At 72.2% G+C, this 57,671-nt stretch carries 48 protein-coding genes and 2 pseudogenes; 25 read left to right on the forward strand and 25 right to left on the reverse strand.

Translation table 11 applies throughout. The features are described 5' to 3' along the window. Positions 1-313 (forward strand): annotated as a pseudogene (locus PINTE_RS23050) (hypothetical protein); the annotation flags it as partial. Positions 314-441: 128 nt separating this feature from the next. Here PINTE_RS23050 and PINTE_RS01190 read toward each other — a convergent pair. Together PINTE_RS01190 and PINTE_RS24955 are read right to left on the reverse strand one after the other, a co-directional pair. Beyond that, positions 442-948, reverse strand: coding sequence for a universal stress protein (locus PINTE_RS01190; RefSeq protein WP_217996458.1), 507 nt, complete (start codon positions 946-948; stop codon positions 442-444). A gap of 16 nt (positions 949-964) precedes the next feature. Further along, positions 965-2,221 (reverse strand): MFS transporter, encoded by a 1,257-nt coding sequence (locus PINTE_RS24955; protein ID WP_245642736.1) that lies wholly within the window; start codon positions 2,219-2,221, stop codon positions 965-967. Between the two features lie 679 nt (positions 2,222-2,900). On the opposite strand from PINTE_RS24955, the gene PINTE_RS01200 reads away from it, so the two are divergent. The 3 genes from PINTE_RS01200 to PINTE_RS01210 all read left to right on the forward strand — a co-directional run bounded on the left by PINTE_RS01200 (position 2,901) and on the right by PINTE_RS01210 (position 5,352). Next, complete coding sequence (locus PINTE_RS01200) at positions 2,901-3,710, forward strand: SDR family NAD(P)-dependent oxidoreductase (RefSeq protein WP_068425081.1); 810 nt, start codon at positions 2,901-2,903, stop codon at positions 3,708-3,710. A gap of 115 nt (positions 3,711-3,825) precedes the next feature. Then, positions 3,826-4,437: an orotate phosphoribosyltransferase gene (gene pyrE / locus PINTE_RS01205; protein ID WP_281178816.1), complete on the forward strand. Its 612-nt coding sequence runs from the start codon at positions 3,826-3,828 to the stop codon at positions 4,435-4,437. A 126-nt stretch (positions 4,438-4,563) separates the two neighbouring features. Then, positions 4,564-5,352, forward strand: a complete 789-nt coding sequence (locus PINTE_RS01210) for a LemA family protein (RefSeq protein WP_068425084.1) — start codon at positions 4,564-4,566, stop codon at positions 5,350-5,352. Between the two features lie 76 nt (positions 5,353-5,428). Here the strand turns inward: PINTE_RS01210 and PINTE_RS01215 are convergent, their stop codons facing one another. Then, on the reverse strand, positions 5,429-6,109 hold the full coding sequence (locus PINTE_RS01215; protein WP_068425267.1) for a DedA family protein: 681 nt from the start codon (positions 6,107-6,109) through the stop codon (positions 5,429-5,431). Positions 6,110-6,187: 78 nt separating this feature from the next. On the opposite strand from PINTE_RS01215, the gene PINTE_RS01220 reads away from it, so the two are divergent. After that, on the forward strand, positions 6,188-6,898 hold the full coding sequence (locus PINTE_RS01220) for a TrmH family RNA methyltransferase (RefSeq protein WP_245642737.1): 711 nt from the start codon (positions 6,188-6,190) through the stop codon (positions 6,896-6,898). Between the two features lie 59 nt (positions 6,899-6,957). On the opposite strand, the gene PINTE_RS01225 is transcribed toward PINTE_RS01220, so the two are convergent. From PINTE_RS01225 to PINTE_RS01250, 6 genes are all read right to left on the reverse strand, one after another. Beyond that, positions 6,958-7,770 carry a response regulator transcription factor gene (locus tag PINTE_RS01225; protein ID WP_245642738.1) on the reverse strand — a complete coding sequence of 271 codons (813 nt, stop codon included), beginning with the start codon at positions 7,768-7,770 and terminating at the stop codon, positions 6,958-6,960. Further along, the gene (locus PINTE_RS01230; protein ID WP_157087017.1) at positions 7,767-9,191 is read right to left on the reverse strand and encodes a sensor histidine kinase; all 1,425 of its coding nucleotides are present in this window, start codon (positions 9,189-9,191) and stop codon (positions 7,767-7,769) included. The genes PINTE_RS01225 and PINTE_RS01230 overlap by 4 nt, the downstream gene beginning before the upstream one ends. 159 nt (positions 9,192-9,350) lie before the next feature. Beyond that, on the reverse strand, positions 9,351-9,821 hold the full coding sequence (locus tag PINTE_RS01235; RefSeq protein WP_068425089.1) for a hypothetical protein: 471 nt from the start codon (positions 9,819-9,821) through the stop codon (positions 9,351-9,353). Positions 9,822-9,888: 67 nt separating this feature from the next. Then, positions 9,889-10,293, reverse strand: coding sequence for a hypothetical protein (locus tag PINTE_RS01240; RefSeq protein WP_068425092.1), 405 nt, complete (start codon positions 10,291-10,293; stop codon positions 9,889-9,891). 208 nt (positions 10,294-10,501) lie between these two features. Then, positions 10,502-10,978, reverse strand: coding sequence for a hypothetical protein (locus PINTE_RS23635; protein ID WP_068425095.1), 477 nt, complete (start codon positions 10,976-10,978; stop codon positions 10,502-10,504). Positions 10,979-11,056: 78 nt separating this feature from the next. Then, complete coding sequence (locus tag PINTE_RS01250; protein ID WP_084343077.1) at positions 11,057-12,427, reverse strand: glycoside hydrolase family 32 protein; 1,371 nt, start codon at positions 12,425-12,427, stop codon at positions 11,057-11,059. Between the two features lie 242 nt (positions 12,428-12,669). Here PINTE_RS01250 and fbaA point away from each other — a divergent pair, with 242 nt between their 5' ends. The 3 genes from fbaA to PINTE_RS01265 all read left to right on the forward strand — a co-directional run bounded on the left by fbaA (position 12,670) and on the right by PINTE_RS01265 (position 15,473). Next, complete coding sequence (fbaA, locus tag PINTE_RS01255) at positions 12,670-13,695, forward strand: class II fructose-bisphosphate aldolase (RefSeq protein ID WP_068425101.1); 1,026 nt, start codon at positions 12,670-12,672, stop codon at positions 13,693-13,695. A gap of 106 nt (positions 13,696-13,801) precedes the next feature. Continuing rightward, positions 13,802-14,212 (forward strand): DUF3151 domain-containing protein, encoded by a 411-nt coding sequence (locus PINTE_RS01260; protein WP_068425104.1) that lies wholly within the window; start codon positions 13,802-13,804, stop codon positions 14,210-14,212. Between the two features lie 265 nt (positions 14,213-14,477). Then, on the forward strand, positions 14,478-15,473 hold the full coding sequence (locus PINTE_RS01265) for a hypothetical protein (RefSeq protein ID WP_068425106.1): 996 nt from the start codon (positions 14,478-14,480) through the stop codon (positions 15,471-15,473). 82 nt (positions 15,474-15,555) lie between these two features. On the opposite strand, the gene PINTE_RS01270 is transcribed toward PINTE_RS01265, so the two are convergent. The 4 genes from PINTE_RS01270 to PINTE_RS01280 form a co-directional block, all read right to left on the reverse strand. Then, positions 15,556-18,378 (reverse strand): sulfide/dihydroorotate dehydrogenase-like FAD/NAD-binding protein, encoded by a 2,823-nt coding sequence (locus tag PINTE_RS01270; protein WP_068425109.1) that lies wholly within the window; start codon positions 18,376-18,378, stop codon positions 15,556-15,558. Further along, positions 18,375-23,396: a 2-oxoacid:acceptor oxidoreductase family protein gene (locus PINTE_RS01275; protein ID WP_068425112.1), complete on the reverse strand. Its 5,022-nt coding sequence runs from the start codon at positions 23,394-23,396 to the stop codon at positions 18,375-18,377. The genes PINTE_RS01270 and PINTE_RS01275 overlap by 4 nt, the downstream gene beginning before the upstream one ends. Before the next feature lie 72 nt (positions 23,397-23,468). Next, entirely contained in the window at positions 23,469-23,642 is a 174-nt protein-coding gene (locus PINTE_RS22480) for a hypothetical protein (protein ID WP_157087018.1), read from the reverse strand. 206 nt (positions 23,643-23,848) lie between these two features. Next, positions 23,849-24,421, reverse strand: a complete 573-nt coding sequence (locus PINTE_RS01280) for a hypothetical protein (RefSeq protein WP_157087019.1) — start codon at positions 24,419-24,421, stop codon at positions 23,849-23,851. 437 nt (positions 24,422-24,858) lie between these two features. On the opposite strand from PINTE_RS01280, the gene PINTE_RS01285 reads away from it, so the two are divergent. Together PINTE_RS01285 and lysS are read left to right on the forward strand one after the other, a co-directional pair. Further along, on the forward strand, positions 24,859-26,148 hold the full coding sequence (locus PINTE_RS01285) for an adenylosuccinate synthase (protein ID WP_068425119.1): 1,290 nt from the start codon (positions 24,859-24,861) through the stop codon (positions 26,146-26,148). Between the two features lie 2 nt (positions 26,149-26,150). After that, entirely contained in the window at positions 26,151-27,941 is a 1,791-nt protein-coding gene (lysS, locus tag PINTE_RS01290; protein WP_068425122.1) for a lysine--tRNA ligase, read from the forward strand. 136 nt (positions 27,942-28,077) lie between these two features. Here lysS and PINTE_RS01295 read toward each other — a convergent pair whose 3' ends face one another. Both PINTE_RS01295 and PINTE_RS01300 read right to left on the reverse strand, forming a co-directional pair. Beyond that, positions 28,078-30,330, reverse strand: a complete 2,253-nt coding sequence (locus tag PINTE_RS01295; protein ID WP_068425277.1) for a HelD family protein — start codon at positions 30,328-30,330, stop codon at positions 28,078-28,080. 433 nt (positions 30,331-30,763) lie between these two features. Then, positions 30,764-31,768, reverse strand: a complete 1,005-nt coding sequence (locus PINTE_RS01300) for a helix-turn-helix transcriptional regulator (RefSeq protein ID WP_068425125.1) — start codon at positions 31,766-31,768, stop codon at positions 30,764-30,766. A gap of 497 nt (positions 31,769-32,265) precedes the next feature. Here PINTE_RS01300 and purD point away from each other — a divergent pair, with 497 nt between their 5' ends. Both purD and PINTE_RS01310 read left to right on the forward strand, forming a co-directional pair. After that, entirely contained in the window at positions 32,266-33,567 is a 1,302-nt protein-coding gene (gene purD, locus PINTE_RS01305; RefSeq protein ID WP_068425128.1) for a phosphoribosylamine--glycine ligase, read from the forward strand. A gap of 5 nt (positions 33,568-33,572) precedes the next feature. Beyond that, positions 33,573-34,475, forward strand: coding sequence for a phosphoribosylaminoimidazolesuccinocarboxamide synthase (locus PINTE_RS01310; protein WP_068425131.1), 903 nt, complete (start codon positions 33,573-33,575; stop codon positions 34,473-34,475). A 136-nt stretch (positions 34,476-34,611) separates the two neighbouring features. On the opposite strand, the gene PINTE_RS01315 is transcribed toward PINTE_RS01310, so the two are convergent. Further along, positions 34,612-36,156: an APC family permease gene (locus PINTE_RS01315; RefSeq protein WP_068425134.1), complete on the reverse strand. Its 1,545-nt coding sequence runs from the start codon at positions 36,154-36,156 to the stop codon at positions 34,612-34,614. A gap of 185 nt (positions 36,157-36,341) precedes the next feature. On the opposite strand from PINTE_RS01315, the gene PINTE_RS01320 reads away from it, so the two are divergent. Continuing rightward, a complete protein-coding gene (locus PINTE_RS01320; protein ID WP_245642739.1) occupies positions 36,342-37,115 on the forward strand; it encodes a spermidine synthase in 774 nt (257 codons plus the stop codon). Between the two features lie 114 nt (positions 37,116-37,229). Then, positions 37,230-38,777, forward strand: a complete 1,548-nt coding sequence (locus PINTE_RS01325; RefSeq protein WP_068425137.1) for a peptide MFS transporter — start codon at positions 37,230-37,232, stop codon at positions 38,775-38,777. Positions 38,778-39,139: 362 nt separating this feature from the next. On the opposite strand, the gene PINTE_RS01330 is transcribed toward PINTE_RS01325, so the two are convergent. The 3 genes from PINTE_RS01330 to PINTE_RS01340 form a co-directional block, all read right to left on the reverse strand. Next, positions 39,140-41,659, reverse strand: a complete 2,520-nt coding sequence (locus tag PINTE_RS01330; protein WP_084343079.1) for a molybdopterin-dependent oxidoreductase — start codon at positions 41,657-41,659, stop codon at positions 39,140-39,142. A 74-nt stretch (positions 41,660-41,733) separates the two neighbouring features. Beyond that, positions 41,734-42,405 (reverse strand): response regulator, encoded by a 672-nt coding sequence (locus PINTE_RS01335; protein ID WP_068425282.1) that lies wholly within the window; start codon positions 42,403-42,405, stop codon positions 41,734-41,736. Further along, positions 42,392-43,897 carry a sensor histidine kinase gene (locus tag PINTE_RS01340; protein ID WP_068425140.1) on the reverse strand — a complete coding sequence of 502 codons (1,506 nt, stop codon included), beginning with the start codon at positions 43,895-43,897 and terminating at the stop codon, positions 42,392-42,394. The genes PINTE_RS01335 and PINTE_RS01340 overlap by 14 nt, the downstream gene beginning before the upstream one ends. A 163-nt stretch (positions 43,898-44,060) precedes the next feature. On the opposite strand from PINTE_RS01340, the gene PINTE_RS01345 reads away from it, so the two are divergent. The 6 genes from PINTE_RS01345 (at position 44,061) to purM (ending at position 49,532) form a co-directional block, all read left to right on the forward strand. Further along, the gene (locus PINTE_RS01345; RefSeq protein ID WP_068425144.1) at positions 44,061-44,975 is read left to right on the forward strand and encodes an ABC transporter ATP-binding protein; all 915 of its coding nucleotides are present in this window, start codon (positions 44,061-44,063) and stop codon (positions 44,973-44,975) included. Beyond that, the gene (locus tag PINTE_RS01350; RefSeq protein ID WP_068425147.1) at positions 44,972-45,856 is read left to right on the forward strand and encodes a hypothetical protein; all 885 of its coding nucleotides are present in this window, start codon (positions 44,972-44,974) and stop codon (positions 45,854-45,856) included. The genes PINTE_RS01345 and PINTE_RS01350 overlap by 4 nt, the downstream gene beginning before the upstream one ends. A 116-nt stretch (positions 45,857-45,972) precedes the next feature. Continuing rightward, complete coding sequence (locus PINTE_RS01355) at positions 45,973-46,335, forward strand: sterol carrier family protein (RefSeq protein WP_068425151.1); 363 nt, start codon at positions 45,973-45,975, stop codon at positions 46,333-46,335. Positions 46,336-46,361: 26 nt separating this feature from the next. Beyond that, positions 46,362-46,670, forward strand: coding sequence for a hypothetical protein (locus PINTE_RS01360; protein WP_157087020.1), 309 nt, complete (start codon positions 46,362-46,364; stop codon positions 46,668-46,670). Between the two features lie 65 nt (positions 46,671-46,735). After that, a complete protein-coding gene (purF, locus tag PINTE_RS01365; protein WP_068425157.1) occupies positions 46,736-48,220 on the forward strand; it encodes an amidophosphoribosyltransferase in 1,485 nt (494 codons plus the stop codon). Positions 48,221-48,326: 106 nt separating this feature from the next. Further along, positions 48,327-49,532 (forward strand): phosphoribosylformylglycinamidine cyclo-ligase, encoded by a 1,206-nt coding sequence (gene purM, locus PINTE_RS01370; RefSeq protein WP_068425160.1) that lies wholly within the window; start codon positions 48,327-48,329, stop codon positions 49,530-49,532. A 390-nt stretch (positions 49,533-49,922) separates the two neighbouring features. On the opposite strand, the gene PINTE_RS01375 is transcribed toward purM, so the two are convergent. Beyond that, entirely contained in the window at positions 49,923-50,120 is a 198-nt protein-coding gene (locus PINTE_RS01375; protein ID WP_068425284.1) for a DUF3073 domain-containing protein, read from the reverse strand. A 434-nt stretch (positions 50,121-50,554) separates the two neighbouring features. Here PINTE_RS01375 and PINTE_RS01380 point away from each other — a divergent pair, with 434 nt between their 5' ends. Continuing rightward, on the forward strand, positions 50,555-50,815 hold the full coding sequence (locus PINTE_RS01380; RefSeq protein WP_068425163.1) for a BldC family transcriptional regulator: 261 nt from the start codon (positions 50,555-50,557) through the stop codon (positions 50,813-50,815). Positions 50,816-50,954: 139 nt separating this feature from the next. On the opposite strand, the gene csrA is transcribed toward PINTE_RS01380, so the two are convergent. The 3 genes from csrA to PINTE_RS01395 form a co-directional block, all read right to left on the reverse strand. Continuing rightward, positions 50,955-51,218, reverse strand: a complete 264-nt coding sequence (gene csrA / locus PINTE_RS24710) for a carbon storage regulator CsrA (protein ID WP_068425166.1) — start codon at positions 51,216-51,218, stop codon at positions 50,955-50,957. Between the two features lie 110 nt (positions 51,219-51,328). Then, complete coding sequence (fliW, locus tag PINTE_RS01390; protein WP_068425170.1) at positions 51,329-51,724, reverse strand: flagellar assembly protein FliW; 396 nt, start codon at positions 51,722-51,724, stop codon at positions 51,329-51,331. After that, positions 51,721-52,239 (reverse strand): flagellar protein FlgN, encoded by a 519-nt coding sequence (locus PINTE_RS01395; RefSeq protein WP_068425173.1) that lies wholly within the window; start codon positions 52,237-52,239, stop codon positions 51,721-51,723. The genes fliW and PINTE_RS01395 overlap by 4 nt, the downstream gene beginning before the upstream one ends. 23 nt (positions 52,240-52,262) lie before the next feature. Between PINTE_RS01395 and PINTE_RS22485 the strand changes: the two genes are divergently transcribed. Together PINTE_RS22485 and PINTE_RS01400 are read left to right on the forward strand one after the other, a co-directional pair. Then, positions 52,263-52,457 (forward strand): hypothetical protein, encoded by a 195-nt coding sequence (locus PINTE_RS22485; RefSeq protein ID WP_157087021.1) that lies wholly within the window; start codon positions 52,263-52,265, stop codon positions 52,455-52,457. A 66-nt stretch (positions 52,458-52,523) separates the two neighbouring features. Next, the gene (locus PINTE_RS01400) at positions 52,524-53,498 is read left to right on the forward strand and encodes a sigma-70 family RNA polymerase sigma factor (protein ID WP_084343081.1); all 975 of its coding nucleotides are present in this window, start codon (positions 52,524-52,526) and stop codon (positions 53,496-53,498) included. Between the two features lie 277 nt (positions 53,499-53,775). Here PINTE_RS01400 and PINTE_RS01405 read toward each other — a convergent pair. Beyond that, a pseudogene (locus PINTE_RS01405) lies at positions 53,776-54,180 on the reverse strand (hypothetical protein); the annotation flags it as partial. A gap of 1,005 nt (positions 54,181-55,185) precedes the next feature. Here PINTE_RS01405 and PINTE_RS01410 point away from each other — a divergent pair. Beyond that, a complete protein-coding gene (locus PINTE_RS01410) occupies positions 55,186-56,454 on the forward strand; it encodes a glycosyltransferase family protein (RefSeq protein WP_068425179.1) in 1,269 nt (422 codons plus the stop codon). Positions 56,455-56,492: 38 nt separating this feature from the next. Here PINTE_RS01410 and PINTE_RS01415 read toward each other — a convergent pair whose 3' ends face one another. Next, positions 56,493-57,224, reverse strand: a complete 732-nt coding sequence (locus tag PINTE_RS01415) for a response regulator (RefSeq protein ID WP_068425183.1) — start codon at positions 57,222-57,224, stop codon at positions 56,493-56,495. Between the two features lie 143 nt (positions 57,225-57,367). Between PINTE_RS01415 and PINTE_RS01420 the strand changes: the two genes are divergently transcribed. Continuing rightward, the gene (locus tag PINTE_RS01420; RefSeq protein ID WP_068425186.1) at positions 57,368-57,607 is read left to right on the forward strand and encodes a hypothetical protein; all 240 of its coding nucleotides are present in this window, start codon (positions 57,368-57,370) and stop codon (positions 57,605-57,607) included. The last annotated feature ends 64 nt before the right edge of the window (positions 57,608-57,671 follow it).

Here is a 57,671-nt window from a genome sequence, read left to right on the forward strand (position 1 = left end):
GGCGGCGGCGCCGCGCCACCTGGGCGTGGTGCTCGTCGCGCACGCGCCCGCGGGCGTCGGCCCGCAGGAGCAGTGCGAGCTCGGGCGCGGCCTGCTGCGCGCGTGGCTGGTGGCCGCCCGCGAGGGCTGGGCCGTGCACCCGCTGAGTCAGCTCATCGACGTGCCCACCACCGCGGCCCGCGTGCGCGCGCTGCTGCCCGACGGTCACGAGGCCGTGGCGATCTTCCGCCTCGGCCACCCGCCGACGCCGGCCCCACCCTCCCCCCGCCTCCCCCCAACTCGGTCGAAGGCTGCCCTTTCGGTCGAGGGCTAGGGATGTAGCTGGAGCCCTCGACCCAAAGGGCAGCCTTCGGCCAGGAAGTGAGAGGGAGGGGAGGCGCGACGAGGCCCGCCGGCTCCGGTGAGTTGGGGAGTCGGCGGGCCTCGTCGGGTGGTACTGGCTCAGACGTCCTCGGGCACCGGGAAGGCGCCCGTGGTCAGGCCCTCGGGGCGCACGAGCAGCACGTCGCAGTCGGCCTTGCGGACGACGTCGCCGGCGACCGTGCCGAGCAGGCGCCCGGCGATGCTCGTGTCGCGGATCGCGCCGACGACGAGCAGGTCCGCGCGCCGTTCCGCGGCGACCTCCAGGAGCGCGGCACCGGGCTCGCCCTGCGCCAACAGCGCGGCGGAGACCGTCGCGCCGTGCTCCTGGGCGACGACCGCGGCGGCCTCGACCGCCTGCTGCGCCGCGTTGCGACCGATGACCTCACCCTGGCGGCTGTCGCCGCCCTCGGTGCGGGTGTTCTTCGCCTCGTCGCGCCGCGACAGCTCCGACCAGGCGCAGACGATGACCAGCTCGGCATCGTCGCGCTGGGCGATCCAGGCGGCGCGGGCCACGGTCGGGGCCGCCAGGGCGGACCCGTCCGTGCCGACGACCACCGTGCGGTAGTCCTTCATGGCCTCAGTCATGTCGAATCCCCCGTCCTCAGTGAGCGGCCGTCGGCATGTGCGTCACGTCGTCGACATCGCGCACGATCGGCGGCTCCTTGATCCACTGCATGGCGAGGGCGGCGAGACCGAGCAGCACGCCGGCGAACATGATGGCGTTGGTCGAGCTGTCACCGAGGAAGTGCTTGAAGACCCACCCGAAGGTCAGCGTCTGGATGAGCATCGGGATGACGATCATCATGTTGACGATGCCCATGTACACGCCGTAGCGCGTCGAGGGAATCATGCGCACGATCATGATGTAGGGAACGCCCATGATCGAGGCCCACGCGATACCCAGGCCGATGATCGGAATGAACAACAGGTACTGGTTCGACACGTTGGCGAAGATGATGAGGCCGACCGCCGCCAGCAACAGGCAGATCGAGTGCACCATCTTGGCGCCACGTTTTCTCGCCAACGCGACGAGCAGGAATGCCACGCTGAACGTCACGATGTTGTACCAGCCGTTGACGAGGCCGACCCACGACGTCGCTTCCTTGAAGCCGGCGGATTGGGTGTCGGTGGTATTCCAGACGGATTCGGCGATCGAGCCGGCGACGAATTGCCAATAGACGTTCATCGCGTACCACTGGAACAGGTAGACCAGCGCGATCTTGCGAAGCTCGACCGGCATCTCGACGATCGCGTCCCAGATCTCCTTGAGCGCCTCACCGCCCTTCGAGCCCTCGCGCAGCTTGGCGAGTTCTTCAGGGGTGGGTGGGATCTCCGGGGTGCTGATGACCGACACGAGCACGGTGCCGATGGAGCACACCGAACCGAGCATGAACGCACCGACGACCCAGTAGGGGATGCCGGCACCGGTCGCCCCGTCGAGAACGAACTTGAAGACGTACAGCGAGATGTTGGCCAGCGTGATGCCGAAACCGGTGAAGAAGCTCTGCGCGAGGAAGCCCTTGGCGAGCTGGCTCGGGGGCAGCTTGTCGGCGATGAACGCGCGATAGGGCTCCATCGCCGTGTTGTTGCTGGCGTCCAGCAACCACAGCAGCAGCACGGCCATCCACACCGCGGTGACCCACGGGAAGAGGAACAGGCAGATCGCGCAGCCGGTGGCGCCGATAAGGAAGAACGGCTTACGCCGGCCCCACCGATCCGACCACGTGCGGTCGGAGAGGGCGCCGATGATCGGCTGGATGAACAGTCCGGTGATCGGGCCGGCCATGTTCAGCAGCGGCAGCTCCTCGGGGCTCGCCCCGAGCATCTGGTAGATCGGGTTGACAGCTGTCTGCTGCATTCCGAAGGAATACTGGATCCCGAAGAACCCGAAGTTCATCAGGAGGATTTGCCGCATATCCATCAGCGGCTTTTGACGCACAACCGTTGTGCTATCAGTCATCTTTTTCCCCTGGGGAGTGATGCCCGGCGGTCGGTTGACCGTGGCCGGGCCCGGTGGAGACCGCCCCTCGTGACGAGCGGACGGTGAACGGTCGGGTGGACCGGGGGCGACTGGGGCGACGGACGCCCCCTGTTCCGACCGTGCGCCGACGGATCGTCGTCGACGCGGACGGCGCGGAGATGGCCGCCGGGATCCAGTCGGTGAGGCCGCCGGTGGGGGCCACGCACGCGCCGTCGCGCCGGTGGGGGACGGGCCCCCTGCGCTCGGTGGTGTGTGCCATCGGTGCCACTCCTGCGAGTCGACCGGCACCCCGCAGACCCCCGCAGGGAGCGCGACGAACCGGAACCTGAATCCTGTTAGCCACGTGGAACTTACTCTCGTGTCACCGCGTTGTGGTGACCAGCACCCAATTCCGTCGTCTCGATTGCGCAAACGGGGCGGAGGCGGTGCCCGCGTTTGTGGGATCGGACACACGCGTGCTCGCGACCCGATCGGCCCGGCCCCGAACCCCCGACTCTCACGCGTCTCGCGCCCCTCGACGCGGTCGCCCTCGTCCCGGTCTCGTACCGTGAAGCGCATGACGACCGCTCTCGTGACGGGCGCCAGCGCCGGGCTGGGTGCCGAGTTCTGCCGCCAGCTGACCGCCTCCGGGCACGACCTCGTCGTCGTCGCCCGCTCCGCCGACCGGCTCGAATCCGTCGCGCAGTCGCTGCGCACCGAGCACGGCGTGCGCGTCGAGACCCTTCCCGCCGATCTGGCCGACCGGTCCGCGCTGCAGACCGTCGCCGAGCGGCTCGCGGGCGACGGCCCCGCCGGGCCCGACAGCTCAGGAGCCGGGCCGGTCGACCTGCTCGTCAACAACGCCGGCTTCGGCATCGGCACGTCGTTCACGCGCACGCCGGTCGAGGAGGAGGAGCGGGCGCTCGACGTGATGTGCCGCGCGGTGCTCGTGCTCAGCCACGCGGCGGCCGCGGCGATGGCGCCCCGCGGCCGCGGCGGCATCCTCAACGTCTCCTCGGTCGCGGGTTTCACCGCGATGGGCAGCTATTCGGCGAACAAGGCGTGGGTGACGACGTTCTCGGAGGCGCTCGCCGATGAGCTGGCCCCGACCGGGGTGCGCGTCAGCGCCGTCTGCCCCGGCTTCACGCACACCGAGTTCCACGACCGCGCGGCGATGAACATGTCCCGGCTGCCGGACGGCCTGTGGCTGGATGCCCCCGACGTCGTCGCCGCCGCGCTCGACGGGCTGCGCCGCGGCCGGCCGGTCGTCGTGCCGGGCGCGCACTACCGCGCGCTGACCGGGGTGATGCGGGTGCTGCCGCGCTCGGTCGTCACGCGGATGTCGGGCGGTCTGGGGCGGGCGCGGCGCACCGCCTCCGGGGCCTAGCGGGCCAGGGGCCTGGATGCGCTGGCTCCGCCTGGATGCGGGAGAGCCGGCGTGGGCCGTCTCGCCCAGAAGGCGTCGGGCCGGCGGTCGGCGGCAGCCGGATAACCTGGCGGCCGTGACCGACTCCAGCGCCTCCGCCCCGACGCCCGACCCGACATCCGACCCGACATCCGACCCGACGCAGTCGGCCCGCGACCGCCTCCTCGACCTCGTCAAGGCCAAGGCCGTCGTGCACGGCAGGGTGACGCTGTCGTCCGGCAAGGAGGCCGACTACTACGTCGACCTGCGCCGCATCACCCTCGACGGCGAGGCGTCGCCGCTCGTCGGCGTCGTCATGCGCGAGCTGACCGCCGACCTGGAGTTCGACGCGGTCGGGGGCCTGACGATGGGCGCCGACCCGGTCGCCACCGCCATGCTGCACGCGGCGGCCGCCGACGGCGCGCGCCTCGACGCCTTCGTCGTGCGCAAGGCCGAGAAGGCGCACGGGTTGCAGCAGCGCATCGAGGGGCCGTCGATCGAGGGCCGTCGCGTGCTCGTCGTCGAAGACACGTCGACGACCGGCGGCTCGCCCCTGACGGCCGTCGAGGCCTGCCGGGAGGCGGGGGCCCAGGTCGTGGCCGTCGCCGTCATCGCCGACCGCAGCTCCGGGGCGGCCGAGCGCATCGAGGCCGAGACCGGTCTGGAATACCGGTCCGCCTACGGGCTGTCCGACCTCGGGCTCGGCTGAGCAAGCGCTCCGTCGACTCGAGATCGCCGCGGGAACGCGACGCCGCTGCGGCGACGTTCCAGTTCCTGTCAGGCGGGCCGCGTAGGATCGGCCGGGACCGCCCCCATACCACCGGAGGCTCACACTATGACTGCCTTGCTCATCATCGTCATCCTTCTCATCGTCGTCGTCGGCGTCGTCGTCTGGGGCTTCTCGGGCTACAACGGCCTCATCAAGTCGCGCAACCTGGTGCAGGAGTCCTGGCGCCAGATCGACGTCGAGCTCAAGCGCCGGCACGACCTCATCCCCAACCTCGTCGAGACCGTCAAGGGTTACGCCTCGCACGAGTCCGGCACGCTCGAGGCCGTCATGAAGGCCCGCTCGCAGGCGATGTCCGGCGGCGACTCCCCGGCCGCGGCGTCGCAGACCGAGGGTGAGCTGAGCCAGGCGCTCGGCCGCCTCCTCGCCGTCAGCGAGGCCTACCCCGACCTCAAGGCCAACTCGAACTTCACCGCGCTGCAGCAGGAGCTGTCGGCCACCGAAGACCGTATCGCCTCCGGGCGCCGCTACTACAACGCCACCGTGCGCGAGCTCAACACCAAGGTCGAGTCGGTGCCGACGAACTTCCTCGCCAACATGGCCGGCATCTCCAAGGAGCCGTACTTCGAGGCCGAGCCCGCCGCGCAGAACGTGCCCCAGGTCAACTTCGGTCAGGGAGGCGGCACGGTCGCCGGCCCCGGACAGGGCGGCCAGGGCTACCAGGGCCAGACCGGCCAGACCGGCTCCATCGGCGGCTCGCAGTCGCAGGGGCAGCTGCCCGGCTACGACGCCAACCAGGGCCTCGGGCAGAACTACCAGCCCAGCCCCATCCAGGACCAGCGCCCGGAGCCCCAGCCCGGCCAGGCCCGCCCGACCGACCCGAACGCGCAGGGCTGAGTTCGCGCGTCGCCCACGAAGCGGCCCCGGTCACCGTGAAAGGTGACCGGGGCCGTTTCGTTGTTGGTTGGCCGTGTCAGCGGGAGTCGCGGTGGCCGTCGACGATGTCCTGGCCGGCGGTGACCGCCTCCTCGACGATGGCCTTGGAGCGGCGCTTGTGCATGACGTACTCGAAGACCATCGGCAGCAGCGAGACGAACACGATCGTCAGGATGGCGGCCTCGAGGTTGTCGTGGATGAACGCGATGCCGCCGAGAAAGTAGCCGAGCAGCGTGATGCCGGTGGCCCACAGGATCGCGCCGACCGCGCTCCACGTGAAGAACCGGCGGCGGTCCATGCGCCCGACGCCGGCGACGACCGTGATGAACGTGCGCACGATCGGCACGAACCGGCCGATGACGAGGGCCTTGTTGCCGTGCTGGTCGAAGAAGGCGTTGGTCTGGTCGAAGTACTTGCGCTTGAGGAAGCGGCCGTCGCGCTGGTACAGCGGGGTGCCGATCGCCCGGCCGATCTCGTACCCGACGATGTTGCCCAACAGGGCGGCCACGCTGAGGATCACGAGGGCCGGCGCCAACGCGATCGCGACGTCGCCGCGCCGGATGAACATCCCGATCGCGAACAGCAGCGAGTCACCGGGCAGGATCGGGAAGAGCAGGCCGCATTCGATGAAGACGATCGCGGTGCTGACCCAGAAGAAGCCGGTGCCGAAGCGCGTCAGCAGGTACTGCGGATCCATCCAGTCGATGGAAGGTGGCATGAACACGACTCACACGGTACGTGAGCAAACCCAACGGGTGCTGTGTACCGCCCGTCCGTGGACGGTGGGCGTGGCGCGATGACGGGCGACACCGACTCCGGAGCCGGCTGGGGAGCCGACTCGGGAGCCGACTCGGGAGCCGGGCCGGCGCGGCCGAGCCCGAGCGTGGGCGTGGGTCCGTGGCAGGGTGCGCGGCCGGCCGATCCGCGGCTCGACCCCGAGCTGCTGGAACGCGGCGACGCCCGCAATGTCGTCGATGCCTACCGCTACTGGCGGCACGAGGCGATCGTCGCCGACCTCGACGAGCGGCGGCACGAGCTGCACATCGGCGTCGAGAACTGGGGCCACGACTTCAACATCGGCTCGGTGATCCGCACGGCCAACGCGATGAACGTCGCCGCGTTCCACATCGTGGGCCGCCGCCGCTGGAACCGGCGCGGCGCGATGGTCACCGACCGCTACCAGCACGAGCACCACCACGCCGACGTCGACGCCCTCGTGCGGTGGGCCGCCGCCCAGCCCGGAGACGGTGCGGGAGAGTCGCTGCCGATCCTCGGTGTCGACAACGTGCCCGGGTCGGTGCCGCTGGAGACGTATCGGCTGCCGCGGCGTTGCCTGCTGCTGTTCGGGCAGGAAGGTCCGGGTCTGACGCCGCAGGCGCTGGCGGCCTGCCGAGACGTGCTCGAGATCGCGCAGTTCGGCTCGACCCGCTCGATGAACGCCGGCGCCGCCGCCGCGATCGCCATGCACGCCTGGGTGCGGGCGCACGTGTTCGGGCAGTCGGTCTGAGGGCTCGGCCTGGCCGGCTCGGGGTGGGACTCGGTTGAGCGGGCTCGGGTCGGCGGCCCTCAGCCCAGCCCGCGCCGGTTGGCCCACAGCGCGGCGCTCGTGCGGTCGGCCACGCCGATCGCCCGGTAGACCGCGCCGAGGTGCGCCTTGACCGTGCGCTCGCTGATGCCGAGGCGACGGGCGATCTGCTTGTTCGCCAGACCCTGCGCCACGAGCGCGAGCACCTCCCGCTCCCGAGCGCTGAGGTCCGCGGCGGCCTCGGGGGAGGGGCCGGGGGAGCGCGGAGGCTCGTCGGCGGGCCCGGGCCCTCCGGGTGCCGAGAATGCGCCGGGTGGCGAAGACCCGCCGGGGGTCGTCGCTGCGTCGTGGGCGGGGGATCCGCCGGCGGGGCAGCAGGGCGCCGGCGACCCGCGGGTCGAGCGCACGTGGCCGCCGGCGGCGGCGCGCACGGCGGCGACGACCTGCGCCGGATCGGCGTCCTTGAGCACGTAGCCGGTGGCGCCGGCCTCGATCGCGGCCCGCACCCGTTCCCGGCCCGAGAACGAGGTGAGCATGACGACGGCCGCGCTCGGCACCGCCTCCCGCAGCGCCCGGGTGGCCCGCACCCCGTCGAGGCGCGGCATCGACGCGTCCATGAGCACGACCCGCGGCGCGCAGGCCCTCGCGGCCTCGACCACCTCGTCGCCGTCGGCCGCCTCACCGACCACCCGCACCCCCGGCGCCGCGTCGAGGATCGCGCGCAACCCCTGGCGAACGAGCGGATGGTCGTCGACGACGAGCACCGCGATGTCGTTCGGGAGCTCGCCCGGTATGTCGTGCGCGAGGTCGCCCGGGAGGTCGTCGCGGCGCGGGGCGGGGTCGGGTGTGGTCACCGGCCCGCCTCCGGGGTGAGGGTCAGACGCCACACGGTGCCGGAGCCGGGAGCGCTGGCGACCTCGAGGCGGGCCCCGGCGCGCCGGCAGGTGTCGGCGAGCACCGCGAGCCCGACGTGCCCCTCGCGCGGATACCGCATCGTCTCGCGCACGTCGAATCCCTTCCCGTCGTCGGCGATCTCGACGACCACCCTGTCATCGTGGCCGGGAGCCCGGGCGATTCGCACACTGACGTGTGCGGCCTGCGAGTGGGTCGCGGCATTGCGCAGGCACTCGCGGGCCACGCGATGGACGAGCGGCACCTGCTCGGAGCCGAGCCGCGCGCCGACGCCGGGCTCCACCCATGCGGTGGCGGCGATGCCGCGGGACCGCAGCGGTTCGACGAGGTCGTCGACGACGTCGTCGAGGTCGGCGCCGCGCAGCTCGGGCGGGTAGAGCTCGACGAGGAGGGTGCGCAGGCTCGCGATCCCACGGCGAACCAGCACCCCCGCCTCGTCGACGGTGGCGGCCCGCTGCTCCTGACCGGCGGCGCGCATGGAGTCCGCCGCGGCGGCCACCGTCAGCGAGGCGGCGGTGAGTTCTTGCACCGGCCCGTCGTGCAGGGTGCCGGCGAGGCGGCGTCGCTCGGCGTCCGAGGCGACGACCGACGCGCGCAACGCCTCCTCCCGGCGGCGCTGCGCCTCGGCGAGCCGCCGCACGAGCCACCACAACACGGGCGCGAGGAGCAGCAGGAGCGCCAGCATGCCGACGACCTCGAGCGCGACGAACGTGCGCCACAGCCCGGCGGCGCGCGGCTCGATCTGGGCGTAGTCCCCGTACACCTCGAGCAGCAGCCGCTGCCCCGTCGTGGCGTGCACGGGCCGCCGGATCTCCAGGAGCCGCCCCCGGAACGCCTCGAACTCGTTCTCGCGCCCCTCCGGGGTGGTCACCGCGGCCCGGGTGACGCCGTGGTCGAGCACCGCCCGCTCGACGGCCCCGAGGTCGAAGCGTTGCCCGACGAGGCGCCGCTCGTCGGAGTAGACCACGGTGCCGTCGGCGGTGAAGATCTTCAGCCGGATCACCCCCAGGGCCCCGAGCCTGGTGTCGACGACCTCGTCGAGCTCGTCGAGGGCAGTCGAGGCGCCGGCGAGCAGCGTTGGGGTGAGACGGGGTTCGATCGCGGCGGCGGCGAGCAGGTCGGCGGTCTGGGTGCCGTTGGCGATCGCGTCCCGCTCGGCGAGAAACCGGCTCACGGAGGCGGTGCCGATCGTGACGACGAGCAGCACGACCGCGACGGCGGCCACGCCCGCCACGACCAACCTGCGCAGGTCGGTCGTGGGCGCGCCGCCGTCGCGATCCCCGCGCGCGACGACGTGCCACTCGCGCTCGGGTGGTTCCCCCGGGGGAATCTGGGGGGTCTGCGACGTCCCGGAAGCGGGCACCGACCCATCGGGCGTCATCGCCCGCTCGACCGGACCGGGCCCCGGGAGGCCTCGACGACTGGACACCGGCTCACGGTAACCGCGTCACCTGTGGGGCCCGGGCTGTCGTCGGCGTGCAGGTCCGACTCACGCCCGGACGCGGCGGGCTGTCGGGCCGGCTCACCGTCGGTGCAGCAGCCCGGTCGTCGCGAGCGCCAGGCAGATGCCGGTGAGAGCGAGGAAACCGGGCGCCAGCGGGGGTGCGATGCCCGCGCCGCCGGTCGCGGCCTCCCACCACTGCTGCAGCGGGGAGAGCGTGTCCCAGGTCGAGGCCCAGGTCGCCGACAGCGGGGCCGTCTCCCAGTTGGAGGAGACGTGCTCCCACACCCCGAACGCGCCCGCGAACGCGCTACCGACGGCGAGCAACCGGGCTGCGAGGAGCACCCGCGGGGTGGGCTTCAGCGCGACGGCCGCGATGCCGACCGCGAGGGCGGCGAGCACGACCCAGGGCACGAGCTGGTCGAGACCGTCCCAGTGCCGCAGCATCGCCAGTTCGAGCACCGCACCCCCGCACGTGCCGGCCGCGACGAGCAGGAACGCGCGCCGCAGGAAGCGGGTCGTGCGGGCATCGCCGTAGCGGTCCCACGTCACGCTGTCGGGCTCGGCGGGGTCCGCGAGACCTCGGGATACATCGAGCGCTCCGGGTAGTCGATCATCGTCAGACCTTCAGGCTCGCGAGGATGTTGGCCAGCGTCTGCTGGTCGACGCCGTACTTGCCGAGTTCCTGCCCGAGCTTGGTCGCCAGGTCGCTCGAGGTGTACGGGCGGTACTCCTCGATCTCCTTCGCCCAGCGGTCGGCGTTCGGCACGCCATGCGCCTGCAGCGCCTTGGCGATGTCGTCCGTGCTCGCGTTGTTCGCGTCGGCGGTCTGGCCGGAGGCGGTGGCGGCACCGGAGGCCGCGCTCGAGGTGGGGGCCGCGCTCGTGGCGGCAGTGGTCGTGGCCTGCGCGGTCGTGCTCTCGGCGCTGCCGGCGGTGCTCGACCCGGAGGAGCAGGCGGTCAGGCCGAAGGTGGTGGCGGCGAGGGCGGCCGCGGACAGGTAGGCGAGGCGGCGGGAGCGCATGGGTCGGGGCCTTTCGATCGAGAACATCTGTCTGCATCGGCCGGGACCGGCCGTTGCTGCGATGTCCTCAGCATCGGTGTGCGCCCGCTCGGCGCGCCATTGTCCGATGGTCGTAGTACCCCCGTGTCCCCTCCCGGGCCACTGTCCCCCGGACGGCGAACGGCTACCCCGAGCCGGTCGCGCCGACTCGGGGTAGCCGTTGGGGCGCTCAGAAGCGCAGGCTGCCGAGGAGGTTCTGCACGGTCTCCTGGTTGATGCCGGCGCGCTCGGCCTCCTGCTGCAGGCGGGTGGTCACGGTGTTGGGGTCGGTCTTGCGGAGTCGGTCGATCTCGCCGGCCCAGCGGTCGGCGTCCGGCACGCCGTTCTCGCGCAGGGTCGCGGCGATCTCCTCGGTGCTCGCGCTGTTGATGTCGACGCGCTCGCTGACCGCGGCGGCGGCCGAACTCGCAGCGGCCCGAGCGGAGTCGGCGGCGTCGGTCGCGTCTCCGGCGGCACCGCTGGCCGCGTCGGTCGCGGTGTCCATGAGGCTGTCGGTGGGGGTCGCGGTCTGCGTGGGGGTCGCGGCCGCGGTCGTCTCGGGCGCGGTGCTCGCGCCGGAGGAGCAGGCTGTCAGTCCGACGACACCCAAGGCCCCGGCGAGCAGGGAGACGGCGAGGGTGCGGGCGGGGGTACGGGTGGCGTTCATCGGTTCACACCTTTCGAGGCGGTGGACGGGTCGGGGGAGGCACGCGGTGGCACCGCCCGATGTGCCTGGCAACGAACGCTACTTGCCCAACGCTCCCTGCGGTCCGAAACGCGGGCACCCGTCGTCGGGCGGTGCGCCGGAATCGAGGAGCCGGTGCAGCCGGGCGCTCGTGCCCGACGGCACCGTCAACCGCCAGGAGACCGTGTCGGGGTGTCGGAAGGTGGCCGGGACACAGTGCGTTCGGGGCGCGGGCTCGGGGTAGACCTCGACGACCTCGCCGTCCAGCCAGACCTGAGCCGGGCCGCTCGGCAACTCGATCCGTCCGCGAGGTGAGACGAGGGTTCCGCCGCGGGTCGAGACCATCGCGGCCGGCGGGAGGTCGTGGTCGCCGGGAGGCAGGTCGAGGGGCAGTTCGGCGGCCAGGTCGGGCGCGTCGGCGAGCAGGGCGTCGGTGGCCGGGGCGCGGGTGACGACGATCCGCCCGTCGACCACCCGCAGCCGGCGCGGCAGCGTCAGGCACCCGGCCACGAGGTCCTCCGAGCCGCCCTCAGCGGGGGCATCGTCGGAGTGCTCGTCGGGCAGGTCGTCGGGGCGAACCGCCTCCTGGCGCACCCAGCCCAGATGCCACGAGCCGGTGTCGTCCGTGGTGAACTGTGGTGCGTAGCAGACCTCCCCGGCGTCGAGCCGGTGCCATCCCGCGGCCCGGAACGCCGGCCGACCGGGGTGCTCGGTGTCGTCGACGACGTCGCCGACCACCGCGAGGACGTCGTCGAGCTGCCCGCGCAGCTGCGTCGAGACGACGAGCACGGCGCGGCCGTCGACGAACGCCAGCTGCGGGCACTCCCAGATGTCGGCGGCGAACGGGGCGTCGAGCGTGTCGGCGCGGCGCGCCCAGATCCCCTCGTACACCCAGGCGTGCAGGTCGTCGCAGGAGAACAGCAGTACTGCGGGCTCGCCGGTGACCAGCCCGGCTCCGTGCAGGGCCCAGCGGCGCCCGCCGTGGACGAACAGGAACGGATCACGCATGACCGCGACGCCGTCGGCGGTCGGGGTGCGCGCGACGACCCACGGCTCGCTCCAGGTGTCGAGGGAGTCGTCGAGGGCGCGGCGCATCACGGTGGTGCTCGCGTGGGAGTCGTCGACGACGCCGCTGTACGCCACGAGGGCGTCGTCGCCGGCGATGGCGGGCGGCAGGAAGACGCCGCTCCAGCAGCCCGCGGAGTCGGGCCCGTCGGGCGTGGGGCCGAACGCGACGGGGTGCTCCCGCCACGTCGCCAGGTCGGCGCTGGAGGCGTGCCCCCAGTGGATGTCGCCGTGCTGGGCGGCGTGGGGGTTGTGCTGGTAGAAGACGTGCCAGCGGCCGTCGCGGTAGGTCATCCCGTTGGGGTCGTTCAGCCAGCCGCGGCGGGGCCGAAGGTGGTAGCGCGGGAGGGCGGGCTGACGAGGCATGACGCCCTTTCTACCCGGCGCGTGATCGGGTCGCCCAGCGCGGCAGCCGGCCGGCCGTCAGGAGATCCGGCACTACAACACCTGCGAGGGAATGCCCGGGCATAGGATGACGAGCGAGGCCGCCGCGTCCGTGATGAGCCGCGCCTCGCCTTGCCGCTCGAGTCGGCGAGGCGGCCAGGCGCCGGTTACGGTCCGAGGCGAGCGGTCGCTGCACGAAAGCCCCCAACACGAGGAGTCGCACAGTGCCTATCGCAACCCATGAGGTCTACGCCGAGATGCTCGACCGCGCGAAGGCCGGGTCCTTCGCCTACCCGGCGATCAACATCACCTCGAGCCAGACGATCAACGCCGCGATCCGCGGTTTCGCCGAGGCCGGCAGTGACGGCATCATCCAGGTCTCGACCGGTGGCGCCGAGTACGCCTCCGGCCCGACGATCAAGAACATGGTCCGCGGCGCGGTGGCCCTGGCCGCCTTCGCCCGCGAGGTCGCGCAGAGCTACGACGTCAACATCGCGCTGCACACCGACCACTGCCCGAAGGACAAGCTGGACACCTACGTGCGTCCGCTCCTCGAGCTGTCGACCGAGCAGGTCAAGAAGACCGGCCAGCCGATCTTCAACTCGCACATGTGGGACGGCTCGGCCGTGCCGCTGGAGGAGAACCTGCAGATCGCGCAGGAGCTGCTCGAGAAGTGCGTCGCGGCCAACATCATCCTCGAGGTCGAGATCGGTGTCGTCGGCGGCGAGGAAGACGGCGTCGAGGCCGAGATCAACGAGAAGCTGTACTCCACCCCCGAAGACGCGATCGCCACGGCGCGCGCCCTGGGCACCGGCGAGAACGGCTACTACATGACGGCCCTGACGTTCGGCAACGTGCACGGCGTCTACAAGCCGGGCAACGTCAAGCTGCGCCCCGAGGTGCTCAAGGCCGCCCAGGACGCGGTGCACAAGGAGTTCAACACCTCCGACGAGAAGCCGTTCCACCTCGTCTTCCACGGTGGCTCGGGCTCGCTGCCGCAGGAGATCTCCGACGCGGTCGACTACGGCGTCGTCAAGATGAACGTCGACACCGACACCCAGTACGCGTTCACCCGCCCGGTCGCCGGCTGGATGCTGGAGAACTACACCGGCGTGCTGAAGATCGACGGCGAGGTCGGCAACAAGAAGAAGTACGACCCGCGCGCGTGGGGCAAGGAGGCCGAGGCCGGCATGGCGGCTCGCGTCGTCGAGGCCTGCGAGAACCTGCGCTCCGCCGGCACCCACAAGTGAGTCGGTGACGGCTTCGGTCCGTCGCCCGCATCACCACCGGGCCCCGCACGAGTCGTCGTGCGGGGCCCGTTGGCGTCGCGGGGCGTTCGCAGGTCACAGTGGGGGCATGACCGACGCGAAGAACCTGCTGGGCATTCCCGAGACGACGCTGCCGGACGACCCGGCCGCCGACGACCTGCGCGCCGGCGCCGACCCGGAGCAGGTCGCCGCCGAGCACCCCGCCTCCGCGCTGGCCTGGGCTCAGCTCGCCGAGGCGGCGCTCGCCGACGGCACCCCCGTGCTGGCGTACGCCTACGCCCGCACCGGCTACCACCGCTCGCTGGACCAGCTGCGCAAGGCCGGCTGGCGCGGCCAGGGCCCGGTGCCGTGGTCCCACGAGCCGAACCGCGGCTTCCTACGCTCCCTGGCCGCGCTGTCCCGCGCCGCCGGCGAGCTGGGGGAGGCCGACGAGCAGCAGCGCTGCGCGAGCTTCCTGCGCGACTCCAGCCCCGAGGCCGCCGACGCCCTGGGCTTCTGAGGGCTTCGGCGCACTCCCCCCACCCCAGCCGCGAACACAGCCCTGAGCGCAGCCCTGAACGCAGGGACACGCCGGGAATCACCGGCGTGTCCCTGCGTTCACTGCTGCGTTCACTCGGGAGGTGGATGCGCGCGCCGGGGAGTGCGCGGAGGCCGGGAGGCGTGGCAGAGCCGGAGTTATCCCCAAGGGGTCGCTGGCTTGGGCGTTGCCCACAGGGCGGGGTCGGTGTGCGCGCGGCACGTCTCGAACCGCCCAGGGTGGGCGCATGGAGCGCAGCGCTGACTCGGCGGCCGGGATGCCCAAAGGGGCCGCACACATCTTGCGGACGCAACACCACCTGGCCACCCGAGCTCAACTGCTCAACGGGGGTGTCACCTCCGCTGCCCTGGCGTGGCGGCTGGGCCGGCAGTGGCGCTATGTGCTGCCGGGTGTCGTGTGCACCAAGGCGGGCGATCTCGATGAGACGCAGCGAGGTGTGGCAGCGCTGCTGTTCGCGGGGCCGGGCGCGGTTCTGGGTGGCCCGACGGCCGCTCGCTACTTCGGCATCCGGTCGGGTCCCGTGGATCCCCTGGTTCATGTGCTGGTGCCGGCCCGCCAGGCGGCCAGGCGAGCCCGTTGGGTGCAGGTGCATCGGTCCGCAGTGCCGGAGACCGCGCCGGTATCCGCGGGAGGCCGACGGTGGGCGTCGAAGGCCCGCGCGATTCTGGACGCCGCGCGGTGGGCCCCCACCGATCGCGATCGCCGGGCCATCGTCATCGAAGGGGTACAGCGACGCCTCGTCACCCCCGAGGCGTTGGCTCATGAGCTTGATCGGGGTACCCGACGTGGCTCCCGCGCCCTGCGGGCGGCCATCGAGGAGGCCGCGGCGGGCTCGTGGTCGGTTCCGGAGGCCGATCTGGCGCGGCTGTTGGCCGCGGTGGCCGAGCTTCCCGAGCCGATGCTCAACCCGGAACTCACCGCGCCGGGGGTGGGCCGCCTCATCAGCCCCGATCTGTGGTTCGACGACGTCGCCATGGCCGTGATGGTCCACTCCCGGCAACACCATGCGCTGGGGGAGGACTGGGTGGACACCGTGGAGTTGGACGGCGAACTCGCCTCGCACGGCGTCGCCGTGATCGGCGTCACGCCCACGGGGCTCAAGCGCAATCCCGCACGGGTGAGCGCGCGCATCCTACGCAGCTATCGAACGGCCGCCGCCCGCCCGCGCCCACCCGTCTCCGCCAAACCCCGCTGGTCCACCCGCGAGCACCCGCATCTGTGAGCGCAACTGTGAACGCAGAGACACGCGGGTGATCACCGGCGTGTCCCTGCGCTCATCGCTGCGGCGTCGTGGCGGGGAGCCCTCAGAGGCCGTGGCGCACGCGGCTGGCCTTCTCCTGGGACTTGAACTGCCCGAACCGGGGCAGGAACTTGTCCCAGTCGATGATGTGCGCGTCGATCTCCGGGCCGTCGATGCAGGCGTGCTTGCGGATGTTCTTGCCGTCGATGACGACCGGCACCATGCAGGCTCCACACATTCCTGTGGCGTCGACCATGATCGAGTTGAGGCTGGCCACCGTGTGCACGCCGTAGCGGCGAGACAGGTCGGCCACCGCGCGCATCATCAGCGGCGGGCCGATCGTGACGACCTCGGCGACCTGGCGCCCGGTGCCGGCGGCGGACGCCTCGAGCATCGACTCCAGCGGTGTCGTCACGAAGCCCTTGACGCCGAACGTGCCGTCGTTCGTCGCGTACGCGACGTCGAGCCGGTCGCCGAACTCCGCCTTGAGCCCCTCGACCCGCTCGCCCTCCTCGGTCCAGAACAGCACGTCGGCGCTGCGGAACCCGGCGATGAGCGTCACGTGGTTGCCGGCCTGCAGGTGCGCCCGCGCGATCGGGTACACCGGAGGCAGCCCGAGCCCGCCCGCGGTGAACACCACCGTCTGGTCCGGCGGGTACACCGTGATGTCGCTGGGGCGCCCGAGGGGCCCGGCGATGCCGGCGAAGGAGTCGCCGACGCTCATGTTGTTCATCTCGATGCTGCTCGTGCCGACTCCCTGGATGACCAGGCAGATCGTGCCCTTCTCGACGTCCCAGTCGGCCAGCGTCAGCGGGATGAGTTCGCCGTCCTCCCAGGGGAGCACGCGCACGAACTGGCCCGCCTTGGCCGCCGCCGCGATGACCGGGGAGTGCACGGTGACCTCCTCGATGCCGTCGGCCAGGTGCCGCTTGGCGAGGATGACCTGCGAGGTCGCGGCCCGCTCGGTGTAGTCCTTGGCGCGCGCCACCATCTCGCGGATCTCCGCCGCCGGCAGGTCGAGGTGCCCGATGATCTCGCGGGCCGCGGCCTGACCGTCTCCGGCCGCGTTGATCGCCGTCGAGCCGCCCCGGGCCGCGTCGCCGCCGGAGTACACGCCCTCGACCGAGGTCTCCTGCGAGCCCAGCTGTTCGAGGTCGATCGTGCCCCACTTGGTCGTGTGCAGCTTGGGCATCGAGTCCTTGATGATCGGGTTCGACGCGTTGCCCAGCGCCATGATGACCAGGTCGGCCTTCATGACCTCGGTCGTCCCGGTCGCGACCGGCCGCCGCCGCCCGGAGGCGTCCGGCTCCCCGAGTTCCATGACGTCGAGCGTCGCCGCGGAGACGAAGCCGGTCGCCTCGTCGCCGAGGAACTCCTGCGGGGAGCGCAGCACGAGCAGGTCGATGCCCTCCTCGAGGGCGTGCTCGAGTTCTTCGACGCGGGCGGGCATCTCGGACTTCGTGCGGCGGTAGACGATCGTCACGTGCCCGCCGAGGCGCCGGGCGGTGCGGGCGGCGTCCATCGCCGTGTTGCCGCCGCCGATGACGAGCACCTCCTTGCCCGCGGTCTCCGGCAGTGGCGTCTCGTAGTCCTCCCGCAGCCCCTGCATGAGGTTGACGCGGGTGAGGAACTCGTTCGCCGACATGACGTTGAGGTAGTGCTCACCGGGCACGTCCATGAACTTCGGCAGCCCCGCGCCGGTGCCGACGAAGACCCGCGCGAACCCGTTGGCCCGCAGCTCCTCGATCGTCGCGGTCTTGCCGACGACGAAGTTCGGCACGAACCGGCCGCCGAGCAGCTTGATCTTGCCGACGACGTCGTCGATGAGGTCGTTCGGGAGCCGGAACTCCGGGATGCCGTAGCGCAGCACCCCGCCGAGCGCGTGGAACGCCTCGAAGACCGTGACGGGGAAGCCCTCCGCCGCCAGCAGGTAGGCGTTGATGAGTCCCGACGGCCCCGACCCAATGATCGCGATCGGAGGCCGAGTGGCGGCCGTCCACGGGTCGCGCCGCCCCGCGAACCGCCGCTCGTCGGCGTTCGGGTTGACGAGCTTCTCGCGCTCGGGCAGGAACCACTCGAGCTGGCCGATGTTGATCGGCATCTTGTTCTGGATGCACACGCCCTGGCACTGCAGCTCCTGCGGGCACACGCGGCCGGTGACGTCCGGCAGCGGGTTGCAGCTCTCGATGAGCTCCATCGCCTCGTGGAACTTGCCGGTGCCGACGAGCTCGAGCACCTTCGGGATGTGGATCTTCACCGGGCAGCCGCCCTTGGGCTGCGGCCGGCCGGCGATGTGCACCCCGACCTCGCACGGCTTCTCCTCGCACTGCTTGTCGCGCAGCGCCTCGAGCCACACGAGCAGGTCGACCTCGGTGCGGGTGAACCCCTCGTTCATGTAGCCGAGGTAGCCCTCGTTGACGAGACCGAAGTCGTGCGAGCGCTGCTCGGGGGTGCGGATGTGCGGCGGGATCGAGTTGCCCGCCGGCCAGTCCTTCGACAGGCCGGCGAACATCGGGTACCGGTCGGACAGGTGCGCGTCGAGCGCCCGGATGAACGAGCGCTTGCCCTTCAGCGGCAGCGCCCACACGTACCGCATGAGCACCCGGCTCGCGTCGTCGCCGCGCAGCAGCACCTGCCACATCTGCTTGGCGAATTCGGGGCTCAGGTCGGGCTGGGAGAACTCCCACATGACCGCCGCGACGCCGTCGTCGATGAACATCTGCCGGAAGGCGGTCGGCTCGCTGATGAGCCGCCGCTTGAGCAGGTCGAGTTGGGAGTTGAAGGTCTCGACCTCTTCGGTGTGCTCGAGCACGTCCACCCGCGACTGGGTGGTCTCGAGTTGCTCGCTGGCCTGCAGCCATTCGCCGAGGCGGTTGGTGTCGGTCATTGGATGATCTCCGCGTCGCAGGTCTTCTTCACCCGGTCCATGCGCTTCTCGAGCTCGGGGGTGATGGGAACGGTCTCGAGCGCGCCGGGGATCATCCGGGCCACCCGCTGCGGGGCGCCGTCGATGACCATCGTCGTCGACTCGAAGAACTGCGGCAGCTCCTGGTAGCAGGTGCCGCAGTCGTTGCACTTCGGAACGTCGTTCTCCGCCAGGTAGATCGGCCGGTCGGCCACGGCGGTGGCCGCGGCCGGCTCGCTCGCCGGAGCCGCCGCGAGCCCGGCCGAGGGCACCGCGCCCGCCGGCCGCACCGGGATCGACGCGCCGAGGGAGACGGGGGCCTGGCTCGAGGAGGCGAGCGAGCTCATCGCCCGCGCGATCTCGTCGATGGAGTTCTCCCGGTCGCGCATCGCCGTCTCGTACCGGCTCTGCAGGTCGGCCAGGTCGCTCTTGTGCAGCGCGTCGAGCTGCGCCTCGTGCGTGCCGGAGAGGTACTGCAGCATCTGCCAGTACCGCTTGCGGTCGCGCACGAGCGCGACGATCTGGCTCGAGCAGCGCACCTTGATGAGGCGCTGGTCGTCGTCGGTGGCGTAGACGAACGGCACCCGCGTGGCCCGCTGCTCGCGCGGCAGCTCGATGTACTCGTCGATCGGCAGCGCCACCGCCTCCAGGTCGGGGGCGAGCCGCTGGAACTGCTTGCGGAACCGGGTCTCCCCGAGCGCGAACTCCGCCGGAGTCAGCGGCGTCGTCAGCAGCTGGATGTCGCCGGCCTCGTCGCGGTAGGCGAGGTCCTGGGTGGTCCACGTCTTCTCGACGTCGGGGTTGCCCTCGAGGCTGAACCACTGGTGCAGCGTCGATCCGCGCCGCGGGTCGTGCACGAACACCGGGTTCATCCGGCTCTCGACGGCCAGGCGGGCGCGGCGGGCCGAGGCGTCCTCGGGGATGCCGTGCTCGGAGCCGCACGGGGTGTAGACGTCGAGCACGCTCGGGCCGTCGGTGTACTGCAGGAACTCCATCGCGTGCCGCAGGAAGTGGCCCTGGATCGCCGTGCTCGTCGCGCACACGTAGACGCCCGGGTGGAACGAGGCGAGCAGGCCGAGCTCCTTGCGGGACTCGTGCTTGCCGTCGTGGGCGGCGCCGTGCCGGGACAGGTCCGAATCCTGGCTGGTCAGGCTCGCGGTGGAGGCCTGGCCGCCGGTGTTGGAGTACACCCCGGAGTTGAGCACCATGACCTTGATCGGGGTCTCGCTGGCGAGCACCCGCGACATCGCGCCGAAGCCGATGTCGTAGGAGGCGCCGTCGCCGCCGATCGTCATGATCGTCGGCAGCAGCTCCAGTTCGGACTTGCTGAACTGACCCCAGCCGAGCATCGCCAGCTCGCGGTCGTGCACGTCGGGGTTGTAGGCGTCGCTCAGCTCGAGTTCGGCCACGCGCAGCGCCCGCACGTCGGCGGTCGTCTGCGAGGCGGTGCCCTCGAAGATGCCCTTGGCCAGCGGCTGCGCGTCCTGGAACAGGCTGTTGACCCACGGGTCGACGTACGGGTTGTACGGCATCGTCGAGGCGTACACGCTGGAGCAGCCGGTGGCGTTGGCGATGATCGTCGACGCCGGGCCGTTGCCCGTCGGGCCGCCCTCCTGCAGGTAGAGCCGGTGCTCCAAGGTCTTGATGGCCTCGCCGATGCGGGTCTTGCGGCTCTCCTCGGAGACGGTGTCGGCCTTGGCGTAGAGCTTGTCGATGAGGCTGGTCAGGTCCTTGATGTGCTGGCGCCGGTGCTTGTCGCCGAGCGCGTGGCTGGTCGCCATGACGAGGCGGATCGCGGTGACCTCGCCGCAACCGCGGCAGCCGCCGTGACCACCGGTCGTGGCCCAGAACGTGTCGTGGTCGAGCAGCAGCCGCTTGATGTCGCCCTCGGGGGTGTCGGACCCCTCGGTGAAGCGCTCCGGGGTGTTCGGGGCGGCGGTCATGAACGCGAACCGCTGCTGCAGGGTGTCGAGCACGGCGTCGTCCTGGTCGAGCGAGGTCAGCGCGCCGGGGCCGCAGGCGTCGACGCACTCCAGGCAGCCCGTGCACTTCCACGGGTCGATGGTCGCCGAGAACAGGCCACCGCCTCCGGGCTCCTCCTTCTCCACCGAGTCGAAGAACGGCCGGGTGCGCGCCACCGGGAAGGTGGCCAGCTGGGCGACGACCTTGTCGAAGGTCTGCGCGAGCATCTCGTCGCGGGTGACGTGCCCGGCCGCGCCGGCGACGATCTCGTGGAACGGCTTGGCCTCGCGCGCCCGCAGCGCCTCGCGGGTGCGTTCGGCGATGCCGTAGACCTCGCGCCGCAGGTCGTCGCGCTGGCCGGGGGTCGCGTCGATGCGGTCGATCGCCACGAGGATGAGGTCGTGGATCTCGTGCACGGTGTTGGGGATCGCCGCGTCCGGGCACACGAGCGCGCAGTCCATGCAGCCGGTGCAGATCGCGGGGTTGAACTCCGGCACGGTGCGCCGGAACATGCCCTTGTCCTTGCCGGCGGCCGTGCCCGCGGGGATGAACAGACCGGCTCCCGGCAGCACCGGGGCCTCGCCGATCGTGCCCTCCCGGAACGGGCGGGCCATGACGTCCTCGTAGTAGGCCGGGTCGAACAGGCCGCTGGTGCGCTCGGCGCGGGTGCTCGGGCACATCGAGGCCGACAGCGCGACGGTGAGCAGCGGCTGGCGCGCGGGCTGCTCGGCGATCTCGGCGAGCTCTTCGGACTCGTAGTCGACGAGCTGGGTCGCGTCGATGCCGTCCATGATGACCGCCATGTTGCTCTCGACGACGTTCGCGCCCTTACGGCCGAACTTCTTGTCGATCTGCTTGCGCACCCGCTCGAGGATCTGCTCGCGCGAGGCGCCGGAGACGACCCGGTCGACGTGCGCGGCGACGGCGCCGATGAACGCGATGCCCATCATGCGGGTCTCCAGGTCGGGAGACGGTGCGTGCGCCTTGGCGACCTTGAAGGCGTCGACGACGAAGAACCGGATCTTCTTGTCGACGATCGTGCGCCGCGCCGACCGCGGCAGGTCGCGCCACAGCTCGGCCGGCGACAGGCTCGACTGCAGGATGAACGTGCCGCCCGGCGCGAGGCCCTTGAGCGGGTTGGCGTGGATGAACGCCTTGTGGTCGGGGGAGATGACGACCTCGACCTCTTCGAGCTCCGCGTTCGTCTGCAGGATCTCGTCGGGGCTGAGCGTGATGTAGTAGTTCGTCGGCGCCCCCGACTTCTCCGAGCCGTACTTCGGCGCCGACTTGCTGCGCATGCCGAGCACCCCGGCGAGGATGTCGGTGAGCAGCTTGCCGGTGGCGATCGTGCCGTAGCCGCCGACCGAGTGGAACCGGATGCGCATCGCCTCGGGCGGCAGCAGCACCGGGTTGTCCTGCGTCTCCAGGGCCATCAGCTCGGTCTCGGGGTAGGCGGTGCGCAGCCGCTGCTGCACCTCCGCCATGTGCGGGTCCGGGTCCTTGTCGAAGAACTGCGAGCCGAGGTACACCAGCGGAGCCGGTGCCGGCCGCGTCATCGCCGTGGCCGCCGCGATGAGGTGCCGCGGCTGCAGGTCGTGCCCGCCGAGACCGAAGATCGCGGTCGTCAGCGTCGGCACCTGGTCGGCGCTCAGCGCGGGGATGCCCGCGTGCCGCTGCGCGTCGACGTTCTGCTGGGCCTTGAACAGGGCGCCGGTGACGAGCGTCGTCAGCGCGGTCTGGTCGGAGCGTTCGAGCACCGTGACGCAGGACTTGCCGGCCAGGGCCGCCACGACCTCCGCCTCCGGGAAGGGCTGCAGCAGCTTGATGCTGATGAGCCCGCACCTGATGCCCTGGTCGCGCAGGTAGGGCAGCACGGCCCGCACGTCGTCGCCCACCGACCCGAGGCCGACGAAGACGACGTCGGCGTCGTCGCACTCGTAGGTGTGCACGGGGGAGTAGCTGCGGCCGGTGAGTTCGGAGTACTCCGCCATCGCCTGGCGCACGAGCGCGGGCACGGCGGAGGCGAAGTGGGTGCGGTGGTCGACCGAGCCGGCCTGGAAGTCGGGCTGGTTCTGCACCGGGCCGGTCAGGCCGGGGTTGTCGACGTCGACGAGCGCGGGCACGAGCTGGCGGGTGCCCTGCTGCCACGCGCCGAGCCACTGCCGGCGCCACTGGCCGTGCAGCTGCTGCGGGATCCAGGCGAGGGTGGCCCCGACGAGCTCGCCGTCGTTGTCCTTTTCGACGTCGTCGGCGCGGGCGGCGAGGAACGCGCGCAGCGCGGAGATGTCGTCGGCCTCGATGTCGCGGGCGTGCCGGGTCAGGTAGCCCTGCAGCTGGAAGACGCGGCCCTTGGCGCCGAACAGCATCTCCTGGGCCAGCGTCGGGCACTCGATGCGTCCGGCGGGGTCGCCGAGGTAGTCGCGCAGCAGGTCCGGCTCCGGGAGGCGGGCCTCGCACAGCATGTGGCTCGTCGCGAACCCGTCCATCGCGTTGGCGACGGGGATGAGCGACAGGGAGGAGACGCGGTAGGAGATCGCGGCGAGGTCGGCCGCCTCCTGCGGGTTGGACCCGAACAGGATCGTGTAGCCCGAGGAGAGCAGGGCGTAGATGTCGTCGTGGCCGGCCATGACGTTGAGGGAGTGCTTGGACACGACGCGCGCGGCGACCTGCAGCACGAAGCCGCCGATCTTCTTGCCGACCGTGACGTAGTGCGACTCCATCGCGTAGAGGATGCCCTGGCTGGAGGAGGCGTTGGAGATGAACTGGCCGCCGGTCAGCGCCGCGCCCAGCGCGCCGCTCTGGGCGGAGTGCTCGCCCTCGGGCTCGAAGAAGAAGGAGTGTTTGCCCCAGACGTTGACGCCGCCTTCGGCGCGCGCCGCTTCGTAGAGCTCGGAGATCTCGGTGGACGGGGTGATCGGGTATCCGATGACACCTCCGCAGACGTGACTCATCACGTGCGCGACGGCGCCGTTCCCGTTGATGACGGACGGGATACCTGGGTAGCGCGGGTTGACGGCGTTCTTGGCGACGGTGTTCATGACGGCTCCGGCGGACAACGTTGTCCAGGTGGGCCGCGCAGCCACCGCGACCCGGGTCGACGCAGTGCGGCCTTACGTGGCGTCAGGCTCGACGGCCGAGTCGGGGTGCGGGAAGAATCCCGACGTGCCGAACTCGGCGTTGTCGAAGGGGAGCTCTGACGTCGCCTCGCGACCCTGCTCGACCTCGTCCGCCGGCGTGTTCGCCTGCGGCTGGGCGTCGTGGGGCTGGTTGGGCTCAACAGTCATTGCTGCCTCCGATCCGGGGACGATCGGAAGCGGTGGCAGACACCGTCGGGTCACGGTTGTCGCGTCGGCGACGTCTGTCCTCGCTCCTCGCTATGGACATGACCAATTTTGCGTGGCGTCGGTCACCCGCGTGCGGGGTTTGTGGAAAGTGGCATCGGAGCGTTGTGAGTGCCGTTCGTGGTTCCGGCGCTCAGGCGTTCAGGCGTTCAGGCGGTGGCGACCTTCACGGCGGTGACCGCCTGCTGGGCGCCGGCGCTCAGCTTGGCCGCGTCGAAGGTCATCGTCACGCGGTCGCCGGACTCGTTGCTCCAGCTGCACAGGTGGTCTTCGCACGTCGTGAGCATGAGCCCGTTCGGCAGGTCGAGGCCGCGCAGCTGCCGGACCACCGCGGGGGTGGCCATCGTCGCGACGCGGTCGTCGTAACCGCCGCGCACCGCCGCGAGCAGGGTGTGGCCGTACTCGCCCCCGTTGGTCGGCAGCGCCTCGCTCGCTGTCTCCTGCCCGCCGGTGCCGCTCGTCGAGCCGCCCGGGTTCGACGGGGTCGTCGGGCTACTCGGGCTACTCGGGCTCGTTGGGCTCGCCGGGCTCGATGTCGCGGAGGTGGCCGCGGTGGTGGGCGCCGACGACGTCGACGCCTCGGTGCCGCAGGCCGCGATGAGCAGGGCCCCGGCGACGACGACGGCGGCCAGCGCGAGGCCGCGGCGGGTACCGACTCCGGGCGGTACCTCCAGGAGACGGGTGAAGGGCTTGTCGGCCAGCCGGTCCGGGGTCATCGACACGAGGTCCTGGTCCTGCCTCCGGCCGCCGGGCACGGGCCGGTCGCGTGCGGCCGCGGGCGCGCGGCTTCTGGCGGACCCATCGGCCGCGCCGCCTCCGGGATGAGCAATCCGTCCAACTGACAAGCCAATTCGCTCCGTCAACGACCGTGAGAACTGCGTGTCAGCTACGAGGACTGCGGCACGAACCGCAGGCGCGACCACGACACGCAGTTCTCACGGAGGGCGGGCGGAGGGCGGGCGGAGGGCGGGCGGAGGGTGCGCGGAGGGTGCGCGGAGGGTGCGCGGAGGGTGCGCGGGGGTGCATGGAGGGTGGGCGGGTTCGGCGGCCGGGCGGGGGCGCGGGGCGACCCGATAGGCTTGCCGTCGGCCCGGAGGCTGCCCTGCGACGCGCGTACGCGGCGGGGCGGAGACGACGACAGCGAAAGAGGGTGGCCCGGATGCCGGCGATCGTGCTGGTCGGTGCCCAGTGGGGCGACGAGGGCAAGGGCAAGGCGACGGACCTGCTCGGCGACCGGATCGACTACGTCGTGAAGTTCAACGGCGGCAACAACGCCGGTCACACCGTGGTCATCGGCGACGAGAAGTACGCGCTGCACCTGCTGCCCAGCGGCATCCTCACGCCGGGGGTCACGCCGGTCATCGCCAACGGCGTCGTCATCGACCTGTCGGTGCTGTTCACCGAGCTCGACGACCTCGACCGGCGCGGGGTCGACACCTCGCTGCTGCGGGTCAGCGCCAACGCGCACATCATCCCGCCGTACAACACGGTGCTCGACAAGGTCGCCGAGCGGTTTCTCGGCAGCCGCAAGATCGGCACCACCGGCCGCGGCATCGGTCCGACGTACGCCGACAAGATGTCGCGCGTCGGCATCCGCGTGCAGGACCTGTACGACGAGTCGATCCTGCGCCAGAAGGTCGGCGCGGCCCTCGACTTCAAGAACCAGGTGCTCGCCAAGATCTACAACCGCCGCGCGATCGAGGCCGACCGCGTGGTCGAGGAGCTGCTCTCCTACGCCGACCGGCTCGCGCCGATGGTCACCGACACCTCGCTGGAGATCAGCCGCGCGCTCGACGCCGGCAAGACCGTGCTGTGCGAGGCGGGTCAGGCCACGCTGCTCGACGTCGACCACGGCACCTACCCGTACGTGACCAGCTCGAACGCCACCTCCGGCGGTGCCTGCACCGGAGCCGGTCTGCCGCCGACCCGCATCGACCGCGTCATCGCGGTGCTCAAGGCATTCACCACGCGCGTGGGCGAGGGCCCGTTCCCCACCGAGTTGCACGACGAGGTGGGTGACCGGCTCCGCGAGCTGGGTCAGGAGTTCGGCACGACGACCGGGCGCCCGCGGCGCGTGGGCTGGCTCGACGTCGTCATCGGCCGCTACGCCGCCCGGATCAACGGGGTCTCCGACTTCGTCATGACCAAACTCGACAACCTCGACACGTTCGAGCAGATCCCGGTGTGCGTGGCGTACGACATCAACGGCGAGCGGGTCGACGAGATGCCGACCAGTCAGAGCGACTTCCACCACGCGCGGCCGATCTACGAGTACCTGCCCGGGTGGTGCGAGGACATCAGCGACTGCCGCACGTTCGAGGAGCTGCCGCCGCGCTGCCAGGAGTACGTGCTGTTCGTCGAGGAGCAGATCGGGGCCCGCATCTCCGCGATCGGAGTCGGTCCGGGCCGCGACGAGATCATCCAGCGGTACCCGTTGACGGGGGAGTGAGTGTGAGCGAGCCGAACGCATCGGCATCGGAGCAGGATTGGGTCACGCGGCTGGCCGACGAGGTCGTCGCGGAGGCCACGGCCCGGCAGGGCGGGGCGTTGACACGCCCGATCGTGTGCGCGTCGGGGCTGAGCCCGAGCGGCCCGATCCACCTGGGCAACCTGCGTGAGGTGATGGTGCCGCACTTCGTCGCCGACGAGATCGCGCGCCGCGGCATCGCGGTCGAGCACATCATCAGCTGGGACGACTACGACCGGTTCCGCAAGGTGCCGGAAGCGGTCGAGGGCGTCGACGAGTCGTGGAACGAGCACATCGGCAAGCCGCTGACCAGCGTGCCCCCGCCGCACGGCTCCGGCTACCCGAACTGGGCCGAGCACTTCAAGGCCGTCATGAAGGCGGCGCTGGAGATGCTCGGCGTCACCTATCGCGGCATCTCTCAGACCGACCAATACACCTCCGGCGCCTACCGCGAGCAGGTGCTGCACGCGATGCGCGAGCGCGACCGGATCGACGCGGTGCTCGGGCGGTACCGCACCCGGGTGACCGAACCGGCTCCGGCGCGCGGGGGGCAGGGCAAGCGCGGCGCGAAGGAGGTTCTCGACGCGGCGAGCGCGCAGGCGGCCGAGCTCGCGGAGGAGGGCTCGGGCGCGGCCGGCGAGGACGACGGGTCGGGCACCGGCGGCTACTTCCCGTTCCGCCCGTACAGCACGACGTTCGGCACCGACTCCACGCAGGTCGTCAGCTACGACGACGAGACCACCGAGCTGACGTACCTGGCGACCGGCCCGGGCGGGCAGCAGGTCACCGAGACGATGCACCTGGACCGCGACTTCCACGGCAAGCTCGTGTGGAAGGTCGACTGGCCGATGCGCTGGGCGTACGAGGGTGTCGACTTCGAGCCCTCCGGCGTCGACCACCAGTCGCCCGGCTCCTCGTTCGTCGTCGGCGGGCAGCTCGTGCAGGAGATCTTCGGCGGGCGGCAGCCGATCGGGCCGATGTACGCCTTCGTCGGGATCGCCGGCATGGCGAAGATGAGCTCGTCCAAGGGCGGGGTGCCGACGCCGGCCGACGCGCTCGTGCTGCTGGAGCCGCCGGTGCTGCGCTGGCTGTACGTGCGGCGGCGGCCGAACCAGTCGTTCACGGTGAGTTTCGACGCCGAGCTGCTGCGGCTGTACGACGAGTGGGACGCGCTCGGGCGCAAGGTGGCCGGCGACACGGCCCAGCCCGGCGACCTGGCCGCGTACTCCCGCAGCGTGCGCACCGCCTCCCGGGAACTGACGCTGACGCCCAAGCCGGTGCCGTATCGGGCGCTGACCTCGATCATCGACATCACCGGCGGGCACCCCGAGCAGACGCTGCGGATCCTCGAGGGCTTCGACCTCGACGGGCCCGTGCGCAGCCTCGACGACGTGCGCCCCCGGCTCGACTGCGCGAGTCAATGGGTGCGCACCCAGCTCGACCCGTCCGAGCGCACCCGGGTGCGCCGGGAGCCGAACCGGCACCTGCTGGACTCCCTGGAGCCGGCGCAGCGGGAGGCCCTCGAGCTGCTCGCGGCGCGGCTGCTCGACGACTGGACCCTCGACGGGCTGACGACCCTGACCTACGGCATCCCCAAACTGCAGGCCGGGTTCGACATCGGCGAGAAGAAGCTGCCGCCGGAGGTCAAGAAGGCCCAGCGCGACCTGTTCAAGCTGCTGTACCGGCTCCTCGTCGACTCCGACACCGGCCCGCGGCTGCCGACGCTCCTGCTGTGCGTCGGCCCCGACCGCGTCCGCCGCCTCATCACCGGCTAACCGAGCGGCGATCGCGCTCGCCCTCGCGTTCGGCGCCCCCACCACTTGGCCGAAGGCTGCTCTTTCGGCCGATGGCTAGGGTTGCAGTACGAGCCCTCGACCGAAAGGGCAGCCTTCGGCCGGTATTTGGGGGTTGTCAGGTGGGGCGCAGGACGTGCATGCGGTGGGCGGCTCGGGTGAGCACGACGTAGAGGATGCGCGGGCCGCCGGGGGATTCGGCGACGATCTCGTCGGGGTCGAGCACGATCGTCGCGTCGTACTCCAGGCCCTTGGTCGACATCGGGTCGACGACCGTCACCTGCTCGGCGCGCTCACCGAGGCGCTCCCGGGCGGAGGCGGCCTGGCTCGCCCAGCGGGCCGGGGCGATGACCGCCACCACCCCGTCCACCTGGTCGAGCAGTTCCGTTGCGGCCGCAGCGACCTCGGCCTCCACATCGGAGCCGGAGACGGCGCGGTCGACCGGCTCCACGCCCGTCTCGCGCACGGCGCGGGGGATGTCGGCGTCGGGCATCGCCGCACGGATCACCAGCGCCGCGTGCTCGAAGATCTCCCGGGCGTTGCGGTAGTTCGTGTCCATGTGGAACGCCTGCCGCGGGTGCGAGCCGAACGCCTCGTCGCGGGCCGCGACCGCCTCCGCGGCGTCCGGCCAGGAGGCCTGCGCGGCGTCGCCGACGACGGTCCAGGAGGCCCACCGGCCGCGCCGCCCGACCATTCGCCACTGCATCGGAGACAGATCCTGCGCCTCGTCGACGAGCACGTGCGCGTACTCGCCGGGCGATTCGATGCGGCCGTACAGCAACCGTTCCCGGGCTTGCGCCGGGTCGGCCGGGGGCCGGCGGTCGCGCCGGCCCAGCGCCGCGTGGTTGACCGGCTCGTCCGCGGCGCCCCGCAGCTGCCCGGAGGCCACCGCCGACCCGAACGCCTCGTCGATCTCCTCGATCTGGTAGAAGCCGCGCTCGCGCTCGGCCTCCGGCACGAGCCCGACGCGGGGAGACAGATCGTCGATGAGGGCGACGTCGGCCACCGACCACGTGCCGGTCGCCAGCGCCGTGCGCATCGAGGCCGACAGCGCCTCGGCCTCCTCCTCGTCGAGCACCCCCGCGGCGTAGCGCTGAGCCCGCTCGGGATCGGCGAGCCAGAGCACCACCTCGCGCGGATCGACCGGCCGCCACCAGCGGTCGAGAAAGGCGTCGACGTCGCGGTGGTCCTCGAACGTCGCGATGAACTCCTCGCTCTCGCCGGGCTCCGGCTGCGCGGGGCGCACCTGGCGCCACGCGGCCTGCCCCAGCGCGGCGAGCATCGCGGCCCGCGAGTGGTTGCGGGTGTGTCGACGCAACACCTGCGCGCGTGCGCGCTCCAACTCCCGGCGCCGCAGGCGCACCGCCCGGCCCCGCACCATCGCGCGCAGTTCCGCCGGGCCGCCGGGGATCTCGTCGCGCGCCGCCCGCGCCAGCACCCGCCGGATCCGCACCGACCCCTTGATCGCCGCGACGGCCGGCGGGTCGAGACGGGTCGCGGTGGCGACGTCGAGCACGTCGCCGAGCGAGCGCAGCGTCACCGACTCCTCACCGAGGGAGGGCAGCACCCGCTCGATGTACGCGGTGTACGCGGCCGACGGGCCGACGACGAGGATGCCGCCGGACTCGAACCGCCTCCGGTCGGAGTACAGCAGGTACGCGGCCCGGTGCAGCGCGACGACGGTCTTGCCGGTGCCGGGGCCGCCCGTGATGAGCGTGACCCCGCGCGCCGAGGCGCGGATCGCCTCGTCCTGGTCGGCCTGGATCGTCGCGACGATGTCGCGCATGCGGCCGGTGCGGCTGCGGGTCAGCGCGGCCAACAACGCACCGTCTCCGAGGATGACGAGGTCGTCGGGGGCCTCCGGCGCGAGCAGATCGTCCTCGACCCCGATGACGCGCTCGCCGCGGCAGCGCAGCACGCGGCGGCGCAGCACCCCCATCGGTTGCACCGGCGTCGCGCGGTAGAAGGGGGAGGCGGCGGGCGCGCGCCAGTCGATGACCAGCGGCTCGTAGTCGTCGTCGCGCACCCCGAGCCGCCCGATGTAGCGGGCCTCGCGGCGCTCGGCGGGATCCGAGTCACGGTTCAAATCGCGCCCGGAGTCGTGGTCGATGTCGAGACGCCCGAAGACGAGGCCCTCGTGCTGACGGTCGAGCGTGCTCTGGCGCCGGCCCGCCGTGTAGACGAGCGCGTCGCGTTCGAACAGGCCGGTGATCTCCTCGTCACGCACGTCGCCGGTGCGGTCGGTGCGCCCCCGCGACAGGCCGTCGGCCTCGATGAGCGCCGCCCGCACCCGCGCCTTGTCGAGTTCCGCGTACACCCGGTCGACGTGCGCCTGCTCCGCCGCCAACTCCCGGGCCAGCACCGCCTCCATGTCGGCTCCGGAGCCGGGTTCGTCGGGCGCGTCGCGGTCGCCGGGGTGACCGTGGTGCCTGCTCGTCACTGCTTCGCTCGAATCGCGCATCTGCCCTGTCGTCGTCGCGTCGCTCGTCGGTGCTCGGGTGGTGGGGTGTCCTGCGCGTCCGTGGCCGCCCGCGCGCCGGGCGTCCGTGGCCGGGTCGACACCGCCTCCCCGCGTGTGGGCGCGCGGCGCCCGTCACAGGGGAAGGTCCAAGTTTACGCACCCGGAGCCGGTGCCGGTCGATAGGTGCACCCCGTCGACCGCGGCGCCCGACGAGTCGCGGGCGACCGGGCCCCGCGGTGCCCGACGAGTCGCGGGCGAGCGGGCCCCGCGGTGCCCGGTCTCACTCGGTGGACGCGCTCGGCCGCCGGACAGCCGCCGGAGCCCAGCCCCAGCCCCGGAGGAGTCAGAGCCAGCCGCGCTGCACGGCCTGCACGCCGGCCTGGAACCGGGTGACGGCGCCGAGCTGCTCCATGAGGCTGCGAACCTTGCGTTCGACGGTGCGCTGGCTGATGCCGACGCGGGCGGCGATCGTCGCGTCGGTGGCGCCGGCGGCGAGCAGGCTGAGGATGAGGTGGGTCTGCCGGTTGAGGGCGCCGTCGTCGACCATCGGGGTGGCCAGCCGCCAGACGCTCTCGGCCAGGCCCGACAGGGCCAGCACGAACCGGCGGTCGTGCACGAGCAGGCAGCCCTGCCCGGAGCTGTCGTAGGAGGTGAGGTCGACGATCGCGGCGGAGGTGTCCGCGACGACGACCGAGAACGCGAGGCCGCGGGCGAACCGGCAGTCCTCCCCGGAGCGGCGTCGCTCGGTGAGGATGTCGGTGGCGCGGGGCAGGTCGAGCACGGAGGCGTCGTACGTGGCGCGCATCCGCAGCGGCCGGCCGTGGCTGTTGGTCCACCGGCCGCGGTGGGAGGCGGGGTCGCGCCCGAACAGGTGCGCGGTGAGCGGCGAATCCTCCCGGAAGGACACGACCTCGTGTTCGGCCGACGAGACGACGTGCTCGGAGGCGTCGTACAGCTCCTGCAGGTTGTTGAGCACGACGATGCCCTCGCCGCCCTCCGCGGAGCTCTGCCGCGCGTTGCGGTAGACGCGGGCCAACTCGGCCGAGATCGCGCGGGTCGTCGCCGCCCGGGTCTCGAGCTGCCCCGCCAGCGCGGTCAACGTGATGTCCGGCGGCAGCGCCTCCCACTGCGCGGCCCCGGTGCTGCGCAACAGGCCGAGACCCTGCAGCTCGGCCGTCGCCGCGGAGACCGTGTCGGCCTCGAAGCCGAACTCGGCGAGCTCACGTTCGGTGATGCCGGGGTGCCGCACGGCGAGCAGGTACACCTCGGTGGTCGTCCCGGGCGGCAGCGCGGCGGACAGCGGCAGACTGAGCAGGCCCGGGTCGACGCTCGGTGCGGGCCTGGTCACGTCAACCTCCTCGGTGGACCATTTCGCGGCCCGGATCGATGTACTCGCCCGGCACAGTAGCGAACTCGGCGTCACCACAGGCAGCCGTCGGAGTGCTGTGGGGAGCCGGTGAGCAGGCCGGGGGCGCGAGTGAATATTCACTTGTATGACGAATTATCCGAAGGGCCCCGGGTCCGGCCCGGTGCGGCACCATAGCTCGATAAACGCACTCGCCGGCCGCCGCTGAGCCCACAGCACGCCGCCGACGCCGCTCGGGAAGCCCTGGCCACAGTGCAACCCGCCACAACCTGGCCGCCCCTCTTTACCTCGGGGGGTGTGGTTTGCCATTGTGAGCAACAGCTGCTCGCGCGTGGTCCCATCGCGCGAGGCAGCGCCTGCGTCGGGAGTATCGGTCCCCCTGTGCACTTCCGGCGCGGAAGGCGTCGCCCCCGGGAGGGTCCCCCCTGTCTCCCGGGGGCTTCGCGTGTCTGCGGCTCCCGGCCAATAGGGTAGGGCGCGTGAAGGTCCTCGTCGTCGGTTCCGGTGCCCGCGAGCACGCCATCGTCGTCGCGTTGGGGCGCGACCCGGACGTCGCCCAGATCCACGCGGTGCCAGGCAATCCCGGCATCGCGGCGCAGGCGCGGTGCCACGAGCTGGCCGAGGGCATCGACGACGGCGCGGCGGTCGCGGCGCTGGCGGGGCGTCTCGGTGTCGACCTGGTCGTCATCGGCCCGGAGGCGCCGCTGGTGGCGGGGGTCGCCGACGCGGTGCGCGCGGCCGGCATCGCCTGCTTCGGCCCGTCGCGGGAGGCGGCCCGGCTCGAGGGCAGCAAGGCCTTCGCCAAGGAGGTCATGGCCGCCGCCGACGTGCCGACCGCCCGCTCCCACGTGTGCGCCACCCTCGAAGAGGTCATGGACGGGCTCGACGCGTTCGGGCCGCCGTACGTCGTCAAGGACGACGGGCTGGCCGCCGGTAAGGGCGTGGTCGTCACCGACAACCGCGCCCAGGCGTTGGCGCACGCGGCGCAGTGTCTGGAGCGGTCGGTCTCCCCGGGCGAGTCGGCCCCGCAGGTCGTCATCGAGGAGTTCCTCGACGGGCCCGAGATCTCGCTGTTCTGCATCACCGACGGTCAGACCGTCGTACCGCTGGCGCCCGCGCAGGACTTCAAGCGTCTGCTCGACGGTGACGAGGGCCCGAACACCGGTGGCATGGGCGCGTACTCGCCGCTGCCGTGGATCCCGGACGGGCTGGCGCGAGACGTCCTCACCCGTATCGCGGAGCCGACGGTGCGCGAGATGGCCCACCGAGGCACCTCGTTCGCCGGCGTGCTCTACGTCGGGCTCGCGCTGACCTCCCGGGGCCTGCGGGTCGTCGAGTTCAACGCCCGCTTCGGCGATCCCGAAACGCAGGTGGTGCTCGACCGGCTGCGTAGCCCGCTCGGGGCGCTGCTCATGGCCGCCGCGACCGGCACGCTCGAGGCGGTCGGCGAGCCGGGTTGGCACTCGCACTCCAGCGTCACGGTGGTGCTCGCCGCGAACGGCTACCCGCAGGGGCCGCGCCGCGGCGACGCGATCACCGGCACCGAGCACGTGCCAGCGCCGGCGTACGTGCTGCACGCCGGCACCCGCCGCGACGACGGCGGCGACCTGCTCTCGCACGGCGGGCGGGTGCTCACCGTCGTCGCCCCCGGCGACGATCTCGACGAGGCCCGGGAACGCGCCTACGCGGCACTCGACGTCATCGAGCTGCGCGGCGGCCAGTACCGCACCGACATCGCCCTGCGCGCCGCCCGCGGCGACGTGCAGGTGCCGGCGAGGTGAGTGGCATGACCGAGGAGACCGCCGCGAGCCTGCCCGGCTACGAACACGTCTACTCCGGCAAGGTGCGCGACCTCTACGCGCCGATCGACCCCGCGACCGGAGCATCCGACCCCACGCGGCTGCTGCTCGTCGCGTCCGACCGCATCTCGGCCTACGACTGGGTGCTCGACAGCGAGATCCCCGACAAGGGCGCGATCCTCACGCAGCTGTCGCTGTGGTGGTTCGAGCGGCTGGCCGACCTCGTGCCCAACCACGTCGTCTCCACCGACGTGCCGGAGGCGGTCGCCGGCCGCGCCGTGCTCGTGCGCCGCTTGGAGATGGTGCCGGTCGAGGCCATCGGCCGGGCGTACCTGACCGGCAGCGGGCTCGCGGAATACGTCGAGCGCGGGTCGGTGTGCGGGGTGGCCCTGCCGGGCGGTCTCGTGGAGGCGTCGCGGCTGCCGGAGCCGATCTTCACGCCGACGACGAAGGCGCCGCTCGGCAGTCACGACGAGCCGATCACGTACGCACAGGTGGTGGCGCAGGTCGGGGAGCGAACCGCCTCCGGGCTGCGGAAGCTGACGACCGCGATCCTCGCGCGCGGCAACGAGATCGCAGCCGAGCGCGGCATCCTCATCGCCGACACCAAGGTGGAGTTCGGCATCGAGCCCGACGGCTCGCTCGTGCTCGCCGACGAGGTGCTCACCCCCGACTCGAGCCGGTTCTGGCCGGCCGCCGACTGGGTCGAGGGGCGCGTGCAGCGTTCGTACGACAAGCAGTTCGTGCGCGACTGGCTCACCTCGCCGGAGTCGGGCTGGGACCGCCGCGGCGATCAGCCTCCGCCCGCGCTGCCGCAGCACGTCGTCGAGGCCACCCGCGACACCTACGTCGCCGCCTACGAGTCGCTGACCGGCCGCCGCTTCGCCTGAGCGCGTAGGCCGCCCGGCGACGGCCCGGCGGCCGCTCGGCGGCGAACTGTGGGCGCCGAGAGCCCGACACCGCTCGCTCTGCGGTCCGGGCGACCAGGTGCCCGAACCGCAGAGCGGCCCGCCGGACGAGCGACGGTTACTCGTGCACGGGCGAGTCCCCGCCGCCGGTGTGCGGGCCGCGGTGGGAGTAGTCGGGCGCGGGCACGTCGCCGACGCCGCGGGCCAGGCGGGAACGCTTGCGCGAGTAGGTGAAGTAGATGACGAGGCCGAGCACCAGCCACACCCCGAAGCGCACCCACGTGTCCAGCGGCAGCGTGAGCGCGAGGTACATGCAGCACGCCGCGGCGAGGTAGGGCACGAACGGGCTGAACGGCACCTTGAACGAGCGCTGCAGGTCGGGGCGGCGCCGCCGCAGGATCGGCACGGCGATCGAGACGAGCGTGAACGCCGTCAGCGTGCCGATGTTGACCATCTCCTCGAGCATGCCGATGGGAGTCAGCGACGCGACGAGGGCGACGAGGGTGCCGAGGGCCACCGTGATCTTCACCGGCGTGCCGGTGCGCGGGTTCGTCGTGCCCCAGGAGGCGGGCAGCAGCCAGTCGCGGCACATGGCGAACACGACGCGGGTGGCGCCGATGATGAGCGTCATGACGACGGTCGTCAGGCCCGCGACGGCGCCGGCGGAGATGAGCACCGCGTAGCCGCCGCGTCCGACCGTCTCGAAGGCCTTGGCGAGGGAGGCGGTCGGCGCGATCTGGTCGTGCGGCTGCATGCCGGTGATGACGAGGCTGACCGCAACGTAGAGGATCGTGCAGATGACCAGCGAGCCGATGATGCCGATCGGCAGGTCGCGCTGGGGGTTGCGGGCCTCCTCGGCGGTGGTCGCGACGACGTCGAAGCCGATGTAGGCGAAGAACACGAGCGAGGCGGCGGCGAAGATGCCCATGACGCCGAACGTGCTGGGCTGGAATCCGAAGAGCGTCTGCAGCAGCGGGGCGTGCCAGATGCCGGTGGTGGCCTGCGCGGCGGGCTCCGCCGGCGGGATGAACGGCGAGTAGTTCGCGGTGTTGATGAAGCCGATGCCGGCGACGATGACGAACAGCACGATGAAGACCTTGATGGCCACGAGCACGAGGTTGACCCGCATCGACTCCTTGATGCCCAGGGCGACCAGCGCCGTCAGCACCGCGACGAGCAGCAGCGCGGGCAGGTCGAACCGCGAGCCCGAGGAGATCGCCGCGGGCAGCTCGACGCCGAGTTGGCCGAGGAACGTCGACAGGTAGGCCGACCAGCCCTGGGCCACGACGGCGGAGCCGAGCAGGAGTTCGAGCAGCAGGTCCCAGCCGATGATCCAGGCGACGAACTCACCGAGGGTGGCGTAGGAGAACGTGTAGGCGGAGCCGGAGACGGGCACGGTCGACGCGAATTCGGCGTAGCACAGCGCGGCGAGGCCGCACGTCACGGCGGCGAGCACGAAACTGATGACGACCGAGGGTCCGGCGAGGGAGGCGGCGGCGCGGCCCGCCACGGTGAAGATGCCGGCGCCGATGACGACACCGACTCCGAACACGGTGAGATCGAGTGCGCTGAGTCGCTTCTTCAGCTGATACTCGGACTCCTGGGTTTCGGCGATCGATTCCTCGATCGTCTTCGTGCGAAAAATGCTGCGGTCGTTGCTCATCGTGACCTCGGGTTGGGAACGGACCGACGGATTGCGGCGACTCAACGTACTGCGGGGGGGGGGCCCACGTGCGCGGATCGGCTAGCGGTCGGAACGACGCGCCCTCGCGCCGGAACGACACGCCGGCGCGTCGGGACGACACGCCCTCGCGCCGGCTGGAATTCGCGGAGGACGAGGGCGGCGGCGTGACCGTGCTCGCCGACGGGCACCCGCAGTCGTACGTCGACCCCCACGACCCCGAGCTGCTCGTGTTCGAGTACGTCCAGCACCTCGCGGCGTGCCTCGACGCGCTGCCGGAGGCGGCGCCGGCGCGGCTGGCGATCACGCACGTCGGCGGCGCGGGGCTGAGCGTGCCGCGGTACGTGCAGCACACCCGCCCCGGCTCGCCGCAGATCGTGCTCGAGCCCGACGAGGATCTCACCGCCCGGGTTCGCCGGGAGCTGCCGCTGCCGCGTGGGCATCGGATCCGGGTGCGGCCGCTGCCCGGTCGCGCGGGCGTCACGGGGCTGCGCCCGGCCTCGGCCGACGTGCTCGTGCTCGACGCCTTCGCCGACGGCCGGGTGCCGGCCGACCTCACCACCCTCGAGGCGTTCTGCGATGTCGCCCGGGTGCTGCGGCCCGGCGGCCTGTGGCTGGGCAACCTCGCCGACGAGCCGAGCCGCGGCTACATCGCGCGCGTGGCCGCCGGCGCCCACGCCGCCGGGCTGACCCACCAGCTGCTCGTCGCGACCCACGACGTGCTCAAGGGGCGCCGCTTCGGCAACAGCGTGCTCGCCGCCTCCGATCAACCCCTCGACGCCGATGAGCTGGGGCGACGCCTGCGGCGGGTCAGTGCGCCGAGCGGCGTGCTGGCGCCCGCGAGGCTGGCGCGGCTGCGGGCCTCGGCGCGGCCCCTGACCGACTCCGACGCGCATCGGTCCGCGCCGCCTCCGGACCCCGGCCGGTGGCGGGCGCGGTAAATAAGTGACGAAGACGCGCGATTATTCCCATTCCGGGGAGTAACCTCGCGCACTGTCGTCACCGGACGGCCCGGGTGGACACCCCACCCGACCCCTCCTGCCACTGGAGCCCGTATGACAACCGACCCGGCGCGATCCGCCGCAACCTCCGCGCACGTCGACTCCCGCACCGACCGGGGTTTCTTCGGTCACCCCATCGGGTTGTCGAACCTGTTCTTCGTCGAGCTGTGGGAGCGATTCTCCTACTACGGCATGCGCGCGATCCTCGTCTACTACCTGTACGACGAGATCCGCAACGGCGGCCTCGGCATCCCGCAGGAGACGGCCCAGTCGGTCGTCGCGGTCTACGGCGCGAGCGTCTACCTGCTGTCGATCATCGGTGGGCTCGCGGCCGACCGGATCATCGGCGCCCGGCGCTCGGTGCTCTACGGCGGCGTCGTCATCATGGCCGGACACATCAGCCTGGCCATTCCCGGCGCCTTCTTCAGCTGGCTCGGCATCGCGCTCGTCGCGCTCGGCACCGGCCTGCTCAAGCCGAACATCTCCGCGATCGTCGGGAGCCTGTACGACCAGGACGACCCGCGCCGCGACGGCGGCTTCCAGATCTTCTACATGTCGATCAACATCGGCGCGTTCTTCTCGCCGTTCGTCGTGTCGTTCCTGCGGGCGCAGTGGGGCTACCACGCCGGGTTCGCGGCGGCCGCGGTCGGCATGGGCCTGGCGCTGATCACGTTCGTGCTCGGCCGCAAGCACCTGCGCGGAGCCGGTGACGACGTGCCCAACCCGCTGGCGCCGCACGAGCGGACCCGGTTGGCGCTCGGCGCGGTCGCGGCGATCGTGGGTTTCGCGGCGGTGCTCTGGCTCGCGACGCTGTGGAACCCCACGCCGGTCAGCGCGGCGATCGACGCCATCTCGATCGTGTGCATCGTCACGCCGATCATCTACTTCACGGTGATGTTCAAGAGCGAGAAGGTCAGCGACCAGGAGCGCTCCCACCTGACGGCCTACATCCCGCTGTGGATCGGCGCGGCGATGTTCTTCATGATCTTCGAGCAGGCCGCCGGCAAGATGGCGAGCTTCGCCGAACAGAACACCGACCTGGGCGGCTGGATCCTGCCCGAGTGGTACCAGTCGATCAACCCGATCACGATCATCGTGCTCGCGCCGCTGTTCGGCCTGCTGTGGACCCGCCGCGCCGGCCGGTTCCCCTCGACCGCCTTCAAGTTCGCGCTCGCGGTGCTCATCATCGGGCTGAGCGCGCTGATGATGAGCGCGGCGTTCGCGGCCTACCCCGTCTCCGGCGGGGCGAACCGGGCCCCGTTCTACGTGCTCGGCCTCGTGTTCGTCGTGCAGACCGTCGCCGAGCTGTGCCTGTCGCCGGTCGGGCTGGCGGCCACGACGCTGCTCGCGCCGCGTGCGTTCGCGAGCCAGGCGATGGCCCTGTGGTTCCTCGCCTCCTCGGCCGGCCAGGCCGTCGGCGCCCAGAGCATCAAGCTCATGGCCGACCTGCCCGACAGCACGTACTACCTGGTCATCGGCGGTATCACGATCGTCATCTCCGGCATCCTCTTCGCCCTTGTGCCGTGGACCCGCAACAAGATGCAGGACGTCGAAGACCGCAAGCGCGCCGCCTACGACCGCGAGGCCGCGCACTCCGGCTGAGCTGAGCGGGCCGGCCGGGCCGACCCCTGGAGCGGGCCCGGCCCCGGCGCTGGCCCGGCCCCGGCCCCGGCCGGCGGTTGAGCACATCAAGACCGGTCGGGCCGCGTCGCCCCGTCACCGGAGACGAAACTGGCTTACATACTCGCCCGCGCCCTCCGGCTCAGGCAGCGCCCCGAGGCTGTGAGCAGCGCTTTTGTGTGAGCACGTGAGGCGCCGGATCGAGTGTGTAAGCCAACTTCGTCTCACCCCCGATACACGCCCCGAGCCGAGAGCTCGTTGCCGAGGGAACGCGCGGCCGCCGGCCCGGCCCGTGACCGACGACCTGGTTGACAACTCGGCGTGCCGGGGCGCAGCAGGCGGGGTTACACCTCAGGCGTCGGGACCGGGGGCTCGAAGGCCAGCACCGGCGGCAGCGGGCCGCGCCAGGGTTCGACCTGCACGAGCACCTGCTGGCCGGTGCAGCCCTGGGCGAGGCGGGAGGCGCCGACGTCGGGGGTGAGCACGTTGGGGTTGCCGTGCACGCACGCACCCTCGGGCAGGCCGTGCTCGCCCGCCTCCGGGCCGTGCCGAGACGGGTCGTAGGGGTCGTACCAGGCCCCGGTCGACAGCTGCACGACGCCGGGAGACAGGTCGTCGCTGAGCCGGGCCCCGGCCAGGCAGGCGCCGCGGTCGTTGCTGACGAGCACGACGTCGCTGTCGGCGATGCCGCGCGCGGCCGCGTCCTGCGGGTGCAGGCGGATCGGTTCGCGCCCGGCGACCTTGCTCGCCTGCGACGTGGCGCCGTGGTCGAGCTGGCTGTGCAGGCGGGTCGCGGGCTGGTTGGCGACCAGGTGCAGCGGCCAGCGACGCGCCCGCTCGCCGCCGAGCCACTCCTGCGGTTCGAGCCAGGTGGGCTGCCCCGGGCAGTCGTCGTAGCCGAACCCGGCGATCCGCTCGCTGGCCAGCTCGATGCGGCCCGACGGGGTCGTCAACGGCGCGCCCTGCGGGTCCGCCCGGAAGGCGGCGAGCAGCGTCAGCGGCGCCGTGCGCGGCAGGTCGACGAAACCGTCGGACCAGAAGCGCTCGAAGCCGGGCAGCTGCGGCGGCTCGACTCCGCGCGGCAGGGTGCGACCCGCCTCCAGGTCGGCGCGCCACGTCTCGTAGAGGTGCGCGATCCACTCCGGCGTCGTGCGGCCCTGCGTGAACTCGGCCTCGACCCCGAGCCGCCGCGCCAGCACCGCGTACGTGTCGTAGTCGTCGCGCGCCTGCGCGAACCGCGGGGTGACGGCCCGCATCGCGGTGAGCCGGGCCGCGGCGCGGGTGCCGGCGAGGTCGTCGCGCTCCAGCGCCGTGGTCGAGGGGAGCACGACGTCGGCGTGGCGGGCCATCGCGGTCCAGTACGGGTCGGAGACGACGAGCGTGTCGAGCTGCCCCAGTGCGCGCCGCAGCCGGCGCAGATCCTGATGGTGGTGGAACGGGTTGCCGCCCGCCCAATGCACCAACCGGATGTCGGGATAGGCGTATCGGCCTCCGTCGTAGTCGAATTCGCCTCCCGGACGGAGCAGCATGTCGCTGACACGCGCGACCGGGATGAACTCACGCACCGCGTTGAGCCCCTGCGGCAGCGACGGCAGCGCGACGACCGAGGGCGCGATGCCGGCCTTGTTCATCGACCCGTAGCCGCTGCCGAAACCGCCTCCCGGCAGGCCGATCCGGCCCAGGCACGCGGCCAGCGCCAGGCCCGCCCACAGCGCCTGCTCGCCGTGCCGGATGCGCTGCAGCGACCAGCCGACGGTCACCAGCGACCGGCGCCCCGCGAGCAGCCGCGCGCACTCGGCGATGACCTCCGGCTCCACCCCGCAGATGCCCGCCGCCCAGCGGGTGTCCTTGACCTGCCCGTCGCGCTCGCCGCGCACGTCGGCGAGCAGCGCGTCGCCGCCCACGCAGTACCGGCGCAGGAAGTCGTGGTCGATCGCGCCGTCGGCGTCGAGGCAGCCGATGAGCCCGAGGAGGAACGCCACGTCGGTGCCGGGGCGGATCGGCAGCCAGCCCACCGCCCCGCCTCCCGCGCGCTGAGGCGCCCGCGTCGACGGCCCGACACCATCGACGGCGTCGGGCCGCAGACCCGCACCCATGGCGCGCATCCCGGCGGCGTCGAGTGGCGCTGCGCCCGCCAGTCCCGGCAGGTCGTCGCGCAGCGGGCTCACCGACACCATCCGCACGCCCGCCGCCAGCGCGCGCGCGATCCCGCCCGGCACCGGATGGTCGGCCGAGCCGCCGGAGTCGGTGCCGGTGTTCTTCACGGGCACTCCACCGAGGCACAGCATCACCTGGGTGTGCTCGGCGATGACGTCCCAGGTGGTCGCGAACTGCGTGACGACCGACTCCGGAGCCAGCACGTGCGGCAGGAAGACCTCCGATGCTCCCGTCGAGTACGAGTTGACCGACCGGGTGTAGCCGCCGAGGCAGTTGAGAAAGCGGTGCAGCTGCGACTGCGCGTGGTGGAACCGGCCCGCGCTGGCCCAGCCGTAGGAGCCGCCGTAGATCGCGGAATTGCCGTGCTCGCGGCGCACCCGGTCGTATTCGGCGGCGAGCGCGTCGAGCACCTCGTCCCAGCCCGGCTCCACGAAATCCTGCGTCGTGCGGTCGCGCGGGCCGGGGCCGCCCTCGAGCCACGAGCGGCGCACCGCGGGCCGCGCCACCCGGCTCCGGTGCCGCACCGAGCCGGGAATGTTGCCCAGCAACGGAGACGGAGCCCGATCGCCCGCCCAGGGCCGCACCCCGACGACCTCCCCGTCACGGGAGTGCGCGCTGAACAGCCCCCAGTGCGCCGCGGAGGCCGTGCCCGCGGGGGCCGGCTCGGCTGCCAGGTCGGGGCGCGTCGTCAGATCGGGATTCGCCATATCGCCATGCTGACATCGACCCCCGACAGGCTCGACCGGCGCACCGGTCGGGCCGACCCACCGACCGCTCGGCCTCAGCCGTCGGCGGCCGCGTCCTGCACGAGGAGCGCCACCTGCACGCGGTTGGACAGGCCGAGCTTGGCCAGGATGCTCGACACGTGCGCCTTGACGGTCGGCACGCCGAGGTAGAGCTCCCGGGAGATGTCGGCGTTCGAGCCGCCGTGCGCGAGCGCCCGCGCCACCTGCAGCTCCCGCTCGGTCAGCCGCGCCAGCTGAACGCGGGCCTTCGCGGCCCGGTCGTCGGCCGGCGGCCCCTGGCTGACCTGGCGCACGAGCAGCGCGGTCACCGACGGCGAGAGCGCGTGGTCGCCGGCGACGACCTCGTGCACGGCCGCCACGAGCCGGTCCGGGGGAGTGTCCTTGAGAACGAACCCGCGGGCCCCGACGCGCAGCGCCTCGAGCACGTACGCGTCGGCGTCGAAGGTCGTCAGCACGAGCACCTTGGTGTCCGGATAACGCGCCAGCAGGTCGCGAGTCGCGGTGAGCCCGTCGACGCGGGCCATGCGGATGTCCATGAGCACGACGTCGGGTCGGTGCCGGCCGACGAGCGGCACGGCCTGGTCGCCGTCGTCGCCCTCGGCGACGACCTCGACGCCGTCGGGGCCACCGAGCATCATCCGCAGCCCCGCCCGCACGAGCGGATCGTCGTCGACGAGCACGACCCGCGGTCGCTCAGTCGTCGTCATTGCCGTCTCCCCGAGCGGCACGCCCACCCGTCCGCCCGTCCGCTGCCGGTCTGTCGGCGGCGTCGTGGCGGCGCGGGGGCGCCGAGGACGACTCGGCGGTCCCGGCAGGCTCGAGCTGGGGCGCACGTTCGGCACCGGGGCGGGAGTCCTTGGGCCACGGCAGCCACACTTCCACGACGAACCGCGCGCCGCGGGCAGCGGCGTCGAAACGGCCGCCCGCGAGTTGCACGCGCTCGGCCATCCCGGTCAGGCCGCGACCCCCCGAGGGCAGCGTGTCCTGCTGGGATACCAGGGGATTGGTGAGGGTCAGCGTGAGCCCGTGCCCCGGCCCACCGGCGATCGCCACCGTCGCGTCGGCGCCGGGGGCGTGCTTGCGGGCGTTGGTCAGGGCCTCCTGCACGACCCGGTAGGCGTGCCGTCCGGTGCTCGCCGGCAGGCTCACCGACCGCGCCCACAGCGCCGGGTCGGCCTCCAGCCGCACCGGCTGCCCGCTGCTGGTCACCTCCGCGACGAGCGAGGGGATCGCCGACAGCCCCGGCTGCGGCGCCTCCACCGGCTGGCTCCCGGAGCCGGTCGCCTCGTCCTCGCGCAGCACCCCGAGCACCTCCCGCAGCTCCTCGAGGGCTTGATGCGCGCCCGCTCGCACGATCTCGGCCGCGGCCCGGCGATCGGCCTCCGGCAGGTCGCTGCGGTGCGCGAGCACCCCGGCGTGCATCGCGACGAGCGAGAGCCGGTGGGCGAGCACGTCGTGCATCTCCCGGGCGATCCGGGCTCGCTCGGCCAGGCGCGCCTGCGCGACCCGCGCCGCCTGCTCGCTGGTCGCGGTGCGCGCCTGGGTACGCCAGCTGCGGATGAGCTCGCGACGCGACCCGACGTTCCAGCCGAGCAAGATGCACACGACGTAGATGAGCACGATGAACCCCAGGCTCAGCGACAGGTCGACGAGCAGACCGGTGCCGGTCGAGGGGTCGCGCATGCCCAGGATCGGGGTCACGACGGCCTCGCCGAACAGGTCCACGACGAGCTTGACGCCCGTGACCAGCAGGATCGAGGGCAGATGTCGCCGGGTCGCCAGCGACGTCAACGCCAGCAGCGAGGCCGGCGAGGACGACATGGACACGACGCACAACACCGCGGTGAACAGCGCGACGGCCAGCGGCCGGCGGCGCCGGAAGGCCACCGCGACGACCGCGACCTGCCCCAGCACGAGGTCGACGAACAGCAGCGCCGGCGCCGCCGCATGCGGCTGCGCCTGGTCGGCGCCCCAGAGGCCCGCGACGAACGAGGCCGCGAAACTCCACAGCGCCAGGCCGGCGAGCCACACGATCGCCAGCCGCCACGCGTGCCCCCACACGGGCAAGCGGTTCGGGTCGTAGGTGGTGTCGTCGCCGACAGCGCCGTCACGATCGCGCGGGCCGTCATCCGGCGGGCCGACCCGCCAGGAGCGTTCGAGCCGCGCGCGCAGACCGGCGGGGGTGGAGGCGGGAGCCATACCGATCAACCCTAGGTGCCCTCCGGCCCGGGCCCCACCGACCGTCGGCCGGTCGGCCTCCTCCTTTGGTAGGGGGCCGGCGCGACATGAGCAGACCAAGGTCATCCGCAGGTCACCCACCTGGGCGATGTGCCGGCCCGGCCGCCGAGGCGAGGCTGGAGACATGATCCAGATCGAGCACCTCACCAAGAGCTACGGCACGTTCACCGCCGTGGACGACATCACGTTCACCGCCCGTCCGGGCCGCGTCACGGGTTTTCTCGGCCCCAACGGCGCCGGCAAATCGACGGCGATGCGGATGATGGTCGGCCTGACCGCGCCGACGTCGGGTCGGGCGCTGCTGCTCGGCCGCCCGTACCGCGACCTGCCCACCCCCTCCCGGCACGTCGGCGTCATGCTCGACGCCACCGCGCAGCACCCGGGGCGCACCGGCCGCGAGGTGCTCACCCTCGCCGCGATGATGGCCGGCCGCGGCCGCGCCGACATCGACGTCGCACTCCAACGAGTCGGCCTGACCAACACGGAGGCGGGCCGCCGCGTCGGCAACTACTCCCTCGGCATGCGTCAGCGCCTCGGGCTGGCCGGCGCGCTCATCGGTGACCCGCAGGTGCTCATCCTCGACGAGCCCGCCAACGGCCTCGACCCCGCCGGGATCCGGTGGATGCGCGGCCTGCTGCGCGAGTACGCGGCCGCGGGCGGCACCGTGCTGCTCAGCTCGCACCTGCTGCACGAGGTCGAGCAGATCGCGCAGGACCTCGTGATGATCGGGCGCGGCCGCATCGTCGCGCAGGGCACCAAGGAGGAGCTGCTCGCCGTCGGCGGCACGATCGTCGACTCCCCGGACCGCGACCGACTTGCCGCCGCGCTCGAGGCCGCCGGCTGGGCCCCCACCCCGCGCGCCGACGGCGGCTTCGTCGTCGCGGCCACCGCGGGGCAGGTGGCGCAGCTCGCCGCCGGGGCCCAGCTGCTGCTCACGGAGGTCCGCGCCGCCGGCTCCGGCGGCCTGGAGGAGATGTTCCTGCAGCTCACCGCCGACGACGCCCGCGACGGCTGTCACTCCGAGCGGGGCGCGGCATGAGCACCGCCCTCACCGAACAGAGCCTCCAGACCCACCACGGCATCCAGGGGAACACCATGACCACGACCACCCAGTCCACCGACGTGACACCGGGCGCCGGCCCGACCGACATCGACTTCCACCCAGAGCTGGCGCAGGTCCGCGCGGTGCCCCTGTCCCGGCTCCTGCGGGTCGAGCTGCGCAAGCTCGTCGACACCCGCGGCGGGTGCGGCGTGCTCATCGCGATCGTGCTGTTCACCGCGGTCGCCATGGGCGCGACGATGTGGGTCACCCGCGAGACCGGCGCCGGCCTCATGCCGTTGCTCATGGCGGCGAGCACCCCGCAGGCCATCCTGTTGCCGGTGCTCGGCATCATGACCGCCGCCAACGAGTGGAGCCAGCGCACCGCGCTCATCACGTTCAGCCAGGAGCCGCGCCGCCTGAGGGTCATGGCGGCCAAGGCCGCCGCCGCGGTGCTGCTGGGCCTGGCGGTGCTCGCCGTGACGATCCTGCTCGCAGTGCTCGGGCACGTGCTCTCGATGAGCCTGGCCGGCGGCAGCATCGAGATCGGCATCACCGCGGCGCTGCTGATGAACCTGGCGTTGCTGCAGACCCAGAGCGTGCTCATGGGCGTCGCCTTCGGCGCCGTGCTGCTCAACGTGCCGAGCGCCATCGTGGCCTTCTTCGTCGCGCCCGTCGTCGTCAACCTTCTTCTTCTGGCCAACTCCTGGCTCGCCGAGCACGCCGCCTGGATCGACACGGGCACGTCCGGTACGGCGCTGCTGACCAACGAGTGGATCAGCGGCGAGCAGTGGGCGCAGTTCGGCTCGGCGACCGCGCTGTGGGTGCTGCTGCCGCTGGCCATCGGCTGCTGGCGGGTGGCCCGCAAGGAAGTCAAGTAGCCCGTTCATCAGGCCGGCGCGCCCGAAGACCGCGGCGGCCCGACTCACAGGGGGAGTCGGGCCGCCGCCTTATCGTGTGAGGCGTCCAGCCAGTCCACGCGAAAGGATGCTCGGCCATGGCCGTTCGTCGCCGCATCGAGGTCGCCGCCGGGGCCGCCGCCGTGCGCGCCTGGGAGGCCGATCCGCAGGTCCCGCGGGCGACGCTGGCGACCGCGGTGCGCTACACGCTCGAGGAGCTGGCGACCCGCGCGCCCGGCCGCAGCGTCGAAGTGCGGGTGCCGCCGCTGGGGGCCGTGCAGTGCGTCGCCGGCCCGCGGCACACCCGCGGCACCCCGCCCAACGTCGTGGAGACCGACGCGGCGACGTGGCTGGCGCTGGCCGTCGGCGCCCTGACCTGGGAGCGCGCGACCGCCGACGGAGCGGTGCGCGCCAGCGGCGAGCGCGCCGACCTGCGCGCCCTGTTGCCGCTGTTCGGGTGAGCCGGGCGACGTCCTACAGTGAGTGGGTGAGCACTCCCGCCGACGAGGCCGACCAGCCCGAGCCGACCGGTGAGAGCCCGACGCCGCGCCCGCACGTGCAGCGACTGCGGGTGCGTCGCTCGGTGAACTTTCCCGCGTTCCTGCTGGCCGGCGCGTTCGTCGGCTTCGTCATCGGCGGGCTGCTCGAGCTGCTGGGCCCGGACCCGCAGCCCCAGGCCGGCGGCGGCGTCGTGTACACCGCCGTGTCGTCGTTCTCCTACCTGGCGATGTTCTTCGCGCTGCTCGGGGCGCTCGTCGGCGCGATCGTCGGTCTCGTGCTCGACCGCCGCGGCTGAGGAGCCCTCTCGCGGCCCGTGGTCGCACGGGCGGCCCCTGCTCGGGCGTGTGCGAGACTGGGCGGGTGGTTCGCGGTGATGGACGGCTCAATCACGATCTGCTCCCGGGGGAGAAGGGCCCACAGGACGCCTGCGGCGTCTTCGGTGTGTACGCCCCCGGCGAAGAGGTCGCCAAGCTCACGTATTACGGCCTGTACGCGTTGCAGCACCGCGGTCAGGAGTCGGCCGGCATCGCCGCCTCCGACGGTGAACGACTGCTCGTGTACAAGGATATGGGCCTGGTCAGCCAGGTCTTCGACGAGACCAGCCTCGGCATGCTGCGCGGCCACCTCGCGATCGGGCACTGCCGGTACTCCACGACCGGCGGCAGCACGTGGGAGAACGCCCAGCCGACGCTGGGCAGCGCCGCCGACTCCACGATCGCGCTCGTGCACAACGGCAACCTCATCAACTCCTCGCAGCTGCGCGACCGCATCGTCGCCAGCGACGGCGGCATCAAGGCCCACCCCGAGCTGCGCCGCGGCAACACGACCGACACCGCCCTGGTGACCGCGCTGTTCGGGGAGGGCACCGGCTCCCTGGAGGACCGGGCGCTCCAGGTGCTGCCGCAGGTCAAGGGCGCGTTCACGTTCGTCTTCATGGACGAGCACACGCTGTACGCCGCGCGCGACCCGCAGGGCATCCGCCCGCTGGTGCTGGGCCGGCTCGAACGCGGCTGGGTCATCGCCAGCGAGACCGCGGCGCTCGACATCGTCGGCGCGAGCTTCGTGCGCGAGATCCAGCCGGGCGAGCTCATCGCCATCGACACCAACGGCCTGCGCTCCAAGCGGTTCGCCCGGCCCGACCGCAAGGGTTGCGTGTTCGAGTACGTCTACCTCGCCCGTCCCGACACGACGATCGCGGGCCGCGGCGTCTACGAGTCCCGGGTCGACATGGGCCGGGCCCTGGCCCGCGAGCACCCCGTCGAGGCCGACATGGTCATGCCCACCCCGGAGTCGGGCACGCCCTCGGCCATCGGTTACGCCGCGGAGTCGGGCATCCCGTACGGCTCGGGCCTGGTGAAGAACGCCTACGTCGGGCGCACGTTCATCTCCCCGAGCCAGACGATCCGCCAGCTCGGCATCCGGCTCAAGCTCAACCCGCTGCGCGACGTCATCAACGGCAAGCGCCTCGTCGTCGTCGACGACTCGATCGTGCGCGGCAACACCCAGCGCGCGCTCGTGCGGATGCTGCGCGAGGCGGGCGCCGTCGAGGTGCACGTGCGGATCTCCTCGCCGCCGGTGCGCTGGCCCTGCTTCTACGGCATCGACTTCGCCACCCGCGCCGAACTCATCGCCACCGGCCTCGGCGTCGAGGAGGTGTGCCGCTCGATCGGCGCCGACAGCCTCGGCTACATCAGCGAGGAGGGCATGGTCGCCGCCACCCGGCAGCAGGTCGACGAGCTGTGCACCGCGTGCTTCACCGGCCGGTACCCCATCGAGCTGCCCGACCCCGAGCACCTCGGCAAGGGCGTGCTCGAGGCCTCCGACAGCGCGGTCCCGCAGGCCTGAGCCGCCCGGCGACCCGTCTCCGCCTGGGCTTGCCGGCTCCCCCCGGGCGACCCCGCCCGATCGTCCCGGCGCCGCGCGCCGCCCCTCGACCCGAAGGACCACCGCGATGAGCGCGACCCCGCCCCGCCAACCGATCACCTACGCCTCCGCCGGCGTCGACGTCGAGGCCGGCGACAAGGCCGTCGAGTTCATGAAGGAGTCGGTGCGCCGCGCCACCCGCCCGGAGGTGCTCGGCGGCCTCGGTGGCTTCGCGGGCATGTTCGACGCCAGCGCGCTGCAGGGGATGATGCGACCCGTGCTCGCGACGAGCACGGACGGTGTCGGCACGAAGGTCGCGATCGCGCAGGCCCTCGACAAGCACGACACGATCGGCTTCGACCTCGTCGGCATGGTCGTCGACGACATCGTCGTGTGCGGCGCCGAGCCGCTGTTCATGACCGACTACATCGCGTGCGGCAAGGTCGTGCCCGAACGCATCGCGGCCATCGTCTCCGGCATCGCGGCGGCGTGTGAACAGGCCGGGGTGGCCCTCGTCGGCGGGGAGACTGCCGAGCACCCGGGGCTGCTCGACCCGACCGAGTACGACGTGGCCGGCGCCGCGACCGGCGTCGTCGAACACGACGCGGTGCTCGGTGCACACCGGGTGCGCCCGGGTGACGCGCTCGTGGCGCTGGCCTCGTCGGGGCTGCACTCCAACGGCTACTCGCTGGTGCGCGCGGTGGTCGCGGCCGCCGGCTGGGGCCTGGACCGGCACGTCGACGAGTTCGGCCGCACGCTGGGGGAGGAGCTGCTCGAACCGACCCGCGTGTACAGCGCCGACCTCCTCACGCTGCTGCGCGACCCGGGCCTCGACGTGCACGCGCTCACCCACGTCACCGGAGGCGGTCTGGCCGCCAACCTCGCCCGGGTGCTGCCCGCCGGGGTGCTGGCCACCGTCGACCGCGCGACGTGGACCCCGCCCGCCGTGTTCTCCGTCGTCGCCGACCTCGGCGCGGTGCCGGTGGCCGACCTGGAGCGCACCCTCAACATGGGCATCGGTTTCGTGGCCGTGCTCCCGGCCGAGCAGGCCGACGCCGCCGTGGCTGCAGCCGCCGCCCTCGGCGTGCCCGCCTGGGTCCTCGGCGACGTCGTCGCCGAGCCCGACGGCCCCGGCGCCCCGGTCGGGGGTGCTGGCGATTCGGGCGAGGGTGCCGGCGACTCGGGTGAGCGTCCCGGCGCGGGCGACGGCCCCGGAGGCGCGGGCGACGAGGTGGTCCGCGGCACCAAGGGCGTCGACGGCGGCGCCGTCCGCGTCGTCGGCCGCCACCCCTGACCCCGCCCCAATTCGGCCGAAGGCTGCCCTTTCGGTCGAGGGCTAGATCTGTAGCAGGAGCCCTCGACCGAAAGGGCAGCCTTCGGCCGAGTGGGGGTGCCCTTCGGCCAAGTTGGTGAGGCCTTCGGCGAGTGGGGGAGGCCTTTCGGGCCGAGTGGGTGGCGGGTGCTGGAGGCACACGAATGCCGATGAGCGGCCGGTTGCCCGGCTTCTCATCGGCATCGGTGCGTCGTCACGAACCCCGAGCACCCTTGAACGCACCCTGGAACGGGGACGGGCGGCGCACGGCCGCGACGTCACAGACCGCAGGCGACACTCACGACAGGCGGTGAGGTCGTCGATCGGTCAGCCCGGGAGGGGGTGCAGGGGGCTGCCACCGGATGGCGACCGTTATCGGCCTCCGGCGGCCCACCGGTCGTAGTCGTCGTACTCGTCGTACTCGTCGCTGTCGTGTTCGACGTCCTTGGGAGCGTTGTCCCTGGATCCGTGTAGCTCACGCTCAAGCGCGCGCAAGTCGGTGTCCGGGCTGAAATACTTCAACTCCCGGGCCACCTTGGTCTGCTTGGCCTTTGCTCGGCCGCGCCCCATGGCGTCGACCCCCTCACGCATCTGCCGGGCGGCATCATCACAGGCCCGACGACCACGCGGTTCGTCCAGCCCAGACGGAGCAGCTCCGGGAATTTCGTATGTTCGTGGGGACTACGGTACAGGAGTCTGCCGAATACCCGGAAGCGGCACCGATGCGCGCCGGGTCGTGGCGCGCTCGGCCCGAGCGCGGCCCCGAGCGCCGCCCGCGCCGGCCTCGTGGACGGCCCGTGGCGGCCGACTTGACCGGCCGCCGTCGAGGGTGGAAGATGCGCGGATCGCGGTAACTCGTCGGTTGTGCCCGATTCCTGAGGAGACGCGAAGAGAGGGTGACGGAACGGTGACGTTCCCGGAGTACTCTTTGGGTGTTCGTTTCCGCGGCCTTGCGGGTCGAACTTCCAGCCAACGCTGAAACACATGCGTGAGAGGCCCGCTGTATGTATCGTGAGACCACGAACCCCTCGTCGGAGAACGGTCACCCCGGGGACGCCCTGTTGACGCCCGCCGAGGTCGCCGCCCTCTTTCGAGTCGATCCCAAGACTGTGACGCGGTGGGCGGTGGCGGGCAAACTGACCTCGCTACGCACCCTCGGCGGTCACCGCCGCTACCGTTCGGCCGAGGTGCACGCGCTGCTGGCCGACGCCCAGGGCGAGGCGGTCGCGACCGAGCCCGTCGGCCGGCGAGACGCCACCACCTGATCGGTGCGAGGCGGTTCGGTCACTCGGGCCGCCTGCCACCCTCGTCCGCCTCGTCCGCGCACGGTCGCCCGTGCGCTGCCTCCTGGGCGTGGCCGGTCGCACCTCGGTGCGTGAACGCGCCCGCCGACGAGGGCGCGACCTACTGCGCTCCGGACGACGGTTCCTGACCGTTCTGGGCGGCGGCGTGGATGCGCCGCGCGAGTTCCGCGGCAGAGCCCGGTGTCGTCGACGACTCCCGGTTGGTCCGCTGCAGCTCGCGGTAGATCTCCTCGCGGTGGATGTCGACGTCGCTCGGTGCCGTGATGCCGAGCCGGACCGTATCGCCGTTGACCTCGAGCACCGTGACGACCACGTCGTGGCCGATGAGCAGGCTCTGCTGGGGGCGACGGCTGAGAACGAGCACGATCGGTCCTTTCGGGGCGCGGGAGTCGCACCTCTGCGTTGCTCGACAGGTTAGCGCGACAACGGCTTTCGGTCTCCCACGGCGTCGGTGGGCCGCGCCCCGCCGCCCGGTCACGGGCGCGGAAAGGTTGCCCGCAACGGCAGCTCCTGGTCGATGAGAACGACCTGCATGCCCTCCCCGCTGCGTCGGTTGACGAGCAGCGGCGCGAGCAGATTCGCCCCGGGCGGCTCGCGATCGGTGCCGAGGTTGACCAGGAGCAGGACGAGTAGCTCCTCGGGAGACCGCACGCGCAGGTGATCGGCCGTCTCCGGGTCGATGATCGGGGAGTACGCGGGAAAGTAGGGCGTCGGCGTCACGGCGACGAACCCCAGCCCCGGCTCGTCGAGGCTCTCCAGGTCGTAGAGGTCCGGCTCGGTGCGGCGCACCCGAAACCGCCGGGCCGTCGGGAGCCCGACGAGGCCCAGCGGCAGGCGCACGACCTCGGGCAGGCCGTCGGTGTCGGTCACGACCCCGCGTCGCCCGGTCGCGGGCGCTCCGGCAGCGGGGCGCCCACGCCCCCGGCCGCGTCGAACTGGTCGAGGGTCTCCTGCACGGCCTCGTACGCGTCGGCGAGCAACCGGCTGTTCGACCGGCTCACGGTCGACAGCTCCGCGGTGAGCTGCGTCAAGGCTCGTCGGTGCTCGGCGAGCAGGTCGTTCCACGGAGCCGGTGCGGCCTGCGCGAGTCGTGCCAGCGAGGTGCCGGCGGGCAGGCCGAGCGCCTCGCAGGCGGGCCCGGCGTCGAGGGCCCGCATGAGTTCGGCCTCCCGCATCTGCTGCAGGAGCACCTCGATCTCCCGCGTGCAGCGGCCCAGCCAGCGAGCGCGCCCCGTCTCGAGGATGAGCTGCTGGACCTCCAGCTTGTACGTCAGGGTCTCCAACAGCTCCTGCAGGCGCCACAGCGCGCTCGACAGGTTCGACAGCGCGGCCACGGTGTCGTCGGACACCGGGCCGGACAGCGGGCCGGTCACCCGGCCGGCCACGCGGGCCTCGCTTCGTTCACGCGGTGCTCATCGTCGTCGCCGGCGGCCAGTTGAGCGTTTCTCCAGGCCGCGGCGGCGACGGGTGCCGCACCGACCCGGACCGCGACGCGCGCGAATTTGATTGCCGGTCGGTCGAATACGCACCGAGCCTTACTGCAGGACGATTGTTCAGAAAAGGCGACGGAAATTCTGGACGGTTGTTCAATTCTCTGGCGTGAGGAAATCGGGTCGCTCGTCCAAATGGTTATCAAGAAGCTGCGAAAACCTTTCAGGTTGTATCCAACATGCCCTCAAAATCCGCTCGAAACCAGGCTTTGACCTGCGGATTCTCACGATGTGGGCCTTCATTGGGGAATGCTCAGGTGCTTCATAACTTGGTTTTCGTGACCGCTTCAGAAATCGTTCCTTCCTCGCCATCCGAGGTGGATGTGGATGAGTTGTGCCGAGTGCATCTTCCCCTCGTGAATTTCGAGGTGCGCGCGATCTCTTCACGGCTGCCCGGTCACGTCTACACCGATGATCTGGTGAGCGCGGGAATGGCCGCTCTGGCCATGGCCGCTCGCAGTTTCGACGCGAGCCTGGGGGTGCCGTTCGGGCGCTACGCGGTGCGCCGCATCCGGGGTGCCTTGCTCGACGAGCTGCGCAGCGCCGACTGGGCGACGCGCTCGCTGCGCAGCAAGGTGCGCCGGCGGGACGCCGTGCACGACGCGCTCGCGGCCAGCCTCGGCCGGCGCCCGACCGATCCGGAGGTCGCCGCCGAGATGGGTGTCAGCGTCGCCGAACTCGAGCGGCTCGACGCCGACCTGCACAGCTCGGTCGTGCTGCGCCTCGACGTCATCACCGACTCCGTGGGGGCCGACGCCGTGCTGCCGAGCACGTCGGCCACGCCCGAGGCGACGCTCGTGGCCCGCGAGCGACAGGCCTACCTGCGCGACGCCATCGACGCCCTGCCCGAGCGGTTGCAGGTGGTGGTGCGCGGATGCTTCTTCGAGGACCGGCCGATGCGTGAGCTCGCCGAGGAGCTCGGCGTCACCGAGTCGCGGATCTCGCAGATGCGCGCCGAGGCGCTCAAGCTGCTGCGCGACGGCATGAACTCCCAGCTGGCGCCCGAACTCGTGACGGTGCCGGCCAACGCCGCGGGAGCGGTTGCTCGCCGCAAGGCCTCGTACTACGCCTCGATCGCCGCGCGCTCCAGCTACCGCGACCGGCTCACGATGCCGACGGCCACCGAAGAGGGATCGCAGTTCGAGGCGGTCTGACCGCCCGTGTGAGTGGTCGCGCGAGGATGCGCGCGGATTCGTCTAAGGATCCGCGCGGCCGTGCCGATCAGGAGCTTGACGTGCGTCGGATGGACGCACGGCGACAGCTCCACAGCGGTGCGCCCCGGGCCCCCCAACCTGGGTGTCGCACGCCGGCTCCCCCTGCCGGCACCTGCAAGAGCCCCTGGCGGCGCGCCCCCCAACGCGCCACTGGGGGCTCTTGCCCGTTCCGAGGGCGGGCGGGTGGCCCACCGAGAGGCGGCCGGCTCGCGCCCGGTCAGCCGCGCCGCGCGACGATGACGTACTGGTAGGAGTTCAGCAGCGTGCCCGCCTCGACCGGGTCGGCGCCGTACTGCTCGATCGCGGCGAGCAGCGGTTCGAGTCGCGACTCGTTCGCCAGCGGCAGCTGCTGGGCCGCGCAGGTCTCCAGGGCACCCAGGCCCACCTCGCGCAGCAGCGTCGCGATCTCGACCATCGTGAAGAAGCGCAGGTTGGCCTCCTGCAGCGCGCCCGACTCCTGGTATTCCCAGCGGTCCTCGAGCAGCAGCGGGAGCAGCGCCGACCAGTGCTTGACGTTCGGCACGGTGAGCAGCACGCGACCGTCGGTCGACAGGTGCGGCACGAGCAGCCGCAGCACCGCCTCCGGGTCGACGGTGCGCGCGAGGGTGTCGGCGAGCACGACGAGGTCGTACGGAGCCGGTCACCAGGGCAGCTCCCGAGCGGTCGTCAGGTCGAGGGTGTGCACCTCGTCGAGCCGGGTGCGCGCCACGTGCGCGGCCTGCTCCGAGTGTTCGACGCCGGTGACGTGCGCGCCCCGCTGGCCCGCTTGATCGCCGGGCCGGGCCGAGCACCGCGAGGCGGGGGTCTGCGGCGAACGCCGCCCGCACCTTGGTCACGAAGTCGGGGTCGGTGATGTCGACGTTCTCGCGCAGCAGCACCACGGCCTCCACGTCGGGCATGCCGGTGCAGGCGTCGAGCATCGCGTTGTAGGTCGCGGCGATCGGGGTGTCGCGGGAGGTCAGCAGCGTCGCGTCGGAGCCGCCGTAGGCGGAGATCGCGGGCAGGCAGTGCCGGTCGAAGACCTCCTGGGCGTCGATGCAGACCCCGAAGACGAACACGCCCACCCCCGTCGTCGCGGGCGCCGTCGATCGCCCGCACGTTCCCATCGGCATCCATGCCGCCGCGCTGAACGGCGACCGCGGACCGGGTCGCCGGCCCCGGCCGCGAGGCTACCGCTCCCGACCAAACGTTCGTCCAGTCTCGGTAAGGATCGCGTCAAGATCGCTCAGCGCACCCCGTCCGGCGCCGAAGGAGCCGGTGTCGCGACCAGGTCGGAGCCGGTCGGGGCGCCACGCCGGGCATCGTCTGGAACGGTCACACGTGCGCATGGATGCGAATCGACGCCCCGTGGCGCCCGCTTCGGCTCCGGCCGCGTGCGCGACCTCACCGTCACGGCGCACCCCGCCGCCGCATTCCGATGGGCGCGCGGACGCCCGGCGGCTGCGCGAGTCCGAAGCGGCGTCGTCGTCGCGCGCTGCTCACGGTCAAACCCGTGTGCCCGCCCGCAAACCACCGAGCCCCGGCGAGACGCGTCCACCCTTCACCGGCCGCGACCACGCCGTGAGCTTATAGCAGATCGACGCGAATTCGTCACTTAAGACACGCCGGGCACCGTCGATAGGTGGGCATGACAGCCCCCCGGATCACCGTCTGCCTCGTCGTCGGTGACGAGGCCCGTGACCCGCACGGATGCTTGCAGTCCGCGCGACAGCTGGGTCATCTGCTGACCGGGATCTGCGTGTACGCGGCCGGCGCCTCCGAATCCATCCTGTCCGCCGCCCGGCACGCGGGCGCCAAGGTGCAGATCGCCCACTGGGACGGCGACCTCTCGGCCGCCCGCAACGCCGCCGCCTGCATGACGACCGCCCCCTGGGTGCTCGTGCTCGAGCCGCACGAGCGGGTGCGCGTCGACATTCCTGCGCTGACCACGCTGCTGTCGCTGCCGGATCGCATGGTGGGGGAGCCGGATGCGATGACGGTGCAGGTCGCCGGCCGGCATGGGGGACACGGCCGGCGCGAGCAGCGGCTCTACCGGCCCGACCGGGCGCACTTCACCGGGGCGCTGGAGGCGCGTCTGGAGCCGCTGGTGCCCGGGCGTCGGCTCGTCACCGTGGGCGCCGGCACCGAGGCGTTGTCGATCTGGTCGGTCGTGGCGGAGCCCGACGCTGCCCTCGAGCGGGACCGGCTCGAGCGCCGACTCGACCGGGCGTACTCCGCGGTGGCCACGCTGGAGGCCGGCGGGGTCGGCGGCAACGACCTGGTGACCGCGCTCGTCGAACGCTCCCGCGCCCACCGCGCGCTCGGCGACGACAACCGGGCCCTGGCCGACCTCAACCGGGCGCGACGGGTCAAGGCCAGTGACACCTACCGCTGGCGGGCCCGCGAGGACCTGACGACGCTGCTCATCGAGCACGGCTACTACGACGGGGCGAACCGGCTGATCGCCGAGTTGCGGGCCGACGGCGCCGACGAACAGTACAGCGATTGGCTCACCGCGCAGCTGCACTCGGCGCAGGGGCAGGCCCGCGTGGCCTGGGACATCCTGGCCCGGCTCGAGAACGCGACGGACTCCGAGGGCCGGGTCGTCGCGACGCCGCAGATCCTCGCCGAACAGATGCACCTGGCGAACCGGCTGGGGGAGTTCGACGAGGCCCTGGCCCGGTGCGTCGACCTCATCGCTCGGTACGGGCTGGCCGCCCGGCACGGCCGCATGCTCTTCAAGCTGTGGGGTCCGCGGAGCTTGACCGGCCTGGCCGACATGATCATTCAGGCCGACGCGCGCCGACTCGACGAGGTCGCCGACGGCTTCGACACGCTGCCCGCCCCCGGCCCGGAGCTGGCGGCCGCGCTGCGCGAGGTGCGCACCGACACCCCCAAGGCCGTCCGCATCATGTGAGCCCGCCGGGCTCTGACCCGGGTGCCCGGGTGTCCGGGTCAGACCGGGTAGTCGGGGTAGCCAGGCGCTTCTGGGTGCTCCGCGGGATCCGGTCGCAGCCGCGGTTTCACGAGCCCGAGTTCGCACGCGCGCACGAGCACCTGCACCCGGCTGGAGACGCCGAACTTCGTCGTCAGCTGCACGAGCCGGGACTTCACCGCCGCCTCGCTGAGGCTGAGTTCGCGCGCCATCGCCGGGTTGCTCAGCCCCTGCGCCAACAGGTCCAGCACCTCGCGCTCGCGCTCGGTCAGCGGCGGCGGGTGCGCCTCACGGCCTCCGTCGGGAGCCGGGTCGGGCGCGGCCGGCGTGGCCCCGACCGCCGCGATGAGCGCCTCGGTGACCCGCGGCGACAGCGGCCGTCCGCCGCCGAAGACCTCGTGCACCGCCGCCACCAGTTCCTCCGGGGTGCTCTCCTTGAGCAGGTAGCCGTCGGCCCCCGCCCGCAGCGCCGGCACCACCGAGTCGGTCGTGGCGAATGTGGTGACGACCACGATTTTCACTTCGGGATGCCGAGCCCGGATGAGTCGGGTCGCGGCGATGCCGTCGAGCACGGGCATCGACAGGTCCATGAGCACGCCCGCGGGCGCGAGATCGGCGGTGAGGTCGACCGCCTCCTGCCCGGTGCCCGCCAGCGCGATGACCTCGAACTCCCCGCTGCTCTCCAGGAACAGCTTGAGGCCCTGGGCCATCAGGGCCTCATCGTCGGCGATGAGGATTCGCCTGCGGGTCATCTGGCCGTCCTGAGTGGTTCTCCGGCGCGTCACGCGGAGCGGGGCTGCGTCAACTGTGGGGGCGCCTGTGGGTCGCCCGACGGGGCTAGTTTGCCTGACCGAGCGGCCCGTGGGGGTCGCCGACACGAACCAGGAGTTCTGCCATGCGTCGTCTACCCACCCTCATCGTCGCGAGCACCTGCGCCGCCCTGTTCGCCGTCGCCGGAGCGGCTACCGCCGGCGCCCAGCCGGTGTCGAGCCAGAGCCTGCCCTCGGTGTCCGTCGTCTCCGCCGGTCGCGGAGGCGGGCCCGTCACCCCCGGCAACCCCGGCGGTGGCGGAAACCAGAGCCCGGACGGCTGGGGGGCCGGGCTCTGTGAGCTCGTGCCCATCTTCTGCAGCTAATGTGACGGGGTTGTGACGCCGGATCCTCGCAACCCCCGAACAGATGCCGCCGGGCAGCGATTTG

This window comes from Piscicoccus intestinalis NBRC 104926 (genome assembly GCF_001515525.1).
GTDB classification, from domain to species: domain Bacteria; phylum Actinomycetota; class Actinomycetes; order Actinomycetales; family Dermatophilaceae; genus Kineosphaera; species Kineosphaera intestinalis.

Coding starts and splice junctions, on each gene's coding strand:
- PINTE_RS01190 (WP_217996458.1), bottom strand. CDS start 948: ATGACTGAGGCCATGAAGGACTACCGCACGGTGGTCGTCGGCACGGAC.
- PINTE_RS24955 (WP_245642736.1), bottom strand. CDS start 2,221: ATGCAGCAGACAGCTGTCAACCCGATCTACCAGATGCTCGGGGCGAGC.
- PINTE_RS01200 (WP_068425081.1), top strand. CDS start 2,901: ATGACGACCGCTCTCGTGACGGGCGCCAGCGCCGGGCTGGGTGCCGAG.
- PINTE_RS01210 (WP_068425084.1), top strand. CDS start 4,564: ATGACTGCCTTGCTCATCATCGTCATCCTTCTCATCGTCGTCGTCGGC.
- PINTE_RS01215 (WP_068425267.1), bottom strand. CDS start 6,109: ATGCCACCTTCCATCGACTGGATGGATCCGCAGTACCTGCTGACGCGC.
- PINTE_RS01220 (WP_245642737.1), top strand. CDS start 6,188: ATGACGGGCGACACCGACTCCGGAGCCGGCTGGGGAGCCGACTCGGGA.
- PINTE_RS01240 (WP_068425092.1), bottom strand. CDS start 10,293: ATGCGCTCCCGCCGCCTCGCCTACCTGTCCGCGGCCGCCCTCGCCGCC.
- PINTE_RS23635 (WP_068425095.1), bottom strand. CDS start 10,978: ATGAACGCCACCCGTACCCCCGCCCGCACCCTCGCCGTCTCCCTGCTC.
- PINTE_RS01250 (WP_084343077.1), bottom strand. CDS start 12,427: ATGCCTCGTCAGCCCGCCCTCCCGCGCTACCACCTTCGGCCCCGCCGC.
- PINTE_RS01260 (WP_068425104.1), top strand. CDS start 13,802: ATGACCGACGCGAAGAACCTGCTGGGCATTCCCGAGACGACGCTGCCG.
- PINTE_RS01265 (WP_068425106.1), top strand. CDS start 14,478: ATGGAGCGCAGCGCTGACTCGGCGGCCGGGATGCCCAAAGGGGCCGCA.
- PINTE_RS01270 (WP_068425109.1), bottom strand. CDS start 18,378: ATGACCGACACCAACCGCCTCGGCGAATGGCTGCAGGCCAGCGAGCAA.
- PINTE_RS01275 (WP_068425112.1), bottom strand. CDS start 23,396: ATGAACACCGTCGCCAAGAACGCCGTCAACCCGCGCTACCCAGGTATC.
- PINTE_RS22480 (WP_157087018.1), bottom strand. CDS start 23,642: ATGACTGTTGAGCCCAACCAGCCCCACGACGCCCAGCCGCAGGCGAAC.
- PINTE_RS01285 (WP_068425119.1), top strand. CDS start 24,859: ATGCCGGCGATCGTGCTGGTCGGTGCCCAGTGGGGCGACGAGGGCAAG.
- PINTE_RS01295 (WP_068425277.1), bottom strand. CDS start 30,330: ATGGAGGCGGTGCTGGCCCGGGAGTTGGCGGCGGAGCAGGCGCACGTC.
- PINTE_RS01310 (WP_068425131.1), top strand. CDS start 33,573: ATGACCGAGGAGACCGCCGCGAGCCTGCCCGGCTACGAACACGTCTAC.
- PINTE_RS01315 (WP_068425134.1), bottom strand. CDS start 36,156: ATGAGCAACGACCGCAGCATTTTTCGCACGAAGACGATCGAGGAATCG.
- PINTE_RS01325 (WP_068425137.1), top strand. CDS start 37,230: ATGACAACCGACCCGGCGCGATCCGCCGCAACCTCCGCGCACGTCGAC.
- PINTE_RS01330 (WP_084343079.1), bottom strand. CDS start 41,659: ATGGCGAATCCCGATCTGACGACGCGCCCCGACCTGGCAGCCGAGCCG.
- PINTE_RS01335 (WP_068425282.1), bottom strand. CDS start 42,405: ATGACGACGACTGAGCGACCGCGGGTCGTGCTCGTCGACGACGATCCG.
- PINTE_RS01340 (WP_068425140.1), bottom strand. CDS start 43,897: ATGGCTCCCGCCTCCACCCCCGCCGGTCTGCGCGCGCGGCTCGAACGC.
- PINTE_RS01345 (WP_068425144.1), top strand. CDS start 44,061: ATGATCCAGATCGAGCACCTCACCAAGAGCTACGGCACGTTCACCGCC.
- PINTE_RS01350 (WP_068425147.1), top strand. CDS start 44,972: ATGAGCACCGCCCTCACCGAACAGAGCCTCCAGACCCACCACGGCATC.
- PINTE_RS01355 (WP_068425151.1), top strand. CDS start 45,973: ATGGCCGTTCGTCGCCGCATCGAGGTCGCCGCCGGGGCCGCCGCCGTG.
- purM (WP_068425160.1), top strand. CDS start 48,327: ATGAGCGCGACCCCGCCCCGCCAACCGATCACCTACGCCTCCGCCGGC.
- PINTE_RS01375 (WP_068425284.1), bottom strand. CDS start 50,120: ATGGGGCGCGGCCGAGCAAAGGCCAAGCAGACCAAGGTGGCCCGGGAG.
- PINTE_RS01380 (WP_068425163.1), top strand. CDS start 50,555: ATGTATCGTGAGACCACGAACCCCTCGTCGGAGAACGGTCACCCCGGG.
- PINTE_RS01400 (WP_084343081.1), top strand. CDS start 52,524: ATGCCCTCAAAATCCGCTCGAAACCAGGCTTTGACCTGCGGATTCTCA.
- PINTE_RS01410 (WP_068425179.1), top strand. CDS start 55,186: ATGACAGCCCCCCGGATCACCGTCTGCCTCGTCGTCGGTGACGAGGCC.
- PINTE_RS01415 (WP_068425183.1), bottom strand. CDS start 57,224: ATGACCCGCAGGCGAATCCTCATCGCCGACGATGAGGCCCTGATGGCC.
- PINTE_RS01420 (WP_068425186.1), top strand. CDS start 57,368: ATGCGTCGTCTACCCACCCTCATCGTCGCGAGCACCTGCGCCGCCCTG.